This window comes from Acidobacteriota bacterium, assembly GCA_009691245.1.
Taxonomy (GTDB): Bacteria; Acidobacteriota; Terriglobia; order 2-12-FULL-54-10; family 2-12-FULL-54-10; genus SHUM01.
Genome location: SHUM01000017.1, coordinates 1 through 57,671 on the forward strand (window position 1 = coordinate 1; position 57,671 = coordinate 57,671).

Consider the following 57,671-nt stretch of genomic DNA (forward strand, 5'->3'; position numbering starts at 1 on the left):
TGATCCCGGCTTCCTTGCACGCTTGCGGCGTTGTCTTCCCGCTGGCCACCGCCACTTCAACCTGCCGCAACACCGTTACGATCTGCTCTGGTTTGTACCTCTGCATCGGCATATTCAAATACCTCCCTCATGAGATTCTCTCTCACTTCCGCTGGTATCGAAATCGCCGGGCAGGTCACCGACCCTTCCAATGTTGACTGATACCAGCAGTAAATTCCTCTTGTTCACTTGCCCAAAAGAGTTCGGATGATGGTATGATGCACTCGCCTACACTTGGGCTGACATCGGATATTTATCAAACAGGCATTCGAAATGCCAAGGGCTGATCTTGGGCTTGCGCCGATTTTTAGGAGGTTGGGATGAATAGAATGATTGCTCGCGTATTCGCAGGGGTACTGCTTGTGTATTCTCTCGCATGGGCGCAGGCTGGACCTAAAGTGAGCGGGGTCGAGCCTGCCACCGGGAAAGTCGGCAGTTCAGTGACTATCAGTGGCGAGAATTTGGGCAAGGATATCGTCGAGGCGGTGTATCTTTCAGACGACGAGAAAGATTACCCTGCCCAATTTTTAGAGCAATCCGCAAGTAAGGTTGTCGTGAAGATTCCGGAACTTAAGGCGGGTGGCTATAATATTGCGTTGAAGGTTGGTAACAACATTTTTATTCAACCGATTCGAATCACAGTTGAGTAACTAGCGCGCAATACGTTGGTGCTGCCACACCAATCAGGCCACTGCCAAAATTATCACGACATCCAGTGGCGTCTCTTGCATTTCTATTGGGCGTGAGTTACTCGAATATCCACGTAGTGGCTTCCCCCCTGTTCGGATACTCCTTCCCTGAATAGCTTGTTGAAAAAACATTAAGTTGTCATTCTGAAGCCCAGCGCTTTTTAGCCGCGCTGAAAAAATGCTTTGTTATCGACAGCGCGATCCATAAAGCAGATTTCCTGCTGTGCTCGGGATGACAACTTAAACACTTTTTTCAATAGGCTGCTAAAAAAATGATGCAGCACACGGTGTTGGAGTTGAGTTTATCCCACCACCTCGTAATTTTTCACTTCAACTTTGGAAACCCCCATCAGGCTTCGGGTGTGGCGGAGAATCTCCTGGTGCGCCGGGCTGGAGCGGTAAGCGTCAATCGATTTCTGATCTTCCCAAGTTTGCAAGGAGATGAATTCACCGGGCAGGTCGCGGCTGTGCAGGAACTGTTCGCTTAGGCAGCCCGGTTGCTGGATCATGATGGGAGCGCAGTCCTTCTTCCACAGTGCCTGAGCCTCGACGCTGCGTTCAGCCGGTATGGTGACGATGATCATTCGAGTTATCATAATGCGTTACCTCCTGGGACAGTTGCCTGCTACCATGCTAATCCTAACCGGGTGATCAGAATTAAAGAAATGCTTACGATTGTTCCCGACCGACGAAGCTTCATCATAAGGCTTTGCGCACAAGTCCGAAGGGGGCGTACATATATTGAGAGGAACAATCATGTTATCGAGTAAGTTCAGTAGATTTCAGCCCTACGCGATTGGGCTGTTGCGCATCTTCGCCGCTTTCGTTTTTGTTCAGCGCGGTTTACAGAAGTTCGGATTGTTTGAAGGCAAGGCTCGGGAATTCCCGCAACTGCTATGGTTCGCAGGCGTGAACGAGACCATCTTTGGACTGCTGATTTTCCTTGGACTGTTTACTCGTCCCGCGGCTATCCTAATGGCTGGCCAGATGGCCATTGCCTACTTCATCTCTCATTTCCCGCGCGGCTTCTGGGCTGTGACGAACGGCGGCGAGCCAGCCGTCTTGTTCTGCTTCATCTACCTGTTCATTTTCACCGCCGGGCCGGGGAAGTTCAGCATGGACGGGCTGCTCGCGCGGCGCTCTGGCGGGCGAGGCTGATGAGCATCTGAGCCGCTTGATTTCAGGTTGAAAGTTGTATAATTAGTTCACGATCGGCCCCACTTTTGCGAGTTCCGCCAGCGGCAACACTAATAGTCGGGGCTAAACCTCAGCGGTCGCGATGGGCGATTTGAAACCGCGTCGGGAACTCGATTCTTCAGGTTCCCTCCAGGGAATTCCGCGCATGGTTTTGAAGTTTCAGCGATAACAATTAGAGGTATAATCGGGGCAAGCTGGCCGAGGATTCGGGCGGTATGATGATCGAGACAGAGTAGTTTCCAGAAAGCTTAGGAGGAATGAAAATGCTACGCAAGGCTAAGTTTGTGCTGATGCTGTTGGTGCTGGCCGCGGCCAGCGTGCAGCCGGTGGCTGCGGAGGGGCTTGATGTGGGCGGGATGCTGCGCCTGCATATGGCGCGCACACGGCGGATGCTCACGAACGTTATTGCCGCTATGCCAGAGGACAAATATGATTATCGCCCGGTGAAGGAAGTTCGCAGTTTCCGCGAGATGGCTGTGCATCTCATTCAGGATGGCTTCTCGCACGTCGGCTGGTCCGCGGGAATGTCGCGCGAGGAATCCGAGAAGCTTGCGGCAAAGTATGAGCATATCAAAACCCGCGAGGAGATTCTGCGTGGTTTGGACGAAATGTACACTTGGTCCGAGCAAACTGTAGGGACAATCAACGCGACTAACGCTACGGATATGGTGGTTGGTATGCGCAGCGAGCGCCAAACCCGATTTGAAGCAGCCATGGTGGCTTTTGAAGACCAGATGGGCCACTACGGCAACTTTGTCGTCTACCTGCGTTTGAATGGCGGCGTGCCGCCATCCACCGCGAATGCGGACATGGAGCGCGCCGAGAACCAGCGCAAGAACAAGGAAGTTGGGGTCGCTCCTCCCGCTCCCGCCGACGAGCACAAGCATTAAGGCGCGGAGTTATCCTTGAAAATACAAATGCTCTGCCTGTGGCGGCTACCACAGGCAGAGCATTTTGTTTTTTTGGGCATCTTCCAGCGACTACGGTCTTTCTTCCGGTGCCAGCGGCGCGGTCGCATGAGCTGCCGCTTTGCGGCGCTCGCGCAAGACTTCGATTACGGCGGGAAGTATCGAGAGAACGATGACTACCACAATGACATAATGGATATTGCGATCGATATTGGGGATCATTGCGCCCAGGAAATAACCGAGCAGCGTCATCCCCATCACCCAAAACACGCCACCAAAAATATTATAGAAAACGAACCGCCGGTAGTTCATGCCCGCCGCGCCTGCCACGGCGGGAGCAAAGGTGCGGACGACGGGCACAAAGCGCGCCATCACGATGGTCTTGGGGCCGTACTTCTCGTAGAACTCCCGGGTCCGGTCGAGATGACGGCGCTTGAAAAATCGGGAGTCGGGACGATTGTAGAGAGCCTTGCCAGTGCGATATCCAATCAGGTAGCCCATTTGGTCGCCGAAAATCGCGCAGATAGACCCGAAAAACAACAAGGCTCCCAGATTCAGGTGTCCCGTCGCCGCGAATACTCCAGCCGTTACCAACAGAGAATCTCCCGGAAGAAAAAATCCTACAAATAGCCCTGTCTCAATGAAGACAATCGCGCAAACCATTATGGTGCCGCCGCTCGTAACGATTCCCTGCACGTTCGTAACGGCGTGAAAAATATCTCTAAGCCAGTCGATCATGAGGTCTCCATTTGCAAAAGCGGACGCGAAGCGACCGTAGTATCACGGATTTCGCCTTGCGTGCTTTCGGTTCTGCGGGCGGCGGCTCCACCCCATGGCTTACTTTTTCTGCGCCGCTTCCATGTGAGCGATGAACTGGCGCGTCAGGTGCGGTACTTGTCCCAACGAGCGCTCGAACATCATGAGCTGGCCGCGGTGATGCATCTCGTGCTCCTTTACGGACAGAATCATTTCAAAGCGGCTCTTCGCGGCGGGAGTCATCCCCGTGGGCATCGCCACCATCTCCCCCAGGAAACTATCGGAAAGGCTCTCTAGCCATTTTGCGAAGAGTTCACCGTTCTCCTTCAACAGTTGGATCAACTGCGCTTTGTCGCGCGGCTTCTGCTCTTCGGCCATCATGCCGCCGAAGAATCCCGGAAAATCGAAACCTTCCAGAGTGCTGATCGGCTGGACGGCGTGGACCTGATGCTGCAGCCGGTAGGACACGGCGATGTGCGTCAGCAGTTGCGCGACAGTTCGAAGTCCGGGAGCCAGTGGCTTAGTGTAAGCTTCTGCAGGAATCTCTTCCGCGATGGTGATGGTGTTGTTGCGGACGGTTCGAAAACTCGCCGCTAATTCTTTTGCGCCGTAAAAATTCATGATTGTATCCTATTATCCATTGGTTTTTATTGCACTAAGATTTGCGGCAGGCCCGCTTGAAATATTTTATCACGCGGCATCCTGCTTAACGTTAACGAGACATTAAGAACGAGGCGGCCCGGTGGTGATATAGGACTGATATATTAGATAGAGGATGACCAGCGATTCCGGGACTTAACCGGTCTGGCTTTCCGTAATGGACGATACCGAACTGAAGATACCGCGACATGATACAACTTTCCGCCGCTTCTAAACGATTCGGCTCTCGATTACTGTTTGAAGATTTCAACTGGTTGCTCACGCCACAAGATCGCGTCGGTCTGGTCGGTGGCAATGGCACGGGCAAGTCCACGCTGCTTAAAATTCTCGCCGGGATCGAGCATCTCGACGAGGGCACGCTTAGCTCCATCCGCAACCTCACGACAGGCTATCTGCCGCAGGATGGTCTCAGCGCCTCCGGTCGCAGCGTTCTGGAAGAGGCGCTGTCCGTGTTTGGCGACCTGCATGATGCCGAGCGAGAGATGGAAGTGTTGACACTCCGCATGGGCGAGATCGATCCCGAGGGCGAGGAGTTTCGCCGCGCCGCGGAGCGCTATCACAAGCTGGAAATCGTCTTCAACGCCGGCGATGGTTATCAGCTTGAGACGCAGGCGAAACTGGTTCTTGACGGATTAGGCTTTCGTCCCGCCGAATTTTCCCGCGATACGCAGGAACTCTCCGGGGGATGGCAGATGCGCCTTGCGCTGGCCAAGTGCCTGCTGCTCAAGCCGCATCTGCTGCTGCTCGACGAGCCCACCAATCACCTGGACCTGGAGGCGCGCAACTGGCTGGAGTCGTTCCTGCACGATTATCCCCACGCCGTCGTGCTGGTCTCGCATGACCGCTATTTCCTCGACGCTTCTGTGAATAGAATCCTGGAACTTTGGAATCGCCAGGGGCATTTTTACCCCGGCAATTATGAGCAGTATCTGGAACGGAAGTCCGCGCGGCGAGAGCAGCTGCTGGCCGAATACCGCCAACAGCGTGAGCGCATCGATCACTTGGAGATTTTCATCAATCGGTTCCGTTACCAGGCGAGTAAGGCGCGTCAGGTGCAGAGTCGCATCAAGGAGCTCGAAAAGATCGAGCGCATCGAAATTCCGCCTGACGAGCAGACCATTCGCTTCAGCTTTCCGCAACCGCCGGCCAGCGGGCGCGTGGTCACCGAATTTGCCGATATCGCCAAGCGCTATGACGACAAGCAGGTTTTCAGCGGCGTGAATTTCATGATCCGCCGCGGCGAGCGCATCGGCCTGGTGGGAACCAACGGAGCGGGCAAGTCAACATTGATCAAGTTGCTGGCCGGAACGGAGCTTCCCTCGGCGGGTGAATGCAAGCTGGGACACAACGTGGAGGTGGAGTATTTCGCGCAGGATCAGTACAAGATGCTGAACCCGCAAGCGCGGCTGATCGATGATTTGTCGAGCGTCGCGCCCATCGATCTGAGCACTCAGACCAAACTACGCACGCTGCTCGGCTGTTTCTTGTTCACAGGGGACGATGTATTCAAACCCATCGGAGTGCTGTCCGGCGGCGAACGTAATCGCTTCGCCCTGGCCCGAATGTTGCTTCAACCTCCGAACTTCTTATTGCTCGATGAGCCCACCAATCATTTGGATCTGCGCGCTAAGGATGTGCTATTAGATGCCTTGCAGAGATTCAGCGGTACCATCGTTTTCGTTTCCCACGACCGGTATTTTATCGATCACCTGGCCACCCGAATATTCGAGATCGAGAACGGGAAATTGACCGAATATGATGGGAACTACGAAAACTATCTCCGACAGAAGGAGGGCGGCAGCGCTAGCAGCAGTGTGGCGATGGGGCAAGGAGAATCACACCCGGTCGTTGCGGACCCATCCAGAAGTGTAAAGAAGGAGCCGACAGAGGCTTCTTCCGAGAGCCCGAGGACGCGCCCAAAGCGTCTGAATCCCATTCTCGTCAAGGAAATGCGTAACCGGCATTCGGAGATAGAAGAGGAAATCATCCGATGCGAGGCGGAGATTGCAGATTCTGAGTCCGCTCTCGCTCAGTTCAAGAGCGCGGAAGAAACCATCCGCCTCACCAAGGGATTGGAATCGAGCCGCTTCCGCCTTTCTGAACTTATGGGCGAGTGGGAACAGTTAAGCATCGATTTAGATGAGCAGTTGAAAGTCGATTAGTTGGCTCTGCCAGGATTCTCAACTTTGTGAGAGGAGCAACCAGAGATCAAGCCTCAAGCTTTTCGCGAATCGAATACCGATTGAGCGACCATCACTGCGTTTGCGGCCGTGGGCCATCCAGCATAAAAGGCTGTGTGAGTAATTAGTTCTCCGATCTCCTCCTGCGTAACGCCATTGTCCAAGGCCAGCCCAATATGCAGGCGAAGTTGATCAGTGCGGTAGGTGGCCATTAGAACCGCCACGGTGATGAGGCTGCGGTCCCGTTTGGACATTTCGGTTCGTTCCCAAATTTCCCCGTACAAAAGATCTGATGTAAGCTGCGCCAGTCGCGGTGCAACTTTTTTCATTGTTGGTTGAGAACTCATGGCATCTCCTATCTACTTGAAAAGATTAAAGTTTCTCTAACATGCAGCACAATTCTGACATTCATTGCTCTGGCCGAAAAGGGAAGAAAGATCAAAGGGAAAATTTACAAAATACAATGGTGGGCCTGGGCAGATTCGAACTGCCGACCTCCGGTTTAGGAAACCGCTGCTCTATCCACCTGAGCTACAGGCCCGTAAGTGCCTTGATGCTTTCCTCTTCATGTTATCCAAGTTAGCACCGGGGTTCAATGTGTGCGACCGGAGGTGCTGGAGATTACCCCAAAAGCTATAATGATGCGAACCGGTGCCGATATACAATATTTCGAGGCTAGGCATGTTGTCGTGCGCCATACTGGTCGGCGAGACGCGATGGCTGACGGAGCATTGTCGTTTAATCGGAATTTAGGCTCCCAGATGCCCATGCGCTGATCCCTAGCAGTGGTGGGTAGGATTGCCCACGGTGAAACTTGCTTAAATAGCAAGGTTTTCCGCAAACCGGAATCGGCGAGCGCGAATATGCGACATTAGAAAGAGGTTTGGGTCAGAAACTCCTGAGCTACTGAACGACGCATGAACAGCATATTCTCCAAACCGGCTTCCGACCAGAACAAGGACTCACGCTCATTCCATTTTTATGCTCCCGTTGTCGATACCAGCCTGCTCGTGCCTGGCATTGACAATGTCCGCCATGATGTCAGTCTGAGCCCAAAATTTCTGGAATGTTGTCGCACCTTGATTTTCCAATTGATCGTTCGACACTCAGAGGTTGGGGCGCTTTTGACCGGGCTATCCCAGGCTAATGCTGGCCTTGATCGGAAAGAGTTCAAGCAACTGCTGCAGTCCCTGTTGCTGAACATGCTTGACCATGCGAATGCGGTGAAAAATCCGCAACTCGAACTGCTGGCCCAGGCGGCGATTCTTAAGTCCCTCGCCAGAGAAATGCAGTCTCAATTTAGCATTGTGGTTTTGCAGTGCCGCGAAAAAATCAGAGATTTCGAAAATCCGCGGCACCCACGCCAGGAACTCCGGTACCAGTTGCAAGATAAGTTCAGCGATTTTCAAAAGAACAAGCGCATCATCTTGCGACGAGTAAGCGATGATTTGGCAGAAATGATGGAAGAGGTCAGGAATGGGCCCGTGCGCAGGACGCGCGAATCCTATTTCGGGCCCGCCGCGACAGCGACACAATCAATCTTCTCCAATCCTTTAATTTTTACAGAGGATGGCCGTGACGACTACCTGAACCTTGACCGCTACGTCATGCTGGGAAAATTCCAGCGCGACACGGATCGATATGAAATTGTCGAACAATTGGTGCGCAATTTTATTGAATGGGCAGATCGTGAATCCGAAGTGGCAGCCAAGCTTCGTCAGCAGAGTGTGATTTGCGACGAAATCAGGTTATCAATAGAATCTTTGAAAGCTCAGCGCGAGGAGATAACCCAGACGCGCAGATTTTTCCCGTTGGCCTCCAGGTCCACTCCGATGCCCGAGGCCGCCGATATTAGGCATGGAATTGCTCAAGCGGAAGAGCAGCTTACAAGAGAGCAGAAATTGCTGCAGGTGCTCTTCGCGGAATTCAGCACTCGCATAGACCAGATCATTGAAGCTCCAGAGAACACAGCTCTCCTGGTGGATTACCTGCAATCCGAAAAAAATCTGGGTGATGATGGGAAATCCTCACGAGCAACATCGGAATCGATATTGTTGCAAGTCCGCGCTGAAAGTCAGCGTGCAGCGGTGGAACATCTTTACGAGTCCCTCGCCAAAGGGGGGGTGCTTCCCTATGTGCTGGGTGCCTATGAAACGGCCCGAATCTACCGCCATTTCTGCCCCCCGCTGAATCCGCAACAATTGAAGACTGCATTAGTCGAAGCGGGTGAACGCAAGAAAATCCTTCATTTGATTCAGGAGTATCGCCTTCCCTCTGGCGCTACGGAAATGATCGAAGATGGCGCGAGGAGGTTGCGCGACGCCAGTGCCCGTGATATCCGTGCCACATTGATTCGATTTGTACGAGACTTTTTCCAATTCGCGCACGATTTAAGAAATTTGAAATTAGCCCAAATCCTGATGGATCGGGTGCATCTTCCGACCGATATCAAGCAAAAGGAACTCTCCGAGATCAATGACACGCTCTATCTTTTCCTGATACCTGATGAGGAAAAGCCGAGAGAAGAAAAGGTTGTCAGCCATTCAATACTAAAAGCGGATGTCCGTGATTCAACATCCATAACGGCAGAGTTGCTGGCGCGAGGACTAAACCCCGCCTCCTACTTTAGCCTCAATTTCTTTGAGCCAGTTCGTAAACTCCACGGCAGGTATGGCGCGGTGCAGGTATTTCTGGAGGGAGATGCCCTGATTCTGGCCATCATGGAAAACGAAGGCGAACCTCGCGGCGCTAATTCTGTCGCTCGGACCTGCAGCTTGGCGCGGGACATTATTGAAGGAATCCGAAGCGTTAACGATCGAGCCGCGCAGCGTGACCTGCCGTTGCTAGAGTTGGGCATCGGTATTTGCTATCAGCCTTCGCCTCCGATGTATCTGATGGACGGCGACCGCCCGATCATGATTTCCAAGGCCTTGAATGAATCTGATCGTCTGTCTGGTTGCGGTAAGCTGGCGCGCCAACTGCTGGCCCAGCACAGCCGATTCTTTAATGTCTTCGTCATGCAATTGTTGCCGGAAGCGGATTCGCGAGAAGCGGCGGAAGAGTTTCGTGTGCATTACAATGTCCAGGGAATTGAAATCAACGAGGCCGCTTTCGAAAAGCTTACTCGCGAACTCACTCTAAACCGACTTGACTTGAGACTACCATTAATTGGTGAGCCGGAGGATGTCGAGTTGCATTGCGGAACCTTGTCGGTTGGGGCGACTGGCTTACAAAGACTGATCGTTCGGCGTGGCCGGGTTCCTCAACTCAGCCCCAAGGATTTGCGCATCATCGACTATACCGACCGCTATTACTATGAAGTCTGCACCGCCAAACCCCTTTACGACTACGTTGCCAAGCAAGTCGGCTGGTAACAAACTCGCCGGTTAATTATTTCCGTCAAGACCTGCAAACCAATTTAGCCTTTCCAGGATGCGCCGTGAGGGGTTTGCTACAATCAAGGGCATGGATAAAGAAAAAATTACTGTTATTGGCGGTGGACTCGCGGGTGCGGAGGCGGCATTGCAACTCGCACGCAGAGGGATCGCCGTCGATCTCTACGAGATGCGCCCGACGCACAAGACTCCCGCTCACCAGACTGGCCATCTTGCCGAACTGGTCTGCAGCAATTCGCTCAAGAGCGACCGCGAATTTTCCGCGCCATGGCTCCTTAAGGAGGAGATGCGGCGTATCGGATCTCCGTTGCTGGAGATCGCACGGCGCTGCGCGGTTCCAGCCGGGCATGCGTTGGCTGTCGATCGAGATCTCTTCGCTGCGCAAGTTACTGCCACGGTGGCACAAGAGCCGTTGATCAACCTGAAGCGCGAGGAAGTGCTGAAAATCCCCGCCATGGGAATTGTGATCATCGCTTCCGGCCCACTCACCAGCGATGTGCTGGCTGCATCGATTCAAGACCTGACCGGCAGCGAGAGGCTGTTTTTCTATGACGCGATTAGCCCGATCGTAGATGCCGCGACATTGGATCGCAGTATCATATTTTCCGCGTCACGCTACGATGTAAGCCTCCCCATTTCTGCGGAGAGCGCAATTAGCGCAGCGCACAATCCAGGGCAATCGACGCCGGAGTCCGATGGGGATTATCTGAATTGCCCGATGTCGCGCGAGGAGTATCAGAAATTCCATGATGCGCTGATGGCGGCCGATTCGGTGGTGCGTCACGAGTTTGAGGATGTGAAGTATTTCGAGGCCTGTCTTCCTCTGGAAGAGCTGGCGCGGCGAGGGCGCGATACTCTGCGCTTTGGTCCGATGAAGCCGGTGGGGCTGACCGATCCGCGAACGGGCAGGCGCCCTTATGCCGTAGTGCAACTCAGGAAAGAAAATCAGCGGGCGGACAGCTACAATTTGGTTGGATTTCAGAACCATCTCAAGTTTGGAGAACAGAAGCGCATCCTACGGATGATCCCTGGCCTGGAGCAGGCGGAGGTGCTTCGCTACGGGCAGATTCACCGGAACACTTATGTGAACGCTCCGGCGCTGCTCAACGCCACGCTGCAACTCCGCAATCACCCGCGCATCTTCTTCGCCGGGCAAATCTGCGGGGTGGAAGGTTACGTCGAATCGATTGCCACCGGGATGCTGGCCGGCCGATTTGCAGCCGAGATGGTTGCTGGCGTCGAGTCGGTTCCGCTTCCCCGCGCGACTGCGCTTGGTTCGCTTTGTCATTACATCACGCATGCCGACCCCAAGAATTATCAGCCTGCCAATATCGCATTTGACCTGCTGCCGCCGTTGTGCGCCACCGCCTTTGCGGAGCGCAAGGGCAAACCTAGCCGCCAGGAGCGGCATCAGCACTTATGCGAGATTGCGCTTAGAATGCTCGATCAATGGACGATGGCCGGGAATCAATCCTTGCTGGTCAGCGAATAAAAAAACTCCCCGACGGCAAATGTACGTTGCTATCGGGGAGCTGATATTGAGTCGTTTTGGGTTGGCTCATTTCGCTGGAAGCGGCATCGTGCGGGCCTGCTGCTTATAGAAGTCGATTGTCTTCTTCGTGAAGAATTTGTCGACTTCCAGCTTAGTGATTACTTTTTCCACGCATTGCAGGAATCTCTCGCGGTTGAAAGTCTCATTCGGCTTCAGCATTCCGGTCCGCTGCCAAGCTTCGGTAACGGTTTCCACGTAGTCGCGATAACCATTGCCATTCATGTCCACGAATCCTTGCGCCACGTTGACGATGTCCGGGTCGTCGCGGAATTCGCCGCGCCCATCAACCGGCTCGAGGCCCGTGCCGGTGAACCCCGCAAAGCCCGTGGTGCCTTGTCCCGAGGCTCCGCTGCTGACCGGGAAGATGTGGTAAACGCCCAGGCCGCAGCCCACCTCGGGCATGTCGATGGCGGGATTCTCCACGATATTATCCTTGTCGACATCGCCCAGCTCACGCCAATCTGAGCGCGTCGGCGGAGGCGCGACGCCTTTCTCCACCCAGGCGTCCAGATGGTCGATGAAGCCATCCATCAGCCGGGACATATCGATGATGGTCACGTCGCCGCGCTTGCCGTCCACCAGATTCTCGCCGCCGCCGTGGCTGATGCCGTCAATCTCGTAATAGCGGAACTTGTTCCACATGCCTTTGTCGCGAAGCATCTTGGCGTTCTGCCGCTTGTTGTGCAGGAAGTTGTTGGAGCCACGAAACGCCGGTGGATCATCGGGAGTCTCGTTCACATAGAGCAGGTGGCCGATCTCGATGGTGGGGACCATGCGCTTCTTGTCCTCATCGGTGGTGAAGACGACGTCCTTGCCATCCTTCATGGCCACGGGCAGCCACAGCCCGGAACCGGCGTCATCCACGATCACGCCGTCGATGATCGGCGTGCCGTCATCGTCCACGTTGATCCCGGCCTTGTAGCTGACCATGCGGCCCGGACGCGCGCCGCCCGAGTGGCCGTACCAGTATGTTTTCTTCGGCAGCGCGCCCAGGCTCGGCTGCGCGAGATTCGCCGCGAGCTTGGCGAACTGCATGATCAGCGGCGGCTGCTCGGTGACATTGCGATTCTTGAGCACGGCACCGTCGTCGAGCGTTACGTTCAAGTCGCCGCCCTGCATGAGCGTCGAGCGGCGGGTCTTGGCCATGATGTATCCCTTGTCAATCATCAGCTTTTCGTACTTGCTGATGCCGGCGATGGGATCGCTCTCCGTCAGCTCCTCGTACCAGAACTTGGCATTGCCGCGCGCGAAGCTGCGGCCAGCGCCGTGCGCGTTGACAAACAACTTCCCGTTCCACTCGGCCTTATCGACGGGATAGATCACCGTCATGCTGCTGCCTTGCTCCATGCTGTAACGCCCGATGCCGTGGAACACAGGCTTGTCTTCCTCGCCGCCCTGCTGATAGACAAACTCGGGATAGACGTTAAAGTAGTTTGAGTAGCGGGCCTTGTCGTCCTTCAGCGCGTAGCCATCCAGCGTGCCGGTTACGCCAACATCCAGGCGCTTGTACTTCTTGCCCTGATACTCGAACTCGATTTCCGTCATGCGGCAGACTTCCTGCCCGACGAGCTTGCCGTTGATGTCCTTCTTCTTCGGCACCAAAAACTGATCGCAACCCTTAACGTCGCTTACCGGTGCCGCCGAGGTGGTTGGCGGCAATGCAATTGCCAACGCGAGCACGCCTGTTGCACAGACCAAATTTTTCCAAATCGATTTACGCATGAGTCTTACCTCCTTAAATTCTTGTACCCAGCCGCGAAAAATGGCCGCTACTCTCCCTGCCAATTTATGATCGTCGTTATACTATCCCATACTTTGCACCGCCGCAAGCGCATCTGGCGTCCCCAATATTCCTCGGACTACAGTGCGGGGATTGGGTTACTTGCGGGCTCGGCCGGTTGTGTCGTTGGTTGAGCGGTATCGGGCATAGCCGGGGTGAGGGGCTGTAGTGCATCTACCGCCGCCGCAGGTGCTCCCGGTGCTTGTCCAGTGGCTGCGGGGAGCGGTTGAGTTGGGGGTCTCCGGATGGACGGTTGCGGTACAGGCGGTGCTGATGGCGACGACTGTGGAGCGGATTTCGCGGGAGATGCTTCCAAGGGTTCTGCGACGAGTGGCGTGGGCTCTGGCAAGGGGAGATCAAAGTCCGTGCCCACGATAACGATTACTTCTTCCAAGCTTTGCAGTTGTGCCAGCGAACGCACGCGGATGTCCTGGAACCTGGGTCCGGGGCTGGTGCGTTCGACTACGCCAACGGCTAGTCCTCGCGGGTATATCTTGTCCTCGCCGGAGGTGAACACTCTTTGCCCGAGAGTGATTCGCTCGCCGTTGGGAATGAAGTCAAGTTGCATGAACTCTTCGTTGCGTCCCTTCAGAATGCCGTGCATGCGGTTCTGTTCGAGCAGTACGCCCGCGCCGCTGAAGGGGTCGGAGAGCAGTATCACCTGGGCTGAATCTGGGAAGACGGCGAGAACTTTGCCGACTACTCCATCTGGAACCATGACGGGGGCATCCTGCCGCAGGCCCTGTCTGGCACCTTTGTCGATCATTAGCAACCGTGCTGTTTCACCCGCGCTACCGCCCAGCACGCGCGCCACGACGGTTTCACCGGGAATCACCGCTTTCAAATCCATCAGCGCCTGCAGGCGCTTCGCTTCGGCGGCAGCGGATTGCAGCTGCTGATTTTCCAGTTTAAGTTGATTTACCTGCTGGCTGAGATTGACGCTCTGCTCACGGGCTCCGCGCAGGTTGATGTAGCCCAACCAAACGGAGCGGATGGAATCGGAGACGGAGTTCATTGCGCGGTGAATCGGATCGATGACGAGGACGGTTCCATAGCGCACCAGTGGAATGTCGGTTTGGCTCCGCAATTGATAGCCGACCATCACGAACTGCGCCAGCAGAACTCCGGCGAGTACGATCAGGCCACGATAAAAAAGGGAGAGCCGCGTAGATTCCATAGAGAAACTCCATTGTAAATGGAGAGGACTCTAGCGACGAGGGCGGCGGCAGTTAGGGAGGTCCCGAATTCTGCACTTAACTGTAGCTGGGGACCCGCTCCCGCTAATCAACGGCGATCTTACGCAGCAGATTGAAGTCGCTGAGCATCTTGCCGGTTCCCAGCACCACGCAGGCCAGCGGATCGTCGGCGATCGAGACTGGCAACCCGGTTTCCTCGCGGATGCGCTTGTCGAGGTTCTTGAGTAGGGCACCGCCGCCGGTGAGCACGATGCCACGGTCAGAGATGTCGGCGGAGAGTTCGGGCGGAGTACGCTCAAGCGCGACACGAATCGCGTTGACAATGGTGTCCACGCCTTCCGAAAGAGCCTCGCGGATCTCGGCGTCCTGAATGATCAGCGTCTTGGGCACTCCCTCGATCAAGTCGCGGCCCTTGATCTCCATGGTCAATGGCTTTTCCAGCGGATAGGCGGAGCCAATTTGGATTTTGATCTGCTCGGCGGTACGCTCACCGATGAGCAGATTAAATTTGCGCTTCAAGTAATGCATGATGGCGTCGTCCAACTCATTGCCGGCGACGCGCACTGACCTCGAGTAAACGATGCCTGAAAGCGAAATGACGGCGATGTCCGTGGTGCCGCCGCCGATGTCCACCACCATATTTCCCGATGGTTCTGTGATGGGGAGCCCCGCTCCGATGGCTGCGGCCATGGCCTGTTCCACCAGATGCACCTCGCTGGCCTTCGCGCGATAGGCCGAGTCCTGCACGGCGCGCTTCTCGACTGGAGTGATCTCGCTGGGCACACCGATTACGATCCGCGGGCGCACCAACATTTTGCGATTGTGTGCCTTATGGATGAAATACGTGAGCATCTTCTCGGTGACTTTGAAGTCCGCGATCACGCCGTCGCGCATGGGCTTGATGGCCACGATGTTGCCCGGCGTGCGGCCCAGCATCTCCTTGGCCTCCTTGCCCACGGCCTCCACTTCGTTGGTCACCTTATTGATGGCCACGATCGACGGCTCATTGACCACGATGCCGCCCGACTTGGCGTAGACCAAGGTATTGGCGGTTCCCAGGTCAATTGCCAGGTCGCGCGAGAAAAATGAAAAGAATGAGTGCCGGTTACCGGACATCGCGGGTATGCTCTCCCTAATGAGGTGCGGATTCAGGTAGCGCAAGATACTGCTTGTCCGAGCGCGCTCAGGAAGAAAAAAAATCGCGCTCAGGGAAAGCGATTTGAAGCTAAATGCTATTGTATCGTGATCGTCTTGCGCAAGGTGAAAACTTTGCCTTTTCTGTTTTGTGCCGTAACCGTAATCATGGTGGTACCTGCCGTGGGCATGGCCGAGGTGAAGTGCTTAAACGAGCCGTTCGGGGCCACATTGAATACCTGCTCATTGTTTACCAGGACGGTGGCGCCTGGTTCGGTCCTTCCCACCACCTCCATTACACGCCCGTGCTGGATGTACTGCTCAACGATCAGTAGAAGCTCCTCCGCACTGGCCTGATGAAGGACGGAGAAGAGATTGGGCTCGCTTTGCTGGCTCTCCTTGCCCTGCAAATTGAGCGAAATGACCGACCAATAGTAATCGCCTTCACGGAAAGCGGGCAACCGGATCGAGGTGGAGCGTACGCGTTGATCAAACAGCGGATCTTTGAGTAAGGGGGAAGTGGAGACGAGAATGCGGTAAGAATCGGCGGTGCCCACAGCCGACCACGTGAACTCAATCCCAATGCTACTTTGCGATCCGGTCATCACCACCGGCGCCATATCCGCAGGCGTCAGCAATAAAGGCGGGGCGACCACCTTCTTGCGCACCAGCAGACTGCCCGCCGCTCCGAAGGTTGCCTGCTCAAACTCACCCAGTTCGATTTGCTCTCCGCCGCGCTGCATCCCGGCACCGCCCTTTGAAACGGTGATCTCACGCACGTTAGTGGATGGATCGTTGTGCACCAACGCGCGGCTGTCCGCTTTCATGCGAGCTTCCGCATCGGCGAAGCGGACGCGGGAATCTCCCATGGACTTGGTCGTGGACAGGTCCACTGTCCCGCTGGTTACATGCACGGAAATTTTGGAATTGGCGATATTCACGGGAATCGCATTTTCTTCAATGGCGATCAGAGTGTTGGGACGAACCACATAGAGTGTCCCATCGGCGAACGCGATGCGGGCCACACCATCCTTGTCGGTCTGCACTATATCGCCCTGATCCAGCCCTTCGGCCAGCGAGGCTTCCATCCACGCTACGGAGCTTGCTTTGCGGACACGTACTCCGCCATCGAGATTCGTAAAGCGCGCCTGCCGGTTGGCGGTGGTGTCAACGGCTGCCGCATCGTTCTCATTTCCACGTAGCATCGCCAGCAGCGAAGCACGCGAGTTGGGGAACACCACCAGAAGGATTCCTCCCACCAACACCAATACTCCCAAGACTCCCAGTGTCAGTGTCTTATAGCTAACAGTGCGCCACTCCAATAGATCGGTCTGATCTTTGGTGGGACGGTCCTTTGGGATTAACGAATCAGGTATCTCGGGCATCTCAGATTCCAAGTCGCTGGTTTGGCGCGAGTATGACGATCTTGGTCAATTATTTCAACCCGTGCGTATATTATCTTATGCGGTCCAAGGGGCCAATGCTACTGTGCTGATTGCTGCAATATGGTACCCTTTCTGATTCACCCTTACGCATTTGGTTTTTCCAATAGCTACGGGAGAGTAATCTGAAGTTTCCCGGGCTGCTGGATGTAATCGCGGCGGGAAACCATCGCCGAGTTCCCGAGTTAATGCTACGCTGGTTTGAAACGGGTATCCGCACAATTCAACCAGGAATGTAAGTCATCAGGATAACGGCTCGGCGGCCATATTGTTATATCCTACTGGTTCGGTGTATTCTGCTTTGCCCGTGTCCGGCACGTTCAAGTTGAGGTCAATAAACACACGTCTATGGCAAAAACGACGGCAAAGATAAAATCGAAGACTAAAGCTCCGGCCCGGAAAAATGTCGTGAAGCTCGCACCACGCGGTGCAAAATCGGCTGCACCCTCCAAGCCAAATAAGTTGGCCAAGAAATCGGCGAAAGGCAAACCAGCAGCTCCACCGGCGAAGCCCTTGCAATTTCCCAAACGCAAGCCCACGGCGGAGGAGATTGTGCATCAGCAGTCTCTCGACCGTTTTACAGCGGGGCTCGAATTGATGAATCAGGGCAATTACGCCAAAGCCAAGTCCGGCTTCGAGCGGCTGGTGGGCAATCCCTCGCGTGAGCTGGCCGAACGCGCACAGGTCTATCTGAACATCTGCCAGCAGCGCGCCGCGCGGCCTTCATTGCAGCTGAAAACAGTGGAGGAGATGTACGATTATGCCGTGAGTTTGGCCAATGAAGGTCATCCCGAGCAGGCCGAAGAGCATCTGCGCAAAGCCTTGAAACTCGCGCCGCGCGCCGATTTTCTTTATTACGCGCTGGCCGCCACTTTCGCCCTGCGCAATGACGTTGAAGGCACCCTTGAATATCTCGACAAGGCTATTCAGATCAATCAGCGCAATCGCTTCCAGGCGCAGAACGACCCGGACTTCGAGAATATGCTGGAGGATCCTCGATTCACGGAATTGATCTACCCGGAACGGCCTTTGAGCTAAGGTGATCGCGACAACTGCCCGGCTCAGTCCGGTTCAGCCCAGCGCGCTTGGTTAAACGAGCATGAAAATCGTATCACTGGGAGGCGGCACGGGCCTATCCACATTGCTGCAAGGATTGAAGGCTTGGTATCCTGCCGATCCCGCCCCCGATTTACTAGAGATGGTTCTCGAAAAGGCCTATGGTTGCGAGGAGCCGCGCGTTACCGACCTGAGCTCGGTGGTCGCCGTCTCCGATGACGGAGGCAGTTCTGGTCGTCTCCGCCGCGATTTCCGGGTTCTGCCGCCCGGCGATATCCGCAACTGCATGGTTGCCCTTTCTGAAGACGAAGCACTGCTCTCCAAGCTTTTCCAGTTCCGCTTTGCCAGCGGCCAGGGTTTGAAGGGACACAGTTTTGGCAATCTTTTTCTCACTGCGCTCAGCGGAATCACCGGTGACTTTCAGGAAGCCATTCAGGTGTCCAGCGAAGTGCTAGCCATCCGTGGCCACATCTATCCTTCCACCATGTCCGATGTGCGCCTGGAGGCGGAGCTGGAAAATGGCCGCGTCGTGAAAGGCGAAACGCAGATTTCGCGCAGCCGCCGTCCCATCCGCCGCATCCGACTCTCGCCACGTAACTGCCGCCCCGCGCCGAAGGCTCTGGAGGCCATCGCTCAGGCGGACGTCATCACCCTGGGTCCCGGTTCGCTCTTTACTAGCTTAATCCCCAATCTGCTCGTTCTGGGCGTGGCCACCGCCATTGCCCAATCGCGTGCCGCCCGCATCTTCATTTGTAATCTAATGACCCAGCCCGGCGAGACGAACCGCTTCACTGCCGCGGACCATCTACGCGCCGTTATGAACCATGCGGGCGGTCAGCGGCTGTTTGACTACGTCATGGTTAACTCCGGTCCCATTTCGCACAGCGCGTTGCGCCGGTACAAAGTAACAGGAGCATCTCCGGTGAATCCGGGAAGCGAGGAGCTTGAGAGTATGGGAGTTCGCGTGGTCGCTGGCGACTTTGTCCGCGAAAAACGTACTGGACCCTCCGCCGAGCGCTGGGTGCGGCATGATCCCAGCCATCTGGCCAAAGCTGTGCTGGATACTTGTGCGGCACATCGCTATTGGGAAGAGGCGACAAAGTCAGCCGGTCCAGCCTAAGCTACAATACCCAGTGATGAATTAAGTCTTGAGGGGAGACCATGAAGGACAGTACCATCGTTGTGATTTTGGCCGCTGGGCTCGGAACGCGCTTTAAGTCCAAATTGCCAAAGGTACTCCACTCGGCTGGCGGACGGACGCTGATCGATCACGTCGTCCGCGCGGTCAAACCACTTGCCTCACGCGCCACCTTCGCCGTCATCGGGTATCAGGCCGCACAAGTGGAACAGGCACTGCGCAGCGCTGGCCATGGACCCGGGCATGAAGAAGTCCGGCTCATACTTCAGAAGCAACAACTGGGTACGGGGCATGCTTTGGCCGCTGGCGAGCGTCAATTGCGGCGTGCTACCTCCTCCAATAAAGGCACAATTATGGTGGTGTGCGGAGACACCCCGCTGCTAACCACCGCGACTCTGCGCAACCTGCTTGCCCATCACCGCAGGAAACGCGCCATCGCCACGGTGCTGACCGCCGATATGGCCGATCCCGCTGCGTACGGGCGCATTCTCAGATCCGCGGATGGCTCACTCCTTGCCATTGTCGAATGGAAGTCCGCCACCTCCGAGCAGAAGAAGATTCGGGAGATCAATACAGGCATCTACTGTTTTGAGACTCGCGAACTATTTCCCGCTTTGAAGCGCGTCCGCAAGAATCCTGTGTCGGGGGAATACTATCTCACTGATGTCATCGAGCTGTTGGCCAAGGCGGGACACCGTCTCGCCGCCTGCCGCGCCGAAGATCCCGACGAAGTGGCGGGTATCAACGACCGGGCCGAGCTGGCCCGCGTGGATACCCTGCTGCGCCTGCGAAAGGCTCGTGAGTTAATGATTGCTGGAGTCACTATCCACTCACCCGAGACAGTGAGAATCGATCCCGACGTGACTGTCGGTCCTGACAGCACCATCGAGGCTGGTGTCTATCTGAATGGCAGGACAAAGATCGGCCCGGAGTGTGTTATTGGAGCTTACTCTATCATCACTGACTCACAGCTTGCCGCGCGAGTTACTATAAAGACATCCTGTGTGATTACAGAATCCCAGGTGGATGACGGAGCCAGCGTGGGACCATTCGCTCACGTGCGTCCGGGATCGCAGATCGGCGCGGGAGCCCGCATTGGCGACTTCGTGGAGATTAAGAAGTCCCGCATTGGCCGGCTCAGCCGAGCTAATCATCTAGCCTACATTGGAGACGCCACTGTGGGCGAAGATGTCAATATCGGTGCCGGGACAATCACCGTCAATTACGATGGTGTGAATAAGCACCAGACCATTATTGAGGATGGCGCCTTCATCGGTTCTGGTTCGGAGCTGATCGCTCCAGTGCGCATCGGCCGCGGCGCTTTTGTCGCCGCAGGCTCCACCATTCACGATCACGTTCCGGCCAACGCCCTAGCCATCGCCCGGGCCAGACAGTCAGTCAAGCCCGGCTGGATGGTCGAGCGAATTCGGAAACTAAAGAAGACCCCGAAATCTCATTCGTAGTCATTCGTAACTCTCACTCACTTACGAGCTCCCGTATTTTTCTGATTGTGGGTCGCAACCGCTATTTTAATAGGTGAACATATGACTCAGAAGGAAACGATTGGATTTATCGGGCTGGGTATTATGGGTTATCCCATGGCGGAAAATTTGCTGAAGGCCGGAAACGCCGTCACCGTTTATAACCGGACGCGGTCCAAGGCCGAGTCGCTCGCCGCGGAAGGCGCGAGCATTGCGCCCATCGTGGCGGATGTAGCACGAGCTGCCAGTGTAATCTTCATCTGTGTGGGCGGCACCGCGGACGTTGAACAAATAGCCGAAGAGTTGCTTCCCGCGATTCGGCCTGGTGCGCTAATCGTGGATTCCACCACCATCTCGCCCACCGCTAGCCGCCGGCTCGCAGCCCGCTTCTCCGAGTGCGGCGCGCAATTTTTGGATGCCCCCTGTACGGGCTCCAAAACGGGTGCCACCAATGCCACGCTGACATTCATGGTGGGTGGTGAGAAAGCTGCATTCGATCGTGCTCGACCCTATCTGGAGGCAATGGGCAAAAAAATATTCCACACAGGCGGGCAGGGAACTGGCTTACAGGTGAAGCTGACTCAAAATTTAATCGGCGCACTCACCTGCCAGGCCATGGCTGAGGGCTTCGTGCTGGCACGCAAGGCCGGCATCTCGCCATCGCTTGTGCTGGAGGTGCTCCAGAACAGCGTGGCGCGCAATCCCATGATTGACGGCAAACTCCCGCTGGTGCTCACGCGGAAGTTCGACCCCCATTTTTCGTTGAAATGGATGCATAAGGACCTGGGCTTGATGCTTGAATCAGCCAATGAACTGCAAGTTCCTTTGCCCGCAACGGCGCTGGTGAGGGAGTTATTTGGCGCGGGGATAGCCATGGGGCATGGCGAAGAGGACTTTGCTGCGGCCATTTGTGTCATTGAAAGTATGGCTGGCGTGGAAGTGCGCGAGGACTAGCGATCCAGTGCGCAATTCGCTATACGGAGCCCAAATGGGGAGAGGTTTAGTCAGATTTCACAGTCTGTTTCTGCGACGCGCATGTGCCGGGCTTGCACCTGGATTGATTGACACCCCGATGCGAACCCCCGTAGAATCGCTATGGCCGAATAGTTGCCCGAGTCGGTACACGCCCATCAGCCGCAGTCAATGAATGCTATCGAGGCGGAGCTGAGTGCCGATAGAGCGACTGGGGTTATCAAAACAAAGCAGCCATGGCAGCCCAAAAGAAAATTAAATTACTTCTAGGTGACCCACGTCCTGCCTTTCGGGCGGGCCTCAAACTTCTCCTGTCCAGTGAGAAGGACGTGGCATTGATCGGAGAGGTCGAGGCGGCGGATCAGGTGGTCAAGAAAGTAACTGCGCTAAAGCCGCAAGTAATCCTTATCCACTCGCAACTTTCCGAGTTCGGCGGTCGGAATTTGCTGCTGCAGGTTCAACGCAACTTCCCCCGCACGCGAATGTTGGTGATGGCCACGTCGGAAGATGAAGAGGGGTCCATTCGCGCACTACGCATCTCTACTGTGCAATTAGTTCCTCGTCAGGCAGCTTTTAAGCAAGTGCTGCAATGGATTCTCCGAGCGGAAACCAACGGATCGACGGCGGTTCCGGCGGCCGGAGCCACGGCAACTTCCAGCAAGAGTGGAGCGGACGAAGCCGAAGGCGATTCGCCGCTCAGCTCACGCGAGAGGCAGGTGGTCGAGTTGGTTTCACAAGGCTTTAAGAACCGCGAGATCGCCCAGCGCATGTTCATCAGCGAGCAGACTGTGAAGAATCATCTCCATAATGTTTTTGACAAGCTGGGCGTCTCTGATCGCTTGGAACTCGCACTGTACGCCATTCACAAACAGATGCAGGGTGGACTCTAGCGATCTCCATGGGAGATTTCCGTGAAATGGCAGTCGGCCCCGTCGATGTCCAATAAAATCATCCAACCCACATTTTCAAGGCGGCTGGCGATTCATTTGACCCTGCTCGCGGCTGTCTCCGCGCTGCCCTTTGCGCATGGCCATGAGATCATCACGACGCAAATCACTTTCAATCAGACGATTTTCCCGATCATTCAAGCGAACTGCGCAGCCTGTCATCGCGCGGGTGGCATGGCGTTCTCATTGATGACGTACCAGGAAGCCCGCCCCTGGGCCGCAGCCATCCAGGAAGAAGTGCTCCGGCGCAGGATGCCGCCTTGGGGTGCCGTGCGCGGCTTCGGGCACTTCCGCAACGACCCCAGTCTTACGCAGACCCAACTGCAACAGATCGCCGAGTGGGCCGAAGGCGGCGCGCCGGAGGGGGCCGCAAGAGCCGGGCCTGCATCGGGGATTCCTTTGGCGAGTACGATTCCCCGCCGCGATGATCTCATCCAACCGGTCTCCGCGGAGTCAGTGATTGAGGTGGGCAAAGCAGGAGAGAGATTTGTACTAGACTTTTTTGAATTACGCAGGGATGTCACGCTCAGTGGCATTCAATTCGTGAAAGCGGCTGAGAAGTCTTCCTTCCGCATTAGGGCCGTGCTGCCGGATGGGTCGGTGATTGCTCTAGTCTGGATATACGAGTTTCGCGCGGGGTATTCACAACCATACATCTTCGCCGCCCCGCTGCGGCTGCCTGCGGGGACGCGCATCCAGGGCGTGCCCGCCGATGCACAGGCGATTCTGCTGATAGAACAGCCGTAGACCTTTGGCGCACTGCCGCTTTCACTTCATTTCCTGAACCGGCACATCGAACCTCGCCCTGCTTACCACTCCCCGGGCCTGAACTTCCACCCAGACGCGGTAGTTGTGCGGGCGCGGGAAGTAAACGTTGAACTGCACCTCAGTTCCTTTGGCCCCGGCGAACGGCTCGATGTGCATCAGATCAATCAGGTCGTCGCTGGCTACCAGCATCTGCCCCCGGTCTCCGTGAAAATTTTCAAGGCCTGCCTGCGGGTCGAGGGTGAAGAAGAGCAGTGTCTTCCCGCTGGGATTTGGCTGCGCCGGTTCGCTTCTCATGGCGACGCGCAGTCCGTCAGCCTGCTTGGGGGAGTTATCGCGTGTAAGCGCGGGAATGGGCTGTTCTGCGCCAGTTACAATCAAGCTGCCGATCACCGACTGCTCCGGCGCGCCCTCCGGCTGAAACTCGCTAAGGATGCGGTACAGCCCGGGGCTGGGCAGCGTTGCTTCGATTCGGAATTTTCCATCTGGGGATAGGCCGGGATGCTCGTGCAGGAAAAATCGCAAATCCTGGCTCACAATATAAGAGTGGAAGAGGTGGGTGTGGCTGAGTTGGAAGTCCGTGACTATCCGTCCGCTAAACTGCCCGCCGGTCAATTTTCGAACCGCAAACTCCAGTAGGACCTTCTTCCCGGCTTGTATCGCGCGTGGAGTCGCGCTGATATCCACGGAATAAGAAACTCCATTTTCAGCCGCCGTCTGTGCCTGGCAGACGACAGCGCAGAGTGCGGGCAGCATCGCGATGGCAGCCATTGCTGCGCGCCACTGTCGACTGCGCGGAGGCGGACTACTCACCCGCATGCGCGCCGGCCTGCGGGGCGCGCAGGAAAACCTGTCCCGCCTTTACGTGCTTGTCAACCAGCATGCCCACGAATCCTGAGCTCATCTCTTCCCACACCATGCCACCGTAGTAGACCGTTTGCTTCGGGTCAGGATTGAATTTGTTGTTCACCGAATTGTCGAAGTACGCGGTGGTGATGATCTTCGATCCTTTGGGAACCTTAACGGGCGCAGCCAGCTCATAGCCGAGCTGCCAGTTGAAATCGTAACGCGGAACGTTGAGTAAATCCTGCTTACGGCCATCGGGATAGATCACCTGAAACAACATGCTCTTGCCGCGCAGATGCATGTGAGGGCTGAGCCACACAATCTCGACATCCTGATCGAGTACGGCCTCACCGTGGGGTGCTTTCCAACTGGCTTCGCCCGCCGGGATGGCGAAGTTCTCAGCGTCTTGCGGCCCGCGCACGGTCAGCGAAACATAGCGCCGCGCCGGCTCCTGTTTGGCAATGGTGAATCCCACCGCCGGACGGTCCACCACTTCCTTGCCGTTGGGCGTATAGTGCAGGCTGAACACAATGTCGGTGCCCGCCGGAATCAGCTTGGCCGCCCCCTTGGGTCGATAGTCCATCAGCGATTGCAGCCCAGGCAGATAACAGGCTTCGCCTTCGCTGGCATCGCGCAGCGCGGGGCGTGCGTCGAGGCTCTGCTGAGCCGTCTCGCCTTTCTTGCGCGGCAGTTCGACCCCGCGATCGTCGCGCATTACTTCGTTCCAGTAACGCTCGCCGTACTTCACATCCTCGTTGTGCGGCATCAGGTGTACGCAGATGTGATGCGTTACGGACGGCTCACTGGGCTTCACTTCGATCGACGAAACCCACGTATCTTTGTCGAGTCCGCTGGGGACGGCCACACGGAACCACTCGATGACATTATTCTTGGCTGTCGCTGGAACCTTAGTCTCCGGTCCTTTCACAATGTGATCGGGCTGCACCTGCCAGCCCCCATCGGGCCACGCGACAAGCGCGGGTTTGTCTTTGGCATCGCCCTCCAGCGCTCCTTGATCCACCCACGACGCGATGAGATCAATCTCACTTTGCTTGATTGAACTGTCGTTGGAAAACTTACCTACTGTGGGGTCGGCGTTCCAAGGAGGCATCTGCCGTGTAATGACCTTCTGCTTGATGGCCTTGGCCCACGGTCGCGTATTCTCGTAACTCAGCAACGACATCGGCGCGATCTGGCCAGGCCTGTGGCAGGCTTGGCAGTTGCGCTGCAGAATGGGCAGCACATCCTTGTTGAAGGTAACAGACGTGGCCGGAACTTCTGCGGCCAGCGCGGTCATGCCAGTAATGAAAATCACAGCCAATAAGTGCCCGATCAGAATTGATTTTTCCCCCATTTGCAAAATCCTCCCACCACGTTCGGTCGTTGCCCGAATTTCCATTGCCTGCGGCTAGGCTTGAGATAAATATTGCTCCCGTGCCCACGCGCTGTCAATCCTTCCCCGTGTCGCTCTGGGAGAGATTTGCGTATCGAGCCATGAAACGACGGTCGATCCAGTCCTTAAGCGTCCAGAGCCAGCGGCCCTCCGCCGACAACTCGCCGCGTGAAGCCACGGCGTAGCGGTCGCCGGTGCTGATCAGGCTCAGGAACTTTTTCTGCGGCGTGAAGGGAACCAGCGGCTCACCCCGCAGCGCGCGCCGCAGATTCTCGGTCAAGGGCGGCCCCTGCCGCACCGCGAACACCCCGGCCTTCTCGCGTGGATGGTGGAGCACGGCAGCCACGTCGCCTGAAGCAAACACTCCGCGCTGCGAAATGGATTCCAGTGTGTCGGCCACCCTTATGAATCCGCGTTCATCGACCGCGAGGCCGGACTTCTTAATCCAGTGCGCTCCGCCCGCCTGCGTAACCCAAAGTATTTCATCAAGGGCCAACGCCTTGCCGCCCTCCAGCCGCACTGCGTTTGGAAGGACCTCGGCCACCGCATGACCCGTATGAATTGCCACTCTGCGCTCAGCCAGGACACGCTCGAAGCGTCGCCGTACGTCCGCCGAGTGGGTCGGCAAAATGGGACCGGCGCTAATCAAATGAAATTCTACTCGTAAGCCGACCGCTGAACCTGGACGAGCTGCCGGCATATTTGCGAACGAGTGCTGCATTGCCAGTAAAATTTCCACGCCCCCGGCGCCGGCGCCCACCACGCCGATCCGCACGGTTCCCGCCGCCTCGCACACACGCTCTCGGAGCTTCTTCCAGCGCTCGATAAAAGTGCTGATCGGTTTTACAGGGACTGCGTGAGCCGCCGCTCCCGGGATATTAGCGAGCAGCGGAGTGGAGCCGGTGTCGATGGAAAGCACATCATAGGGAATCGGTGATCCATTGCGGCGATGAAGCTGCCCGGAGTTATAGCTAAGACCGGTGTCGAGGCCCACGGCCTCATCGTGAATAAATTCGGCCCGCGCAAATTGCGCCAGTGCTGCCAGATCAATATGCATCTGCTTGAAGTCATAGTGTCCGGCGATATATCCCGGCAGCATCCCGGAGTATGGCGTGTGGCGTTCGCGACCGATCAGCGTCAGGCGCGCGCCCGGCTCCGGGCGCAGGCCCCATCGGCGCAGAACCTCCACATGGCTGTGCCCGCCGCCCACCAGCACCAGATGCTTCTCCGCTACGTTCACTGATTTCCTTAGGTTGTAACTCTACGACTGCACCCGCGCAAGTACCCGCGCTGCTCCCACCGCAAAGGTCTCCTCTGGCGTCAGCAGACTCAATACCAAATACGCTTCGCGCTCGAAATCGTAAAAATAGCCGGGCTGCACGATCACGTTGTCCTGCTCGAGCAGTTCCAGCGCCCACTGCTCCTCGCTGCGATTGCGCGGGATTTCCAGAGTGGCATACCATCCACCCTCGGCGGCGAGAACCCGTGCTGACGAATCCGCCGCCAGCGCCGCTTGCAGGTGCGACAAATTTCTCTGCACGCGCATCTGGATTGCCGTCTGCATCGCGGCACCCAGTTTCAGCAGACGAGGCAGGGCGTGCTGCACTTGACTCGACACAGAGAGATAGGTGTCGGCGATCAGCTCCAGGCGCGCCAATGCGTCGCGACACGCATCCGGCGGGCCGGAGACGGCGATCCAACCGGCCTTCACCTGCGGCAGTCCCGCGACCTTTGACAACCCACTCAGCGAAAACGTCAGCACGCCGGTTTCATCCACTACGGACCGCACCAGATTTTCTTTCGCTGTGGCTGGGAAAACGAAATCAGAGAATACCTCATCGGAGATCAGCGCCAGCCTGTGTACGCGGCACAGTTCCATCAACTGCGCGCGCTCGTCCCGCTTGAGAAATGACCCGGTTGGATTGTTCGGATTGACGATCACCACAGCGCGTGTTCGCGGCGTCAGCGCGGCACCCAATGAATCAAAGTCGATACGCCACTCGCCATGATAGGCCAGCGAATAATGCACAGGCTGCACCGCTTCCAGTCCCGCGAGAAATTCGAACAGCGGATAAGACGGACGCGGGACCAGCACCTCGTCGCCCGGATCAGCCAGCAGTTTGAACAGGTAGGAGTAGGCTTCACTGGTGCTGGCGGTGAGCAGTATGTGCTCCGGCGAGACCGCGCAGCCGCGTGCGGCATAGTAGGCCGCGACGGCCTCCCGCGCTCGCGGCAGCCCCATCGCAGAAGGTTCGTATACCAGCCATCCCGGATTACTTAACGCCTCTAGCAATTGAGAAGAAGGATAGGATATTCCCGCGCGCGTGGGATTCGATTCAGTCAGATCGAGCAGCGAAACTTCCGCGCGGCGTTTGGTTTCCAGCAGTTGCGAAAGCCGGTTCGTGCGCATTTCCCAGACAAACCGCGAAGAGTAGTGAATGTTCGCCATTATTTTCCAGGCCGGTTGAGCACCGCGCTCACCGACGACACGATGAAGGGAATCAGAAAGTTTAGAAATATCTTAATGCCAATGCGCGTCGTAACAGGCTGGGTGAACAGCACATCTCCCTGATTGGCGATGGATAGCAGGCAGCCGACGATGAGCGCAATGGTTAAACTCTTCTTCGCCACGGCGGCGGAAAGCGCGTAGGACATAGCGCTGGAAGTTTTAGATTCAGCCGGCACGATCACTTCCTTCTACACGTTCCGCAGGAAGAAATTGCAGATGTGGTAGCCGTCCAGATAGCGAAATGGCGTACGGCCCATGGTGTAATGTCCGCAGGGCACCACGGCCACGTCGTGGTCGAACTCGCGCAGGCGCGCTTCTTCCAGCATGGCGTCGGAGTACTGGCGCAGGAACGTCGAGTCGTACGTTGCGTAGATGAACAACGACTTCTTCTTCATAGTGGAGTAGCGATGCACGTACTCCGCCGGAGTAATCGCCCGCCAGGCCGCCTGCAACTGCGGCAGATCGACATTGCCATCGAAGCTCTGGCGGATGTGCAGCGTGGATAGACCCGTCCACACCACGTCAGCGAAGTAGAGCGAGACCATGTTGTAGACGTTGGCGCGCAGGCGCGCATCATGCGCGCTGGCGAGGAACGCGTAGGCCGAGCCGAGGCTGGTGCCGATGATGCCAAAGCGGTGGTAGCCCTGCGACTCGAGCCAGTCCAGGCAGCAGCGGATGTCGATCACCGCCTGGCGCGTCGAGTCCACCGTGCGGCCCACGTTGGACGACACCGCGTAGTCGGCGCGCTCGAACCCCGGCAACATGCGACGGTCATGATACGGCAGACTCACGCGCAGAGTGGGCAGCCCCAAATACTGCAATGCCTTGCACAACCCGACGTGCTCATTTACTTTGGCATTCCAATGCGGCAGGACGATGATCGCGCGGCCTTTGCGATCTGAGGCGGGAAACCACTGCGCGTGCGCGATGTTATTCTCCGCGTATGGCGTCCTTACCGGCGAGGTGAAACTCAGAATATCGTCGCGCAACTGAAAGTCAGTGGGCGTCTGGTAGCCGAAGAACTCCTCGCTCGCGCGGCTTCCGGCTTCTCCCAGAGCGGCCAGATATCCGGCTGGGTCGTGACCATTGCGCGCAATCTCGCGCGCGGACGGCCAGTGCTCGGCCCAATCGAGACCCCAGTCAAACGGCCTCACGACGCGGTTGGTGGCCGCGGTCATGAGCTTCATCTCCCAGTCATCCATTCGTTGCCGGTATGCGCGATTCAATTCCACGCGCGCCCGGTATATCCATCGCAATGGCACAAGCGCTCCCATTACAGAATGACTCAACTGCAATTAGGCCACATCATTTTTTATTAGCGCAAGCTCTCGGCGGTTCCATCGATAGTGGAAGCGTGACAGTGGATTAGAGCGGCATGGTCGATTCGACGATGGCCTTTGAGCTGACTGCTTCCAGAAAACGAGCGATGCGAGCCGCGTTGACGCCCAGGTCCCCGCGCCCGTCTCGCGAACGCGAGCGCATCTCCACCAGCGTCCCTCCGGGAACCGTGCGCGCCTGCACCACGAAGTCATCGCGGAAGTGGAACAGCATGGACTCTTCGTAGCCCTCCAGGCTGAGCGTCAAGCCATCGACCACCGTTACCTTCCATTGGATGTTGCTTTCGGCGGCGGCCCGCAATAAGAGAAACGTCTCGCTGGGAGTCAGCTTCACATACAACGCTTTCAGTTCCGGGTAACCGGCCTGCTGCTGGCGCGCGAACGATTCGCGTGGGTAAGTGAAGTTGATGTCCTTGTTTTCCGGGATTTTTGCGGTTTTGGCGAACTCGGGCGGTGAAGAAACGTTGGTGGTGATGTCGTTGATGGGCGGATAGCGCCGCCCCCACAGGGCCATGCCCGCCACCGGCAGCACGATCAGCGCGCACAGTCCCACGGCTGTCAGCGCCGCATGATCCGGCGCGCGGATCACCGCAACAATTCCCAGCACCAACCCCAGCGCGCCGACTGCCGCTCCCCCCAGGAAGATGCTGAATCCGGTCATGGGCGCTGTCGCGCGAATGTTCGCCAGTAACGGCCCCACGGCGTAAGCCAGCATGCCCAACGCTCCGAACAGGAAACTCCATCGTGCAAACATGACTCACCGCGCGCAATTTGATTTCGTAGGGAGGCGAAGCGCCGCCACCCAAAATAGCATACACGGCTGGCATGCGACGTTGGTGGTATATTTATCTCAGATGGTAGATGGCCCCAGGAGGCACGCCGATGTTCATGAATCAACACTTGAAGCGATTGCTGATCACTGCGCTGCTGGCGCTGGCGACGGTGAAATTCACCGCCGCGCAGATTGGCTCGCAGCCGGCCGCCGAATGGATTCCACATCTGGAAGACGCGACGCGCGTCGCCGGACTAAAAATCGATGAGGTAGTGAAGATCATCGGCCTCAAGCCGGGCATGGTGGTGGCCGATATCGGCTCCGGCTCCGGCGTGTTCACGCGCCCCTTCGCCAAGGCCGTGGGCGCGGGCGGCAAGGCCATCGCCGTGGACATCGACACCGCGCTGCTCTCCTACATCTCCGAGCGCGCCAATAAAGAGGGGATCAAGAATATTCAGACGCATCTCGCCGTGCCGGATGACGCGAAGCTCTCCGTGGCGAGCGTGGATGTGGCGTTCTTCCACGACGTGCTGCACCACATTGAGCACCGCGACGTGTACATGAAGAATCTGGCGAAGTACATCAAACCCAACGGGCGCATCGTGATTATCGAAAATGCCGCGCACGAGCGCCAGCACGGGCCTGCGGAGCACGGGCAGGCCGAGCATGATCCCAACGCCGCCATGCATCAGGCCATGCAAGGCAATCAGCATCGAACGATGGAGCACCAGGGTCAGCAGGTGGAGATGTCCTCCGAGCGCCAGAAGGTGGACGTCATGCTGGCCGCCGCCGGCTTCAAACCCGTGCAGGAATCCGCCCTGTTCGGCGCAGGGAAATTTTTCGTGATATATGGACGCTAATCAGAGCCCCGACCGCCAGGGAGGGGGCACGTTCAATGGTCATTATCAATCGGCAGACGTGCCCCCTCCCTGGCGGTCGGGGCTCTGATCCGTTTTCAAGTCCAAACAGATAAGCCTAGATATCCAGCGATTTTCTGTATAGGCGCACCGTAGGCGTGAGCGGCAGTTGCGCAAGCGTGCTGGCCACAGTCTGGCTGGTTCCTGGTATCAGAAGGTGCGGGGCCAGCTCACACAGCGGCTGCAGCACAAACCTCCGCTCCATCATGCGTGGATGCGGAATCGTTAGTTCCTCGCTCTGAAGTATCAAATCTCCATACAGAAGAATATCGATGTCCAGCGTGCGCGGCCCCTTCGGGATTAGAGGGGGGACGGTGCGCTCGCGGCCAAGCTGTAACTCGATCTTCTGTAATTGATGGAGCAGCTCAGCGGGCGAAAGAGTCGTGCTGATCTCCGCGACACAGTTCAGGAACCAGGGCTGATCGAGATGATCCACCGGCTCGGTTTCAAATACGGACGAAGTGCGTGATTGCGAATGCGTCGTGCGGCCTATCCGCTTGAGCGCGGCCAGGAGATTCCCCATTCGGTCGCCGACATTGGAGCCGAGAGACAAATACGCGGTGATGGGAGCGGCTGGCATCGTTGCTTAAGAGTTTTTCTAGAACAAGCCACGCTGGCGCTGGTTGGGCGTAATGCCGAAGTGCTGGTAGGCGAGCGAAGTTGCGCAGCGGCCGCGCGGTGTGAGTTGCAGGTAGCCCTGCTGGATCAGATACGGCTCGTAGACTTCCTCGATGGTGTCCGTCTCCTCGCTGAGCGAAGCGGCCAGCGTGTTGACGCCCACCGGGCCGCCGCCGTATTTCTCGATGATGGTGAGCAGGAGCTTGCGGTCCATCTCGTCGAAGCCGCAGGGGTCCACTTCCAGCATGTCCAGCGCGGCGCGGCCCACGGCGGCGGTGATGACGCCGTCGGCCTTCACTTGCGCGAAGTCGCGCACGCGGCGCAGCAGGCGGTTGGCCACGCGCGGCGTGCCGCGGCTGCGGCTGGCGATCTCGGCGGCGCCTTCCGTATCGATCTCCACTTTTAGTATCTCCGCCGAGCGGCGCACGATGATCTGGATCTCTTCCGGCGTGTAGAAATCGAGCCGATGCACGATGCCGAAGCGTCCGCGCAGCGGGCTGGTTAAGAGGCCCGCGCGGGTGGTGGCGCCGACCAGCGTAAAGTGCGGCACCTGCATCTTGATGGTACGGGCCGCCGGACCCTGCCCCACCATATAGTCGATACAGAAGTCTTCCATGGCCGGATAGAGCAGTTCTTCAAGCTGTGGATTCAGGCGGTGAATCTCGTCGATGAAGAGAACTTGAAACTGCTCGACGTTGCTCAAGATCGCGGCCAGGCTCCCTTTGTCCTCGATGACCGGGCCGGAGGTTCCTTGAAACGCCACGTTCAATTCCTTGGCGATGATGGTGGCCAGCGTCGTTTTGCCGAGCCCCGGCGGGCCGTAGAGCAGGATGTGGTCGATGCAGTCGCCGCGCGCCTTGGCCGCTTCGATGGCGATGGACAGATTGTCCTTCACCTTCTGCTGGCCAATGTACTCGTTCAGCCGCTCAGGCCGCAGCGAGTATTCAAACGACTGCTCGCCGGGCAGCACGCTGCCGGTGATGATGCGCTCTGGTTCGTGTTGGGTCATCAATGTTTTCGCGGCGACATCCTGTGCGTGGCGAAGCACTATTGTAGCGCGGAGACGCGCGTGCCGGTGAAGATCATGCAGCTAGTATTGCGCAGACGTAGAACCTGTCTTGGCCTGCTCCACCCAATGGAGAGCCTGAGCGTGGGCCGCGAGATTCTCCAGCTCCTGCTTGTAAATCGGCAGCAACAGGCGCGGCACCATCCATTTCTGGAAGAAGCCCGCGATTCCCGGCACATTCATCACAGTGTGAAATGTGACCCGCGATTGGTTTGGGTCCGCTTCGTGATCAACAGTAAAAATGGTCTGCGAATCCTGATCGATAAATTTTTCGACCAACACGCGTCCCGGCTCCGGCTCACTGATGATGGCGCGGAAAGTTTGGGTGCGGCCCAGCAAGCGCGTGCCGCAACGGAACACGGTTCCCGCGCCGTAGCCGCCCTGTTCGACCACCAGATCCAGAAAGTGTGGCTTGGGAAGAATGCGCGGATGGCCGTCACGGTAGTCCGCGATCACCGAATAGACGATGCGCGCCGGTGCCGGGACTATTAGCGATGTCTGGAATTCAATATTCGCCATCACTTCACACGGGTCACTACTTCCCTGCAAAAAACTTGCGCGCCAACAGGCGCAGGCTGGTGCGCAACACCTGCTCGAAATTGTTTTCGGGTATCTGTTTGTCTTTACGCACTTCGCGCACCGCAGCCTCGGCGTTGGCGCGATTGTAACCCAAGTTCACCAGCGCGGAGAGCACGTCTTCGTCCACTCCGCTGAACTCACCCGTTGCCGAGGGGCGCGCGGGTTCCGCCGCGGAGGCTTCGGAGCTGGACGCGGCCAGCAGGTCGAGCTTGTCGCGCAACTCCAGCACCAACCGCTCAGCGGTCTTGCGGCCCACACCTGGGATGTGCGTAAGTGACACCAGATCGCTTTTGCGCAGCGCGGCAATCAGCTCGTCCAATTCGAGCCCAGAAAGAATCGTAATCGCCAGCTTCGGCCCGACGCCGGAGACGCTCATGAGTTTCTCAAACAGGATTTTCTCGCGCTCCGTCTTGAAGCCGAACAGCGCCAACGCGTCCTCGCGCACATGCGTGTGAATGTGCAGCGCGGCCTCGCGGCCTTCCTCTTCGAGGCCGTAAAACGTGGAGACGGGAATGATGACGTCGTAGCCCACGCCGCCCGCATCAATCACCACGCGGTTGGGACGTTTGAAGCGAACTGTTCCTCGCAGGTAAGCGATCATAGATTGGTTTTTAACAGTGCCACGACCGTAAGGGAGTGGACCCGCTTGACGATTGATACGGACCGTTGAACGTGTCCGCTCCCTTGCGGTCGCGGCTCGGTGACACCTATACCGGCATCAAGCCGTGTTTCTTAATGGGGCGGTCTACGCGCTTGTTGCGCAGGATTTCCAGAGACTGGAACAGCCGCCAGCGCGTCTCGCGCGGCAGGATGGCGGAGTGCGCGTACTGCTTGGCCACGGCCTCAAATGGGCCCGTGAAGCGTTCCTCGAATTCCGCGATGCGCATGGCGCGCACTGCCTCGCCATCCTCGGCGGCTTCAATCTCCTGGCGGTAGAGAACATTCACCGCGCCGGATGCGCCCATCACGGCCAGTTCGACGCCGGGCCAGACGAAGACCTGATCAGCACCCATCTCGCGCGTACACATGGCCTGCTTTGCGCCGCCGTAGCCCTTGCGCAAATACAGCGTGATCATCGGCACGGTGGCCTCGGCGTAGGAGTAAAGCATCTTGGCGCCGTGGCGGATGATGCCGCGCTGCTCCTGCTTGGTACCGGGCAGGTAGCCGGGCATATCCACCAGCGTGACAATGGGAATATTGAACGCGTCGCAGAAGCGAATGAAGCGCGCGCCTTTGTCCGAGCAATCCACGTCGAGCGAGCCTCCCATGAACTTGGGCTGGTTGGCAACGAAGCCCACCGAGTAGCCACCGATCTGTCCGAACCCGGTGACCAGGTTGCGCGCGAAGCGCGGCTTGATCTCGAAAAATCTTCCATAATCGGCGATGCGCGTGATGATGCCCTTGACGTCATAGAGTCGCTTCGGGTCCTCCGGGACGTACGTTTCGAAATCCTCGATCATACGGTCGGCCGGGTCGTCGCAGACCGCGCGCGGCGGGGTCTCGCCGCAGTTCAGCGGAAGATAGCGCATTAGCTCGCGGATCTGGTTGAGGCAGTCCTCGTCATTTTCAGCGATCACATCGTTGACGCCGGATATCTCGGCATGCATCTTCCAGCCGCCGAGCTGTTCCATCGTGACATCTTCCCCGGTAACGGCCTTGATGACCGGCGGGCCGGTGATGAACATCTGGCTGGTCTCCTTCACCTGAAAGATGAAGTCAGTCAGCGCCGGACTGTATGATGCCACGCCGATGCACGGTCCCATGATGGCGGAGATTTGCGGCACGGCGCCGGAGCAGAGCACGTTCTCGCGGAAAATTTTGCCGATGGAGCGGGTCACGTCCAACCCCTCCTGAATGCGCGCACCGAGCGAGTCCATCAGGCCGATGACAGGCAGGCCCAGGCGGCGAGCGGTCTCAAGTACATAAGCGATCTTCTCGCCGTGTGCCGCCCCCACGGTGCCGGCCAGCACGGTGCGATCCTGCGCGTAGGCGTACACCGAACGCCCGTCAATCTTGCCAAATCCGGCGACCACGCCGTCGGTAGGCTCGCGCTTTTCGGCCATGCCGAAGTCCACGCTCTGCGACTCAGCGAGCATGAACTCCTCGACGAACGAGCCGGGATCAAGCAGCTTGGCCAGACGCTCGCGCGCCGTCCACTTGCCCTCCTTGTGCTGCTTGTCGATGGCCTTGGGGTTGCCGCGCTGCACGCGCTCTTCCAGCTTGAGCAGCTTGTCGTGCAATTCGCTGTAAGACTTCGGCATTCTGCAAACCCTTTCAGTGTGGACGCTTGACGCCTTGCGCGGCGCTCGAATCCGAGTTCAAGCGAGATCGTCGACAGCCGCTTCGGCCAGGAGGAAATCGGACTTTTATCGTAAGGCGAAATGGCCGAAAACACAAGCAAGCGGAGATCGCTAGCGACTCAGGTGAAAAATATTTGCTGGTAGCTGTTGGTGCCGCGTCCCAGGCGAATGTGCTAGAATCGCCAAAATGTTGCGGAGGTTCAATTGCTGAATCGATTTGATTGGGGTTGGTCCGAGCGCAGTGGAGTCCTGTTTACTTACCACCAACACGCAGCTAAGCTCCGGCAACTGCTCACCGCAGTAATCGTCCTGCTGATGTGGAGTAGTCCGCTGAAGGCACAGTTCTCTGCCAATGAGTTGGCGCCGCCGCCGGAGATGATCGGCAAGGTGGCTCCGCGCTGGAGCCTGCGTGCATGGGTTAACTTACCTGCCAACTCGCCGCTAATGGAGACCTCCAAGCTGCGCGGGAAGGTGATTTTGCTGCGTTTCTTGAATGACAGTCCGCAGGGAGCCGCCGGCCTGCGCGATCTTATCAAGACCTATCAGTCGCAGGGCCTGGCCCCGGTCGGCATCTATGCACCTTCGCCAACACCCACTTCAGTTGACCCGGCGGAAGTGAGTGATTTGGCTTCGGCCTTGTCTTTTAATTTCCCCATTGGGATTGACTCCACCTGGCAGACGGTTAATCGCTATTGGATGAATCGCGCCGACGTGGAGGGCCTGGCGGCAACATTTCTAATCGATCGGCAGGGACTGGTGCGCTATGTGCAACCCGATGGCCGCTATGAGAAAAATTCCCGCGACCGCGCCGCACGCCGCAATTATGAGAATCTTGAGAAGATCATTCAGACCCTGCTAGCTGAACCCGCTCCGGAAGCGATGGAAGACGCAGCGGCGGAGGCTCCCACGGCGGCAACTCCCGGCGGATAATCCGGCCAGATATGGTACACTTTGCGGCGATGGGTGGGGGTGAAAGGATTGGAAGAAGCGAAATGAATCTAGGCGAAGCGATCAAGAATATCCGTCAGGCCAAAGGACTCTCTCAAGGGGAGATGCAGAAGCGCACCGGCATCCTGCGCTCGTATCTTTCACGCGTGGAGAACGGCCACACCATTCCCTCGCTGGCCACGCTGCAAAGGCTGGCCTCCGCCATGGGCGTGACGCTTGCTGACTTCTTCTCTCCCGACGGCAAGCCCTCCGCGGAATCACTGGCGGTCGCCGCCGCCCAAGCCAACGACCCGGCCAGCCAGTATCTGACGGAGTTGAAGACTCTCCTGCCGCAGCTTACCACGCAGCAGCGCGATCAATTGCTGGATATGGTCAAGGACATGGCCTCCGCCCTGCGCCGCTCGTAACCCGCCATTCAATTGTCTTAACAGAGCCACGACCGTGAGGAAGCGGTGGTTGGCACTTCCCGTGAAGTGCGTCCAACCACCGCTTCCTCACGGTCGCGGCTCTGTTAGGAAAGTTCCTGGGCCAAGGCGTTGCAGGCCTCTTCGGCGGCGGCGAGCGTGATGTCGACGTCCTTATCGGTGTGCGCGGCGGAAACGAACCATGCCTCGAACTGCGAGGGCGGCAGCAGAATGTTGCGCTCCAGCATGAGATGGAAAAACTTGGCGAAGCGGTCGCGGTCGGCGCGCTCGGCGCTCGACCAATCCACCACCGGGCCGGGCGTGAAGAACAGCGTGAGCATGGAGCCTACGCGATTCACGAAAGTGGGGATGCGGGCATCCACGGCCAACTCCTGCAGGCCGTCGGCGAGGCGCTGCGAGCGCGCCTCAATCTCGGAATAAAGCAGCGGGCGGCGGCGCAACTCTTCCAGCATGGCGATTCCCGCTGCCACCGCCAACGGATTTCCCGCCAGCGTTCCAGCCTGATACACCGGCCCTTCCGGCGCGACCATGTCCATGATGTCGGCGCGGCCGCCATAAGCGCCGATGGGCAGACCGCCGCCGATGATCTTGCCCAGCGTGGTCAGGTCCGGCTTGATGCCGTAAAGCTCCTGTGCGCCGCCGCGGCTCACGCGGAAGCCCGTCATCACCTCGTCAAAGATCAGCAACGAGCCGTCGCGCTGGGTTAGCTCACGCAACGCGGGCAGGAACCCTTGCGAGGGCGGGACGCAGCCCATGTTGCCAGCCACCGGCTCGACGATCACGGCGGCAATCTGCCCGGCGTGCTCCACGAAGACGCGTTCGGCGGCGGCCACGTCGTTATACGGCAGAGCCAGCGTCAGGTCGGTAAACTCTTTGGGAACGCCGGCAGAGTCGGGCAGGGAAAACGTCGCCACGCCGGAGCCGGCCTTCACCAGCAGCGAATCGACATGCCCGTGATAGCCGCCGATAAACTTGATAATCTTCTTGCGCTCCGTGAAGCCGCGTGCCAGCCGGACGGCGGACATGGTAGCTTCCGTCCCAGACGTAACCAGGCGCACCTTCTCGACGGAAGGAACAATTTCATTGATCAACTCGGCTAGCCGGACCTCGGCTTCGGTGGCGAATCCAAAGGCCGTGCCGCGCTCGAGTGCCTGGCCCACGGCGCGCTCCACGTCGGGATGGGCATGGCCCAGCAGCAGCGGCCCCCAGGCACCGACATAATCGAGATAATGCTTGCCATCAGCGTCCACGACATTCGAGCCGCGTCCGCGAACAAGGAAGACAGGCGACGAGCCCACCGCCCGGAAAGCGCGCACAGGCGAATTCACTCCACCAGGGATGAGCTTGCGCGCGCGCTCGAAAAGTTCCGCCGAGCGCGATGTCTTCTGCGAAGTTGGGAAAAGAATATTTTGCATGTCCACTTGAGCGGCAAGATTGCCTGACTCGAAGATTGTATTCTATCATGGGCTACTACGAGGTTATTATCGTAGCACTGTCGAGTAGCGAGTGCGGTTGAATTGCCAAGCCAGATGAAAAGTATTACTAAACGCCTTTTCCTTGATAGTTGGGGAAACTGGTTTGCGGCCAATATTATATTGGCCCATGACCGGAACCCAAACGGAAAGTCTGACAAAGCGAAGCACACTCCGAATCGCAAGGAAGGGCAATCAATTTGGTGCGCTCAATCAAAGGCTGGTCCCGAATAGACACGGCTCGGCGCTATAAGTTGTTCCTGATCTTTTTCGTCGTATTCATCCTTGCGGATACTTCGCCAATAGTTGCGCAGCAGCCCCCGACGAATGGCGCCGCACCACACACAAGAAAATCGCTAAAGGCGGTCCGCGCGTCCTCGCCCATCCTGCTGGACGGATTATTGAACGAAGCGGATTGGCAAGGCGTCGATCCCGCCTCCGGATTTGTGCAGTCCGACCCGGCGGAGGTAGAGCCTGCGACAGAAAATACCGAAGTTCGAATTCTCTACGATGATGAGAACCTCTACATCGGGGTGAACTGCCACGATGAAAAAGACGCCAACATCATCATCAATTCACTGAAGAAGGATTTCAACAACAACAGTACCGACACCTTCGAGGTGATCATCGACACCTTTCAGGATAACCGTAACGGCTACCTGTTCGTAACCAATCCGGAAGGCGCCAAGCGGGATGTCCAGACAATGGATGAAGGTCGGACCAACAACGCGGACTGGGACACGGTGTGGGATGTTCGTGCGCATATGAATGGCGATGGCTGGACGGCTGAGATGGTGATTCCGTTCAAGAGCCTCAGCTTTGATGAGGCCCGCCCGGAGCAAATATGGGGAATCAATTTCTCGCGCCGCATCCGCCGCAAAAATGAAATTACATTCTGGGCGCCGATCCCTCGACGTTTTACCATTAACCATCTTTCGCTGGCGGGCAATTTGCTGGGGCTGGAAAAGTTACACCGCGGTCGCAACCTGCGCGTGAAACCATTTGTAGTCGGGGAGCTGAACAAGTACTTCACGCGCGAACCGCTGGTTAGCAAATCGAAGCAGGGAGTCGATGTCAAGTATAGCGTGACCCCATCGCTGACCATGGACCTTACCGCGAATACCGATTTTTCGCAGGTGGAAGTGGATGAGCAGCAAGTCAACCTGACCAGGTTCTCGCTGTTCTTCCCGGAGAAGCGGGAATTCTTTCTGGAAAACGACGGCATGTTCCAGTTCGGTGATCTCCATGGCGATCGAGGCCCGAATCGCTCCCTGGAAACACAAATATTTTTCAGCCGCCGCATTGGCCTGGCCGATGACGGCACGCCGATTCCCATCTGGGGTGGCGGACGGCTCTCCGGCAAGATAGGGAACTATAGCGTGGGCTTACTCGAAATGCAGACGAAGAATCACAGCAAATTCGTCACGGATCGATCCGGCAACCTGGTGCGTCAGGACATTCAGGGCGACAACTTTGGCGTACTGCGCGTGAAGCGTAACCTTCTGGCCAACTCCGATATCGGAGCGATCTTCATTAATCGCCAAGCTTCGCAGGGGAAAGACTATAACCGCACCATGGGCGTCGATGCCAATCTACGTATTCACGAAAACTACTCCGTGAATGCGTTTCTGGCCAAGACGCGGACGGATGGGTTGGAGGGCAAGGACCTGGCGGAAAAAGTCAGCTTCCTATACCACGACAGTCTCTGGAAGAGCCTGACCGTCTGGACCGATCTGCAGGAAAACTTCAACCCGGAAGTGGGATTCACGCAGCGCACCGGAACCCGCTTCGTGCGCCACCGCTCAGACCTGTATATCCGTCCCAAGGGCAGTCGTTTTGTCCGTGAATTCAATCCCCATATTCTGGTGAATTATTTTATGGACGAGAGCAATCGACTGGTAACCACGAACAACCATTACGCATTCCAGGTATTTTTCCAGAGCGGCGCCAGCATGGAGGTCCACTTCGACCCGCAATTCGACCGGCTCGACTCCCCCTTTGAGATTCGCAGGAATCCGCTGACTCCGTCCGTGACGATTCCCGTGGGGAAATACGAAGATTATTTTTATTCGCTGGAACTCGGCTCCGATCCCAGCAAGGTGCTGTCCGCCAACTTCGCTCTGGAGAAGGGTCCCTATTATGGGGGCAACAAGAACACGGTGAATCTGTCCGGCGCCTTCCGCCCCAGCTACCGCTTTGCAGTCGAACCCAAGTATTCGATCAATCGCATCGCGCTATCGAGCGCCGTCGTAAATGGCGTCGCGGGGCAGAGCGTAGTATTTTCGACTCACTTGTTAAGCACACGGGTCAGCTACTATTCCAGCACCCGCATGTACCTCAGCACCCTGCTGCAATACAATAGCGACCGCAAACAATTGACCTCCAACATCCGCTTTGATCTCATCCACCGCCCGCTGAGCGACCTGTTCTTGGTCTATAACGAAGCGCGAGACACCAGCGGCGCGGACAAGACTGATAAGAGTTTCATAGTCAAGTACACCCACATGTTTGCCTTCTGAAGCAACTCCCCGGAGCGTTTCCCTTCTCGGTAGCGCTACTGCCACTCTCTGTAGTTTGGCAGCGCGAGATATTCTGAAGTTCTCTCGTTCGCCTCAATTGCGTTGTACGGGAAAAACAGGCGAACAGGGTATTTCAGTACCAGCCGAAGTGGGAGGATATCCCCGAGAGGAAGATGCTTGGAAATGCCGATGCAAAAGGTACAACCGGAAACAGATATATGTTGCCTATTTGGTATTCAGGAGAGGGATGCTATTTGGATCGGGAGGAGGCGGCACCGACTTGAGAAAAGCGTAGATCTCCGCCAGCGCCGAGTCTGAGATTTGACTCTGTGTTCTGAAGGGCGGCATGGCGCGGCCCGGCTTGCGAACGTAGCTCACAAAGGCTGAAAGCGTTCTGCGGCTAGTGTCAATGCGCGGCCCGGTCTCGGCTCCTTGCCCGGAATAACCGTGGCATGCGAAGCAGGCATAAGTTACAAAATTCTGCTTTCCCTTAGCGATAGTTTCCGTCGAGGGAGAGGCCTGTGCCAATGTCGGTTGCTGGGCTTGAACGGTTGCCGATGGGATGGCCAGCGGCATGACCAGCAAAAACAGCATTGCCTCAATGAACAATTTTCCTGAAACACGACACACCACGAAATGGTTCACATGGACCTCCCCGGTTTGGCCTAGTTTGGTTGCGTGCCTAGTTTGGTTGCGTGATGGTATCGAGCAACGCCGGCTCGCCACGCTCGACTACCGCTAGTGCGCGACGGATGGCCGGCCCGAGTTCACGCGGATTGTCGATTGGGCCCTCCGAGTACCAGCCCAAGCTGCGCGCGAGTTGAGCATAGTCAATGTGAGGTTTGTCGAACACATTACCGAAGTGGCAACGGCTGATGTCGCGGTTGCGCTCGGCCGCCATCCGCGCCACCACCATCACTTCCTGATTGTACGACCGGTTATTGTGCATGACGGTGAGCATCGGAATCTTATGATGCGCCGCTGTCCACAATGTCCCCGGTTGAAACATGAGGTCGCCGTCGTTTTGCAGATTGATGGACAGGCGACCATACTTCCTGTTTGCCAGCGCCGCTCCCACGGCCGCCGGATTGCTGTAGCCGATGCCCACCGACCCAGACTGTCCGATGTGGTGATAATACTTTTCAAAATCCCATAGCTTCCACGCCCAATCGCTCATGCCATCACTGCGGGAAACCAGCGACCAATCCTTGGTTTTGATCTGCTCCCACAATTCGGCTGCGATTCGGGCCGTACTAATGGGACTTGAGTCCCAGCCATGCGAGGCCAGCACGAGGTCCCGCTCTCTGGACTTTTGATGAGCCTCCGCCAGCTTTACGCGGCGAGCAGCGAAGGCGATCCTGCGATCAGAGGTGATCAGCCGCTTGACTGCTTCGATCAGCGCGGGAAGCGTCGCCTCGGCGTCGGCCGCGATGGGAATATCGGCTTCCTGATATTTCCCGAAATGCCAGTAGTTGCTCCGCGTAAAGAGGTCGAACGAGCTGATACTGATCAGCTTCGCGCCCGCCTTGAGACTGTTGCGCGACAGCAGCGGATGCTCCAGCGCCAGCACCACGTCCGCGGTTCGCAACGCGCTACTCTCCTGGCTGAGCGGATGCCTCGAAGGGAAGTTCATGCGTTGGATGGTGTCCACGACCGCGGCCTGCAACAGCTCGGCCAGCTCGATGATATATTTCAGGCCGGCTGCGGTGCGCGCGGCGCGCTCGACGGCAAGCACCGGAAATTCCGCGCTCACCAGAAGACGCGCAACTTCAGCGACCGCGGCGGAATCTCCCTGCGGCGCCGTATTTGGAGTGTACTTGGGGATATGCAGCTTGGTGCCCGCAGGAATCCGATCTTCCTGTAAACTTTTGTCCACGGTGATCGCCACGGGCATTTGTGGTGGAGTCATAGCGACGGAATAGGCGCGAACGGCGGAGGCCGCAAAGTGGCTCAGCGAAACCGGCGAGTCATCCCACTTGGTAAAATCGCGGGCCATGCCGACAGGGTCCTGCGCGCTTCTGGAATTGGGATTTTCAATGGAGTTCCCGAGTAGCAGGTAAACCGGCACACGGTCGCAGAACGCGCTGTAGACCGCCATGGATGCGTGCTGCAACCCCACCGAACTGTAAATCAGAGCCGCCAGGGGCTTGCCTTCAATTTTGAAGAAGCCGTGTGCGATAGCCACCGCGGCTTCCTCATGCAGACAGGTGATCAGTTCCGGGTTCTTGTTTCCGGTGTAGTTGATGATGGATTCCTGCAGACCGCCGGAGTCGGAGTGGGGATTAATGGTGACATAATCGAAGCCCAACGGCTTGAGTACGTCCATCATGAAGTCGGACCCGTGGCGCTCCTCGCTCAAAACCTCTACCGTGGTCTCGGCTGCACCCTGGGCCGCCACAGCGCCTGCTGGCGCGGGCTGCTGCGCAGTCAGAGCTTGAGTGCTGGCAACCAGCGCCGCTCCGCTAGTGGCAGCTACTTTAAGAAAGCTGCGACGATCCAGCGAACTCTTCTCTGGTTCTTCCATGACGAGTATCACCTCCGGGTATTGGTCCGACTCCGACGCATCAGAAGCTGTATCTTATACCAAATTGAATCTGCCGCGCCGAGCCGCGAGTGGTGGAGATACGACCGGCGTCGGCGGCCAACAAGCCGTTGGTGAAAATAGTGGTTACCGGCGTCCCGAAGTTCGGGCGGTTGAACAGGTTGAAAAACTCCGCGCGGAACTGCACGCGATGTGATTCCTGGAACTGGAAGTTCTTTTGCACGGAGAAGTCCATGGTGGCCAGTCCAGGAGAAATGAGCGTGTTGCGGCCCAGGGTGCCGAAATAGCCTGGCTCGGAAGGCACGAACTGGCTGGTGTCGAAATACTTGTCCGGACCGCCCAGCACAGGATTGCTGTTGCCACCGGGAATCAGATTCACGCGCAACGACTCGACCGACCCGATCAGCGTGTTCTGGGTAGTGCTGTTGTCATGCACGGAGAGCGGATACCCGTCCGTCAGCGTGAGTATCCCATTCACCAACCAGCCGCCGGCGATGGCGCCCGCGATGCCGGTGAGGTTTTTGGTGGGCAGTTCATAAGTAAAATTCGTGGTCATGGCATTGCGGATGTCGAAACTGGCCAAGCCGCGCTTTTCCTTCATGTCCCAATAATAGATTCCGCGTTGGCCCTGTGCAAATTCATCGCCGCCGCTGGTTACCCCGGAGCCCTCATCTATGGCCTTCGAGTAGTTGTAAGCCAGCTGCACCTGCAGACCGTGAGTCATGCGCTTCTGTACTCCGATGGCCAAGCCGTGGAAGAAACTGTTGGCGTTGGATGATTGCGCACGCATCTCGCCAAAGGCTGGATTGACGAGCGCCGCGCCGGGCGAGAAATGCTTGCGCCCCGTAGGATTGTTTGGGAAACCGTCCCAGCGACGGATGTTGGGCAGTGTCTGGTGTAGCAGATGCAAGCCGCGCGAGCCGGTGTAGCCGGCCGAGGCGACCCAATCCGTGCCGAACGCTTTCTGCAGCGTCATGCTCCAGCGATGGATATAAGCGTTCGACTGATTCGGTTCCATGTAGCGCAGATTGAACGTCGAAAAGGTCGGGCTATTGATCAGATCGAGATACTGATTTACGGCATTGGGCGCCATCTGCAGGGGGCGGTTCGCCGGTACCGAACCAGCGCCGGTGGCGCGCAGGCGGGCAGTCTCGACGAACGGCGGCAGCTCCTGGAGCGAGGTGCGCAACTGATAGAGCACCGGGTAATCGAAGAAGATGCCATAGCCGCCGCGCACGGAGAAGGTACGGTCACCGGGCGCCCAGGCGAAGCCGAAGCGCGGACTGAAGCTCTTCAGCGTGGGATTCTGGAAATACTCGACGATGTCGGATTTTACGAACGGGCGCGGCTCATTTTTGTATTGCGCGGCTACCTGTGTGGTTACCGAAACAAAGGGATCGAAGATGCTCTCGAGCGTCGAGATCAGGTGATCGTCCTCATCCGGCACGGTAACGAACTCATAGCGCAGGCCGAGGTTAAAGGTGAGCGACTTCGCCACCTGCCAGTTGTCCTGGAAGTAGCCGCCGAACAGAAGCTGGCGCAGATTGCGCTTGGGGCTCTCGGCGCCGGGACGGAATACCTGAAAATCATTGGCGTTGTTGAGCAGAAAATCCGCCAGGCTGTTGAAGGCGAAGATGCCATTGCAGCCGCGGCTGCAGGCGTCCTGCACATAGCGGAAGCGTTTGATCTCCGTGCCGAAGCGCAAGGAGTGATCGCCGCTGGTGAGGGAAACTCCCTCTTTGAACTGAAGCGCCTTCTGGGTGGTAGCCTGGGGGTTGACTCGATAGCCAACGCGCGTGAGGCTGCTGGTGATGCCGATTTCACCCACTCGGTCGCGATCCGGATGGAAGCGCAGCGCGCTGGTGTCGCGCGAGCCCAACGCAAGATCGCCGGCCACTTCGCTGAGGCTGTAGCCGAACTTCATTTCATTGATCAGGGTCGGCGAGAGTATGGAGATGTGATTCACCGCCAGCGTCTGCTTCTTGCTGGTGGCCGCCGCGCCCACCTCGGTCAGGTCGCAAAGGAATCCGCAGGGCAGCCGCGAGCTGTCATTCCAACTGTATGTCACCGCGATCATGCCAGCCTTGTCGTTGGAAAGATGATGGTCGAGCTTGCCGGTTGCTGTGTCATCATCCACCGGTCGCCGCTCAAATCCCGAAATGACCATGGTCCCGGGATCGGTGCGTTCGTTCGGCAGCGGAGTATTCCCCACGCCCGGCACGGGCCACAGCGCCAGATAAGGTACGATGCGCGGGTCAACGGCTACATTCACCACCTGCACAGGATTCGTGCTGTTGCGTACGCCCTGTCCGCGGCGGCCTTCGTTTGACAGCGTAGTAAACCTTTCGGTGTTCAGCGCCCGCTCGCGCATGCCTTCGAAGCTGGCGAAGTAGAAGGTGCGGTCCTGCCGGATGGGTCCGCCGAGCGAGCCGCCATACTGGTTCTGCTTGAACTCGCTGCTGACGCCGCCGCCCAGCGCGTTGTCCTCCCACTTGGAGGCGTCCAGATTGTCATTGCGCAGCGTCCAGAAGCCCGAGCCGTGAATCGAGTTGGTGCCCGACTTGGTTACCGCGCTGATGATGGCGCCCGCCGCGCTTTGGTATTCGGCGGAGTAGTTGTTCACCACCACCTGAAATTCCTTCACCGTCTCGGCGCCCGTATAAGCGCCGCCCGCGCCCTGCGGGTTGCTTGATAGATCGGAGTTCGAGACGCCGTCCATCAGGAACAGATTCTGCGTCCCGCGCGCGCCCGCCACGGTGATCTTGTCGCCCATGCCCGCCTGAATGCCGCCCACGCCGGCGGGACTCTTCAGCACGCCGGGCTGCAGGAAGGCAAACTGCGTCAGGTCGCGGTTGCGCAGCGGCAACTCCTCGACGCGGCGTTCGACGTCAATCACCTGCGCGACTGTTGCCGTGGTGGTCTCGATGAGCGGAGCCTCGCCGGTTACGGTTACTTGCTCGGCGACGTTGCCGACCTCGAGGCGGTGGTCAATCACCGCGATGCGACCAATGGTCAGTCCTATGCCGGCGCGCACGCTGGTCTGAAAGCCCGCGGAGGTCGCGCTCACCTCATAGCTGCCCGGCTGTAGGTTGGGTGCTTCGTACCGCCCGTTTGGCCCCGTCACCGTAGCACGGGAAATTCCTGTATTCACGTTCTTCACTGTTACGGCTGCGCCGGGAATCGCGGCGCCGGATTGATCGGTAACGGTTCCGTTAATGGTTCCTGTGGTGAGTTGAGCCAAGGCAAGGGAGGTCCAGGCCATGACGACTAGTCCCCCGACGATGAAACGCAATCTAATTGAATACGGAAACAATCCGGTCATATTCGCCCTCCAGCGCCTTTGTGAATTGTCTAAAGCTTGGGAGTTCTGAGGTCTTCTAACGGCAATAGCTCGGTTCCTTGGTCTTAATCAAACCTTTGACTGCGCCTCTTATATCAACTAGGAGACAGCCTGTCAAGCCGTTAGGTTTGCTAACCAAAGTTATTGGCGCAACTGCTCACATGGATGAATTGTTGGGAGAATGTACCAAGAGGAAAGGGAATCCCTCTGAGGCATCGAGGCGTTGAGTTGGTTGTTCGGAGTATTGCCGAAAGTTTGGTTGCGGGGGTGGATTTGAACCACCGACCTTTGGGTTATGAGGGCATTGAAGGTCGCGATTCAGGCCGTCCCCCGCCAACAAGAACCAATGAAATGGGAATAAAATATATAAATCCCTAAGTTAAGTAGTTTCCCAGATGCCTAGGGAGCAAAGTCATAGCGATTACAGAAGATGGTTTCCACCGTAACCGCACTGCTCTAAAAGAGTTGTGGCGCGCTTGAGCAGTTATATCTTGACTAGTCCCCTTGTAGCCCACGATCCCTACTTCACCAGTCGAGTGGTTCAATTTTCCTCGAACGCCGTTTATCGAGAATAAGGGACGCAGAGAACCAGGATGGAATTGTTTGGGCTCGAATCCCACCCTCTCCGCCATTTAAGTCAGGTGGATTCCCTTTTTTGGGAGAATCGATCGTAATAATCGCTGTGGCCGGGAATTCTGACGGTTTGCTTGCAAAACGGACTTTGGAGAATCGCCCGTATGGTTCAGAGGAATCGCTTGACTAATAAGGCCTTAGGGCGTATAAGCGAACCACGGGAATGAATTGCTTGAGGGCTATCCACTCCCGAGGGGGGGCGCCTATGCCGGGAGCGGCCAAGTTGCGGACCATTGCTAAATTGCGGACCATGGGGCAGCCGGGATATGCTTCTCCATTCAAATTCGCATCACGCGCTGCTGGACTTTTGTTGTTGTGGTTCCTTGCCTGGATACAACCAGCCGTAGCCCAATCCGCCGCTCCCGCAACCTCGCCACAGGCGCTGGTCGGGCGATATTGTGTTACCTGCCATAATGACAAGCTGCTCCGCGGTGAATTGTCGCTCGATCATATTAGCTTTGACTCGCTTGCCGATAACGCGGCGGTTTGGGAAAAGGTAGTCCGAAAGCTGCGTGCCGGAGCGATGCCTCCAGCCGGAGCGCCGCGGCCCGAAAAGGCAGCAGTTGCTTCTCTGATTAGTCATCTTGAAACGGAGTTAGACAAACAGGCTATAGTCCAACCAAACCCAGGCCGCACCACGGTTCATCGGCTAGGTCGCGTCGAATACACCAATGCCATCCGCGATTTGCTGAACGTGGAGATTGATGGCGAATCCATCCTGCCGGCCGACGACTCCGGTCGCGGCTTCGACAATCTGGCTGACCTGCTGACGCTCTCGCCGCTGCTGATGGAGCGCTACATGTCTGCCGCGGAAAAGATCAGCAGCATGGCATTGGGCGATCCCGCCATTCGCCCAGCGGCCGAAGCCTATGAAGTCCCGGAAATGCTGGTGCAGGACGAGCGCGTCAGCGACGAACTTCCCTTCGGATCGCGCGGCGGACTTGCCGTGCGCCACAACTTTCCTCTGGATGGCGAGTACGTTATTCAAGTGCGCCTGCGGCGCAATCAGGACGGCTACATCCGCGGCCTGCTGACCGGCCCGCACCAGCTTGACGTGCGTCTGGACGGCGCTCGCGTGCGCCTGTTCACTGTGGGCGGCGCGCGCAACAAGGGCAAATCCGGTTCGCTCTACACGCGCAACGGCCCCACGCATCGCGGCGACATCGAGCTGGTGGACTACGAACTCTCCGCGGACGCCGAGCTCGAAGCGCGCTTCTCCACCAAGGCGGGAACACGCGTCCTCGGCGCGGCGTTCCTGGAAGACGCCTCCGAGGCGGAAGGCGTGTTGACGCCCCGCGAGATGTACTCTGATCTCAGCGAGTACAAGGGCGGCGACCCGGACTATCGCGGCGGCGACATTGCGGTCGAGGGCATCACCGTGCAGGGCCCATACAACGCGGCGGGCATCGGCGAAACGCCCAGCCGCAGCCGCATCCTGACTTGCCGTCCAGCGCAGGCAGCAGAAGCAGAGCCTTGCGCCCGCAAGATTCTGACGACTCTCTCTCGCCGCGCGTATCGCCGTCCGGTAAACGACCAGGATGTAGAGACTCTGGTCGGCTTTTACCGCTCCGGCAGCCAAAGCGGCGGATTCGAGGCTGGCATCCGCATGGCTATTCGTCGCATGTTGGTCTCGCCAAACTTCCTGTTCCGCATCGAGCGCGATCCGGACAACGTCCCGCTGGACACTCCGTATCGCCTCCAGGAGATGGAACTGGCTTCGCGGCTGTCCTTCTTCCTATGGAGCAGCATCCCCGACGATGAATTGCTCGAGACAGCCGAAAAAGGAAAGCTGAAAGATGCGGCCATACTCGAGCAGCAGGTGAAGCGCATGCTGGCCGACCCGCGCGCCAAAGCCCTGGTCAGCAACTTCGCATCTCAGTGGTTGTACCTGCGCAATCTGCGCTCCGCCTCGCCCGACCCGCGCGAGTATCCGGACTTCGATGAGAACCTGCGCAGCGCTTTCCAGAAGGAAACCGAGTTGCTGATCGAGAGCACGATCCAGGACGACAGCAGCGTGTTGGACCTGTTGACCGCGGACTACACCTTCCTGAATGAGCGGCTGGCGCGCCACTACGGCATTCCCAATATCTACGGGAGCCACTTCCGTCGCGTCTCTCTAAGTGATTCCAGTCGCATGGGCCTGCTGGGCCAGGGCAGCGTACTGACCGTAACCTCGCACGGCAACCGGACCTCGCCGGTGCTGCGCGGCAAGTGGGTGCTTGAAAATCTTCTGGGCACGCCGCCGCCGCCGCCGCCGCCCAATGTCCCCGCGCTGGACGACAAGAGCAAGGAAGCTCGGACCCAGACCATGCGGCAGAAGATGGAACTGCACCGCGCCAATGCAGTCTGCGCCAGTTGCCACGCGCGCATGGACCCCATCGGGTTTTCGCTCGAGAACTTTGATGCCGTCGGCAAATGGCGCGCCACGGATTCTAATCAGCCCATCGACGTTTCCGGCGCGCTGCCGGATGGCTCCGCGTTTCAGGGGTCCGTAGGCTTGAGGAAAGTATTGCTCGACCATTCCGATTTGTATGTGAGCACTCTGACCGAAAAGCTGCTTACCTATTCGCTCGGCCGAGACATCCAGCATTACGATCAGCCCGCGGTACGCCGGATTCTGCGCGAAGCCGCGGCTGCGAACCACCGCTGGTCGGCGCTGGTGCTGGGCATTGTTAAAAGTGTTCCGTTTCAAATGAGGAGGACCAGACCGTCATGATGATATTCAAGAAAGCCATTCCCCGCCGGACATTTTTGCGCGGCGCCGGAGTTACACTGGCGCTGCCGCTGCTGGATTCCATGCTGCCGGCTCTTACCCCGGCCCTGGCCGCTTCCGCGGTGAACGACAGCGGCCAGGCGCCGCTGCGCATCTCGTTCATCTACGGCCCCAACGGCAGAATCATGGACCGCTGGACTCCTCGCGAGACGGGCGCTGACTACAAGCTGACTCCCACACTCGAGCCGTTGGCCGCCTTCCGCGATCAGATGACCGTGGTCAGCGGATTGAACATCAAGGCTGCCGATGCCGTGGGCAACGAGCCGGGCGGAAATCACGCCCGTCCCTGCGCGGCGTATCTTACCGGCATCCATCCGCGGCCCGGCGGGTCGCTGGGCATTTCCGCGGATCAGATGGCCGCGCGCGAGCTGGGCAAGCACACCCAGCTGGCCTCGCTCGAATTGGCGCTCGATCCTTCCGACGGCTTGGGAGCCGCCGACGGCGCTTACAGCGATGCCTACACCAAGACCATCTGCTGGCGCAGCGCCACCACTCCGCTGCCGATGGAGAATAACCCGCGCAAGGTTTTTGAGCGGCTGCTGGGCGACAGCGACAGCACGGACTCAAACGAGCGACTGGCGCGCATTCGCGCCAACCGCAGCATTCTCGACTCGGTGATGCGGGAAGCCACCCCGCTGCTGGCCGATAGCGGACCAGCCGACCGCCTCAAGCTGAGTGAGTATCTGGAAGCGGTCCGCGACATCGAGCGCCGCATTCAACTGGCCGAGCAGCAGTCCTCGCGTGAGCTGCCGGAGATGGCCAGGCCGGAGGGTATCCCGGCGACGTTCATCGATCATGCCAAGCTCATGTTCGATCTGCAACTACTGGCCTTCCAAAGCGACCTGACGCGCGTGATCACCTTCATGCTGGGCCGCGAACAATCCGACCGGCCGTATCGCGAAATCGGAATCTCCGACGGCCACCACGCGCTGTCGCACCACGCCGGGCATCAAGACGCCATCGCACAGAACGCGCAGATCGATGTTTATCAGTCCAAGATATTCGCCTACTATCTCGACCGCCTGAAATCCACGCCCGACGGAGACGGGTCGCTGCTGGATCACATGATCATGCTCTACGGCTGCGGCATGAGCGACGGCAACCTGCATGTGCATAACGATGTCCCCAGCCTGCTGGTGGGCGGCGCGGGCGGCAGGCTGAAGGGCGGCCGGCACATTCAATTCAACGGCTTGCCGCTTTCCAATCTGCTCCTAAGCATGATGGATATTGGCGGCATTCCGATGGACGGCTATCTGGACAGCAAGTACAGCGACGCCACCGGCAAGCTGGATTTGCTGACCGCTTAAGCGGATGCGCCTTGGCGCATCGCTGAAGAATCATTCAACTTTCGAGGTTCCCGTATGTGGTACTCGCTTCATCGCACGTGTATGCTGTCTCTCATTTTGTTAGTTCCGGTTTTCGCCCGTGCCGCTGGCAGCGATTTGAGCGTGGCGGAGGTGGTGAAGCGCGGAGACCGCGCAGCTCTCAGCCAACTGTTGGCAGGCAAAGCGGACGTGAATCAGCCGCTGCCCGATGGTTCCACCGCGCTCGCCTGGGCGGTTCATCGCGATGATGCTCCGACGGTGGATCTGTTGATTCGTGCGCGCGCCAACGTGAATGCGGTGAACGAGTACGGCGTCAGCCCGCTTTCACTGGCCTGCACCAATGCCAATGCGGGCATCGTCTCGGCTCTGCTGCGGGCGGGTGCGAATCCTGCCCTCGCCAAGTGGACCGGTGAAACTCCGCTGCTCACTTGCGCGCGCACCGGCAATGTGGATGCGGTGGCCGCGCTGCTGGACCAAGGCGCGGACGCGAACGCGAAGGAGAATCAACGCGGACAGACGGCCTTGATGTGGGCCGTTGCCGCGAAGCATCCCGCGGTGGCGAAACTGCTGATCGCTCGCGGCGCCGATGTGAACGCCACCTCGCGGTTGCTGGAAACACACACGCCCAAGATGATCGAGTACTATCTGCAGGATGTCCATTACGCTAAATCCAAAGGTGGATTCACGCCGCTGATGTTCGCCAGCCGTTTAGGCGATCTGGAATCGGCCAGGCATTTGTTGGCGGCGGGCGCCAAGATCAACGCGGTGGCGCCGGAGTATGGCAGCGCGCTCATTGTGGCCACGGCCAGCGGCAATGAAGACGTGGTCATGCTTCTGCTGGACAAAGGAGCAGACCTGAACGCCACGGACGGGGTTGGGTTGACGGCGCTGCACTGGGCGTTGCAAGGCGGTATCAAGGCTCTTTACGGCGCGCCTGCTTCGGCCACGGACCGTTTCTGGAATCACTCCTCGAGCCCTAGGCTGGTGAAGGCCTTGCTGGCGCGCGGCGCGGACCCGAACGTGCGCATCAAGAACAATTTCATGCCTTATGACATCCCGATGTTCTCGCACGCGATCGGAAATAATCTGCCGCAGATCGGGATGCAAGGGGCGACTCCGTTTCTGCTCGCCGCGGCGACTTCTGATGTCGCCACCATGCGCCTGCTGGTGGAGGGTCGGGCCAATCCCAAACTCCTGGCAGTGGACGGGAGCACGCCGCTGATGGTGGCTGCCGGTCTGGGCCGTGAACGGGTGAGCAAGAACCTCGGCATGACGCCAGAGGACGAAAAGGCCGCGCTGGAGGCCGTCAAGATGGCCGTGCAGTTGGGTGCTGATGTGAATCAGGCCAATGCCAACGGCCGTACCGCGCTGCATGGGGCTGTGGAGCTGGGCGCGAATAGCATCATCGAATATCTCGTGCAGCAAGGCGCTGACCTCGAAGCCAAGGACAAATACGGGCAAACACCCATGACCATTGCCCTGGGTGATCCAGGCCAATTGATCTACCGCCAGTTGGAGGGCGGCCGGCCTGACGATAGTTTTCGTGCGGCAATTTTGGGTGGACAGAAAGCCACGGCGGATCTTCTGCTGAAACTGGGAGCCGCGCCTTATACGGGCATCGTGGTGGACCGCGCGGGCCAATAGTTTCTCTCTAGTCGGATATTCCAAGTTGCGCCTGGAGCGTCTTCGGACGAGCCAGTTCGATTTCTCATGGGTGAAGGAGATCGTTATGGGGTGGAAACTTGGTGTCGGAATTTTGATGATTGCCTGCTGGCAAGTGCTTGGCTCGTTGGCGCTAGCGCAATCTTCGACCGCAATTATTTCAGGGGTCGTGGCCGATGGATCCGGCGCCATTATTCCCAGCGTGCAAGTGGCGGCGCGAAATGTGGAGACCGGCCGGCAGAGAACAGGCGTTGCCGATGCCGCGGGCCGCTATTCCATTCCGGAGCTGACACCGGGCCCTTACGAGATCACCGTCTCGCACACAGGTTTTGAGACGCTGGTGCGCCAGGGGATCACGCTGACCGTGGGCCAGGAAGCACGCATCAATCTGACCATGCGGCTGGGTGCGATCAGCCAGCAGGTAACCATCACCGAGCAGGCGCCGCTGGTGGACACCTCGTCGAGCGGAGTCTCCGGTGTGGTGGAGGAAAAGCGCATCACCGAACTGCCGCTGAACGGCCGCGACTTCAGCCAGCTTGCTCTGGTGCAGCCGGGAGTGCTCAGCGTGCGCAACGCCAACTCGGGCGCGACGCGCGGCTTCGGCGCGGTGCTGGCGCTGGCGGGATCTCGACCGTCCGAAACGGGCTGGACGCTCGACGGCACCAACGTTACCAGCGTGGGAACTTTCTCGACGCCGGGCAGCGCCGGTGGAGGCGTGCTGGGCGTGGATGCGGTGCGCGAGTTTCGCGTGATAACCGGGGGCGGTTACAGCGCCGAGTACGGCGGTTACAGCGGCGGCATCGTGCAGATGGTAACGAAGTCCGGCACCAACCAATTTCACGGCACCGCTTTCGCGCTGCATCGCAATGACAATCTGGACGCCACCACGTGGGAAGCCAACCGCGCCGGGAAAGGCAAGCCGGAGTTCCGCAGGAATCAGTTCGGCGGCTCGCTAGGCGGACCCGTCATGCGCGACAAATTTTTCTTTCTCGGAGCATATGAAGGCCTGCGTCAAGCCCGTGTCGGAGACAACTTGATCGAACGCGTGCCGGATCTGAATGTTCGCAGAGGCATTTTGCCGAACGGCACGCAGGTTGCAGTTTCGCCCAGTATCCGCCCATATCTTGACCTCTGGCCGCTGCCCAACGAACCGGCCGCGGGCGACGGCACGGCGATCCGCAATACGCCATCCAACGCCGTAACCAATGAGGACTATTACGTCACACGGTCCGATTACACCATCAACGACAATCGCTCGCTGTTTTTCCGCTACACGCATGATGACGCCGACCAGAGCATTCCCCGGCAGCTCGGTGTTTACAATACGCTGATCGTATCGCGTACCCGCTACGCCACGGCGCAGTTCAACAACACCTTGAGCCCGGCGCTGCTCTCGACCTCCAGCATGTCGTTCAACCGCTCGAATATCAGCCCCGACGTTTTTCTCAACATCGACTATCCAGCCAACCTCTATTTCATGCATCACGGCTACCCGCCGACATTTGTATATGCGGGCGTCGATCCATTTGGCGTGGTAGATGCACCGCGTTTGAGCGTGTTGAACAAGTGGGAGATGTCTCAGTCCATGTTCTACACCAAGGGGGCGCATTCATTGAAGTTCGGTGGGCTCTACCAGCACACCGGGTTCAACACCAACGGGCCTTCGGCGGGCGTCTATGGTTCGTTTGACTGGAACTCCGCCGCGAGCTTTCTGGCCGACAACACGATGCAAACCCTTCAAGTGGAAGTTCCCGGCGCCGCCACCGCACGCACCATTCGCGGGGATTTCTTCGGATTCTATTTGCAGGATAGCTGGCAGGTGAGACCCACTTTCACCTTGAACCTGGGCCTGCGCTACGAGCCCTGGACCAGTCCTACCGAGAAGTGGGATCGCGTCGCTACCTACCGCGACTGGGTAACCGCAACGCAGTTCAGCCATTCCAGCACGGATGGCACGACGACGTACCTGAACAGTCCGGGGGAGAAGAGCTTCTCGCCGCGAGTGGGCTTCGCCTGGGACTTGAACGGCGACGGCAAGACGGCGATTCGCGGCGGCGCGGGCATTTTCCATATGATCGTGACGCCGCCCTACCTGAGCACTATCGCGCGCAAGAATCCTCCCGATGCCGGCACGCTGATTGCCAGCGACGCCACAAACCTTGCCGGCGCGGCATCTTACGCGCTGGCAGCCACGCCGCGGATTCGCTCGATCACCCTTTCGCCCAGCACCTTCAGCGAATTCATTACCTACGATCTCGATCCCATGTATGAGCTGAAGTTCAATCTGACCGTGGAGCGCGAAGTGATTCCGAATCTTTCCGTGGCGCTCGGCTACGTGGGCAATCGCGCCACGCACATCCTGACCAAGTCGGACTGCAACGCCGCTCCCTCCATCCAGGTGAATGGCAGAGCGTTTGTCGCCGCCCGCACGCCGCGCGTGAACCAGAACAACGGCGTCATCACCTGCAGCACCTCGGACGGCAAGTCTTTCTACAATGCGATGACCGTGGAAGTGAAGCGGCGCCTGAGCCGGGGACTACAGTTCCAGACCGCTTACACTTGGGCCAAGACCGTGGACGATTCCACCACGGGCGGCGGCAACGCAGACTACTTTGAAGGCATTCTGACGCAGCCCTACGACCACAAAGCCGACCGCGGCTTGGCGGCCATTCATCTGGGCCATAACCTGGTCATGAACGGACTGTGGGCACTGCCCTCGCCGCAGGGTGAAGGTCTCCCGGTGAAGCTGCTGGGCGGCTGGCACCTCACGAGCATCTTCAGCGCCACTTCCGGCGTGCCTGCGAGAGTGAAGCTGCGGGGCCGCTCCGCGCCCGACCTTTCGCGCTCGGCCAACAATCAGACTCCTGAACTGGGTCCGGGCCGCACGAGTAAGGACATCTGGACCGGAGTTACCGCCGGCTGCCCTGGCGTGGCCGCAGGCCAGAGACTGGGCACGCCGGACCTCTACTACGATCCCTGCGCTTACACCATTCCCCCGGCCGCTCCGGCTGGCTTGGCCGGCGGCGGATTCTACGGCAATGCAGGCCGCAATACAATCCTTGGTCCGGCATACTTCAATCTGGATTTCAGCCTCAAGAAGAGCACTCCGATTGGACTCGGAGAATCCGGGCAACTGCTGTTCCATCTGGACTCGTTCAACCTGATGAATCATCCGAATTTCGGAGCGCCGCAGGACCAGGTACGGGCCAATACTGGTGCACTGGTGGCGGGAGCAGGAAAGATTTCCTCCACGTCGCACAGTGAGCGGCAACTGCAGTTGGGTCTGAAACTGATTTTCTAACTTCGCAATGCTCTGATGTCCACGGGGGGATGATTCAGCCAAGGGCTGGTTCATCCCGCCCATTCCAATCACAGGGGGATTCCGATGCGACCACAGGCAAATGCCGTCGTGCTTTCCGGCCTTTGCTTTTTGCTTGGCATCACTGTGGATTTACGCGGCGAGTCGATCGCGGACCTGCGCGTTTTGAGCGCGGTGCAGAAAGGCGACAAGCGGGAACTCCGCAGCTTGCTGGCCAAGCGGGCCAACGTGAATGTCGCGGCGGGCGATGGCGCCACGGCGCTGGCCTGGGCAGTTCACAAGGAAGACGCGGAAGCGGTGGACCTGCTGATCCGCGCGGGCGCGGATGTGAACAGCGCCAATGATTATGGAATCACTCCCCTCGCGCTAGGCTGCGTGAACAAGAACGTGCCCATTATCACCAGTCTGCTGCGGGCTGGCGCTGCCCCCAACGCCATTCAGAAAACCGGCGAGACTCCCTTCATGACCTGCGTGCGGACCGGCGATGAGGCGGCGGTGCGTCTGTTGCTGGGGCATGGCGCGGATGTGAGCACCCGCGACGCGTGGGCCGGGCAGACCGCGCTGATGTGGGCGGCGGCGGGCCGGCACGCTGGGGTGGTGCGCATGTTGATTGAACGCAGCGCAGACGTCAATGCCAGATCGAAAGGCAACTTCACCCCGCTGATGTTTGCTGCCCAGCAAGGGGACCTCGAGTCGGCACAGGCTCTGTTGGCGACCGGGGCACATCTAAACGGGCCGCCGTCGAAAGATGGTTTGACCCCGCTGCTGATCAGCAGCGCTGCCGGCCACCTTGCGGTCGCCAAGCTGCTCCTGGAAAAAGGCGCGGACGTAGGCGCAGCCGAGCGGCGCGGATTTACGTCGCTCCACTATGCGGCGGCGAATCGGGGGATGATTGAGCTAATCAAGCCGCTGCTGGCCAAGGGCCTTAGTCCGAACAGCCAGGTTACCAATGATATTGGGCGCGTATCCGATACCTTCCGCAAAAGCGAGGTGGGCCAGACGCCGTTTTTGTTGGCGGCTCAGGCAGGCAACACGCAGGCCATGCGCCTGCTGGCGGCGAACGGGGCAGACGTGAATCTGCCCACCAAA

At 58.2% G+C, this 57,671-nt stretch carries 45 protein-coding genes and 1 tRNA gene (1 of these 46 running past the window's edge); 21 read left to right on the forward strand and 25 right to left on the reverse strand.

Going from position 1 to position 57,671, the window contains the following annotated elements:
- Nucleotides 1–359 precede the first annotated feature (359 nt).
- On the forward strand, nucleotides 360–689 hold the full coding sequence (locus EXQ56_05910; GenBank protein MSO19989.1) for a hypothetical protein: 330 nt from the start codon (nucleotides 360–362) through the stop codon (nucleotides 687–689).
- A 341-nt stretch (nucleotides 690–1,030) separates the two neighbouring features.
- Here EXQ56_05910 and EXQ56_05915 read toward each other — a convergent pair whose 3' ends face one another.
- Nucleotides 1,031–1,324, reverse strand: a complete 294-nt coding sequence (locus EXQ56_05915) for an antibiotic biosynthesis monooxygenase (GenBank protein ID MSO19990.1) — start codon at nucleotides 1,322–1,324, stop codon at nucleotides 1,031–1,033.
- 160 nt (nucleotides 1,325–1,484) lie between these two features.
- On the opposite strand from EXQ56_05915, the gene EXQ56_05920 reads away from it, so the two are divergent.
- Both EXQ56_05920 and EXQ56_05925 read left to right on the forward strand, forming a co-directional pair.
- Nucleotides 1,485–1,886 carry a DoxX family protein gene (locus EXQ56_05920; GenBank protein MSO19991.1) on the forward strand — a complete coding sequence of 134 codons (402 nt, stop codon included), beginning with the start codon at nucleotides 1,485–1,487 and terminating at the stop codon, nucleotides 1,884–1,886.
- Between the two features lie 296 nt (nucleotides 1,887–2,182).
- Nucleotides 2,183–2,815: a DinB family protein gene (locus EXQ56_05925; GenBank protein ID MSO19992.1), complete on the forward strand. Its 633-nt coding sequence runs from the start codon at nucleotides 2,183–2,185 to the stop codon at nucleotides 2,813–2,815.
- A gap of 90 nt (nucleotides 2,816–2,905) precedes the next feature.
- Here EXQ56_05925 and EXQ56_05930 read toward each other — a convergent pair whose 3' ends face one another.
- Together EXQ56_05930 and EXQ56_05935 are read right to left on the reverse strand one after the other, a co-directional pair.
- Nucleotides 2,906–3,568, reverse strand: coding sequence for a DedA family protein (locus EXQ56_05930; protein MSO19993.1), 663 nt, complete (start codon nucleotides 3,566–3,568; stop codon nucleotides 2,906–2,908).
- 102 nt (nucleotides 3,569–3,670) lie between these two features.
- Nucleotides 3,671–4,210, reverse strand: coding sequence for a DinB family protein (locus EXQ56_05935; GenBank protein MSO19994.1), 540 nt, complete (start codon nucleotides 4,208–4,210; stop codon nucleotides 3,671–3,673).
- A 227-nt stretch (nucleotides 4,211–4,437) separates the two neighbouring features.
- Here EXQ56_05935 and EXQ56_05940 point away from each other — a divergent pair, with 227 nt between their 5' ends.
- On the forward strand, nucleotides 4,438–6,411 hold the full coding sequence (locus tag EXQ56_05940) for an ABC-F family ATP-binding cassette domain-containing protein (protein MSO19995.1): 1,974 nt from the start codon (nucleotides 4,438–4,440) through the stop codon (nucleotides 6,409–6,411).
- 53 nt (nucleotides 6,412–6,464) lie between these two features.
- Here the strand turns inward: EXQ56_05940 and EXQ56_05945 are convergent, their stop codons facing one another.
- The gene (locus EXQ56_05945) at nucleotides 6,465–6,758 is read right to left on the reverse strand and encodes a carboxymuconolactone decarboxylase family protein (GenBank protein MSO19996.1); all 294 of its coding nucleotides are present in this window, start codon (nucleotides 6,756–6,758) and stop codon (nucleotides 6,465–6,467) included.
- A 135-nt stretch (nucleotides 6,759–6,893) separates the two neighbouring features.
- Nucleotides 6,894–6,970: transfer RNA gene (locus tag EXQ56_05950), tRNA-Arg, on the reverse strand.
- Between the two features lie 376 nt (nucleotides 6,971–7,346).
- On the opposite strand from EXQ56_05950, the gene EXQ56_05955 reads away from it, so the two are divergent.
- The gene (locus EXQ56_05955; protein ID MSO19997.1) at nucleotides 7,347–9,803 is read left to right on the forward strand and encodes a hypothetical protein; all 2,457 of its coding nucleotides are present in this window, start codon (nucleotides 7,347–7,349) and stop codon (nucleotides 9,801–9,803) included.
- A gap of 91 nt (nucleotides 9,804–9,894) precedes the next feature.
- Nucleotides 9,895–11,316 (forward strand): methylenetetrahydrofolate--tRNA-(uracil(54)-C(5))-methyltransferase (FADH(2)-oxidizing) TrmFO, encoded by a 1,422-nt coding sequence (locus EXQ56_05960; protein ID MSO19998.1) that lies wholly within the window; start codon nucleotides 9,895–9,897, stop codon nucleotides 11,314–11,316.
- A 66-nt stretch (nucleotides 11,317–11,382) separates the two neighbouring features.
- Here EXQ56_05960 and EXQ56_05965 read toward each other — a convergent pair whose 3' ends face one another.
- From EXQ56_05965 to EXQ56_05980, 4 genes are all read right to left on the reverse strand, one after another.
- On the reverse strand, nucleotides 11,383–13,098 hold the full coding sequence (locus EXQ56_05965) for a hypothetical protein (GenBank protein MSO19999.1): 1,716 nt from the start codon (nucleotides 13,096–13,098) through the stop codon (nucleotides 11,383–11,385).
- A gap of 137 nt (nucleotides 13,099–13,235) precedes the next feature.
- Nucleotides 13,236–14,333, reverse strand: a complete 1,098-nt coding sequence (locus tag EXQ56_05970; protein MSO20000.1) for a hypothetical protein — start codon at nucleotides 14,331–14,333, stop codon at nucleotides 13,236–13,238.
- Nucleotides 14,334–14,436: 103 nt separating this feature from the next.
- Nucleotides 14,437–15,468 carry a rod shape-determining protein gene (locus tag EXQ56_05975; protein ID MSO20001.1) on the reverse strand — a complete coding sequence of 344 codons (1,032 nt, stop codon included), beginning with the start codon at nucleotides 15,466–15,468 and terminating at the stop codon, nucleotides 14,437–14,439.
- 116 nt (nucleotides 15,469–15,584) lie between these two features.
- Nucleotides 15,585–16,871, reverse strand: coding sequence for a hypothetical protein (locus EXQ56_05980; GenBank protein MSO20002.1), 1,287 nt, complete (start codon nucleotides 16,869–16,871; stop codon nucleotides 15,585–15,587).
- Between the two features lie 405 nt (nucleotides 16,872–17,276).
- Here EXQ56_05980 and EXQ56_05985 point away from each other — a divergent pair, with 405 nt between their 5' ends.
- From EXQ56_05985 to EXQ56_06010, 6 genes are all read left to right on the forward strand, one after another.
- Complete coding sequence (locus tag EXQ56_05985; GenBank protein ID MSO20003.1) at nucleotides 17,277–17,966, forward strand: tetratricopeptide repeat protein; 690 nt, start codon at nucleotides 17,277–17,279, stop codon at nucleotides 17,964–17,966.
- A 61-nt stretch (nucleotides 17,967–18,027) separates the two neighbouring features.
- Nucleotides 18,028–19,104, forward strand: a complete 1,077-nt coding sequence (locus tag EXQ56_05990) for a YvcK family protein (protein MSO20004.1) — start codon at nucleotides 18,028–18,030, stop codon at nucleotides 19,102–19,104.
- A 41-nt stretch (nucleotides 19,105–19,145) separates the two neighbouring features.
- Entirely contained in the window at nucleotides 19,146–20,585 is a 1,440-nt protein-coding gene (gene glmU, locus EXQ56_05995; GenBank protein MSO20005.1) for a bifunctional UDP-N-acetylglucosamine diphosphorylase/glucosamine-1-phosphate N-acetyltransferase GlmU, read from the forward strand.
- Between the two features lie 81 nt (nucleotides 20,586–20,666).
- A complete protein-coding gene (locus EXQ56_06000; protein ID MSO20006.1) occupies nucleotides 20,667–21,557 on the forward strand; it encodes an NAD(P)-dependent oxidoreductase in 891 nt (296 codons plus the stop codon).
- Nucleotides 21,558–21,811: 254 nt separating this feature from the next.
- Nucleotides 21,812–22,465 carry a response regulator transcription factor gene (locus tag EXQ56_06005; GenBank protein MSO20007.1) on the forward strand — a complete coding sequence of 218 codons (654 nt, stop codon included), beginning with the start codon at nucleotides 21,812–21,814 and terminating at the stop codon, nucleotides 22,463–22,465.
- A 21-nt stretch (nucleotides 22,466–22,486) separates the two neighbouring features.
- The gene (locus tag EXQ56_06010) at nucleotides 22,487–23,269 is read left to right on the forward strand and encodes a cytochrome c (GenBank protein ID MSO20008.1); all 783 of its coding nucleotides are present in this window, start codon (nucleotides 22,487–22,489) and stop codon (nucleotides 23,267–23,269) included.
- 21 nt (nucleotides 23,270–23,290) lie between these two features.
- On the opposite strand, the gene EXQ56_06015 is transcribed toward EXQ56_06010, so the two are convergent.
- From EXQ56_06015 to EXQ56_06045, 7 genes are all read right to left on the reverse strand, one after another.
- Nucleotides 23,291–24,058, reverse strand: coding sequence for a hypothetical protein (locus tag EXQ56_06015; GenBank protein ID MSO20009.1), 768 nt, complete (start codon nucleotides 24,056–24,058; stop codon nucleotides 23,291–23,293).
- A gap of 34 nt (nucleotides 24,059–24,092) precedes the next feature.
- On the reverse strand, nucleotides 24,093–25,532 hold the full coding sequence (locus EXQ56_06020; protein ID MSO20010.1) for a cytochrome c: 1,440 nt from the start codon (nucleotides 25,530–25,532) through the stop codon (nucleotides 24,093–24,095).
- 49 nt (nucleotides 25,533–25,581) lie between these two features.
- Nucleotides 25,582–26,766, reverse strand: a complete 1,185-nt coding sequence (locus EXQ56_06025) for a hypothetical protein (protein ID MSO20011.1) — start codon at nucleotides 26,764–26,766, stop codon at nucleotides 25,582–25,584.
- Between the two features lie 21 nt (nucleotides 26,767–26,787).
- A complete protein-coding gene (locus EXQ56_06030) occupies nucleotides 26,788–27,936 on the reverse strand; it encodes a pyridoxal phosphate-dependent aminotransferase (protein MSO20012.1) in 1,149 nt (382 codons plus the stop codon).
- A 38-nt stretch (nucleotides 27,937–27,974) separates the two neighbouring features.
- A complete protein-coding gene (locus EXQ56_06035) occupies nucleotides 27,975–28,211 on the reverse strand; it encodes a hypothetical protein (protein MSO20013.1) in 237 nt (78 codons plus the stop codon).
- Nucleotides 28,212–28,223: 12 nt separating this feature from the next.
- Nucleotides 28,224–29,291: an abhydrolase domain-containing 18 gene (locus EXQ56_06040; GenBank protein MSO20014.1), complete on the reverse strand. Its 1,068-nt coding sequence runs from the start codon at nucleotides 29,289–29,291 to the stop codon at nucleotides 28,224–28,226.
- Between the two features lie 109 nt (nucleotides 29,292–29,400).
- The gene (locus EXQ56_06045; protein MSO20015.1) at nucleotides 29,401–30,126 is read right to left on the reverse strand and encodes a DUF1499 domain-containing protein; all 726 of its coding nucleotides are present in this window, start codon (nucleotides 30,124–30,126) and stop codon (nucleotides 29,401–29,403) included.
- Nucleotides 30,127–30,233: 107 nt separating this feature from the next.
- On the opposite strand from EXQ56_06045, the gene EXQ56_06050 reads away from it, so the two are divergent.
- Complete coding sequence (locus EXQ56_06050; GenBank protein MSO20016.1) at nucleotides 30,234–31,004, forward strand: class I SAM-dependent methyltransferase; 771 nt, start codon at nucleotides 30,234–30,236, stop codon at nucleotides 31,002–31,004.
- A 115-nt stretch (nucleotides 31,005–31,119) separates the two neighbouring features.
- Here EXQ56_06050 and folK read toward each other — a convergent pair whose 3' ends face one another.
- The 5 genes from folK to EXQ56_06075 all read right to left on the reverse strand — a co-directional run bounded on the left by folK (nucleotide 31,120) and on the right by EXQ56_06075 (nucleotide 35,585).
- Nucleotides 31,120–31,641 carry a 2-amino-4-hydroxy-6-hydroxymethyldihydropteridine diphosphokinase gene (gene folK / locus EXQ56_06055; protein ID MSO20017.1) on the reverse strand — a complete coding sequence of 174 codons (522 nt, stop codon included), beginning with the start codon at nucleotides 31,639–31,641 and terminating at the stop codon, nucleotides 31,120–31,122.
- An 18-nt stretch (nucleotides 31,642–31,659) separates the two neighbouring features.
- Nucleotides 31,660–32,688, reverse strand: coding sequence for a Holliday junction branch migration DNA helicase RuvB (gene ruvB, locus EXQ56_06060; protein ID MSO20018.1), 1,029 nt, complete (start codon nucleotides 32,686–32,688; stop codon nucleotides 31,660–31,662).
- An 81-nt stretch (nucleotides 32,689–32,769) separates the two neighbouring features.
- Complete coding sequence (locus tag EXQ56_06065; GenBank protein MSO20019.1) at nucleotides 32,770–33,264, reverse strand: SRPBCC family protein; 495 nt, start codon at nucleotides 33,262–33,264, stop codon at nucleotides 32,770–32,772.
- 16 nt (nucleotides 33,265–33,280) lie between these two features.
- The gene (gene ruvA / locus EXQ56_06070) at nucleotides 33,281–33,925 is read right to left on the reverse strand and encodes a Holliday junction branch migration protein RuvA (GenBank protein MSO20020.1); all 645 of its coding nucleotides are present in this window, start codon (nucleotides 33,923–33,925) and stop codon (nucleotides 33,281–33,283) included.
- A 106-nt stretch (nucleotides 33,926–34,031) separates the two neighbouring features.
- Nucleotides 34,032–35,585 carry an acyl-CoA carboxylase subunit beta gene (locus EXQ56_06075; protein MSO20021.1) on the reverse strand — a complete coding sequence of 518 codons (1,554 nt, stop codon included), beginning with the start codon at nucleotides 35,583–35,585 and terminating at the stop codon, nucleotides 34,032–34,034.
- 243 nt (nucleotides 35,586–35,828) lie between these two features.
- Between EXQ56_06075 and EXQ56_06080 the strand changes: the two genes are divergently transcribed.
- Both EXQ56_06080 and EXQ56_06085 read left to right on the forward strand, forming a co-directional pair.
- Nucleotides 35,829–36,554: a redoxin domain-containing protein gene (locus EXQ56_06080; protein MSO20022.1), complete on the forward strand. Its 726-nt coding sequence runs from the start codon at nucleotides 35,829–35,831 to the stop codon at nucleotides 36,552–36,554.
- 62 nt (nucleotides 36,555–36,616) lie between these two features.
- Nucleotides 36,617–36,979 (forward strand): XRE family transcriptional regulator, encoded by a 363-nt coding sequence (locus EXQ56_06085; protein ID MSO20023.1) that lies wholly within the window; start codon nucleotides 36,617–36,619, stop codon nucleotides 36,977–36,979.
- Nucleotides 36,980–37,083: 104 nt separating this feature from the next.
- Here the strand turns inward: EXQ56_06085 and hemL are convergent, their stop codons facing one another.
- Nucleotides 37,084–38,412: a glutamate-1-semialdehyde-2,1-aminomutase gene (gene hemL / locus EXQ56_06090; GenBank protein MSO20024.1), complete on the reverse strand. Its 1,329-nt coding sequence runs from the start codon at nucleotides 38,410–38,412 to the stop codon at nucleotides 37,084–37,086.
- Between the two features lie 251 nt (nucleotides 38,413–38,663).
- Between hemL and EXQ56_06095 the strand changes: the two genes are divergently transcribed.
- Entirely contained in the window at nucleotides 38,664–40,988 is a 2,325-nt protein-coding gene (locus EXQ56_06095) for a hypothetical protein (GenBank protein MSO20025.1), read from the forward strand.
- 225 nt (nucleotides 40,989–41,213) lie between these two features.
- Here the strand turns inward: EXQ56_06095 and EXQ56_06100 are convergent, their stop codons facing one another.
- The 3 genes from EXQ56_06100 to EXQ56_06110 are packed head-to-tail and all read right to left on the reverse strand — an operon-like array spanning nucleotide 41,214 to nucleotide 46,852.
- Nucleotides 41,214–41,633: a cytochrome c gene (locus EXQ56_06100; protein MSO20026.1), complete on the reverse strand. Its 420-nt coding sequence runs from the start codon at nucleotides 41,631–41,633 to the stop codon at nucleotides 41,214–41,216.
- A gap of 37 nt (nucleotides 41,634–41,670) precedes the next feature.
- Nucleotides 41,671–43,512: a thiamine pyrophosphate-binding protein gene (locus EXQ56_06105; GenBank protein ID MSO20027.1), complete on the reverse strand. Its 1,842-nt coding sequence runs from the start codon at nucleotides 43,510–43,512 to the stop codon at nucleotides 41,671–41,673.
- A 40-nt stretch (nucleotides 43,513–43,552) separates the two neighbouring features.
- Nucleotides 43,553–46,852: a TonB-dependent receptor gene (locus tag EXQ56_06110; GenBank protein MSO20028.1), complete on the reverse strand. Its 3,300-nt coding sequence runs from the start codon at nucleotides 46,850–46,852 to the stop codon at nucleotides 43,553–43,555.
- Nucleotides 46,853–47,666: 814 nt separating this feature from the next.
- On the opposite strand from EXQ56_06110, the gene EXQ56_06115 reads away from it, so the two are divergent.
- The 5 genes from EXQ56_06115 to EXQ56_06135 all read left to right on the forward strand — a co-directional run.
- Nucleotides 47,667–50,219, forward strand: coding sequence for a DUF1592 domain-containing protein (locus EXQ56_06115; protein MSO20029.1), 2,553 nt, complete (start codon nucleotides 47,667–47,669; stop codon nucleotides 50,217–50,219).
- On the forward strand, nucleotides 50,216–51,583 hold the full coding sequence (locus tag EXQ56_06120) for a DUF1552 domain-containing protein (protein ID MSO20030.1): 1,368 nt from the start codon (nucleotides 50,216–50,218) through the stop codon (nucleotides 51,581–51,583). Before EXQ56_06115 ends, EXQ56_06120 begins: the two co-directional genes overlap by 4 nt.
- Nucleotides 51,584–51,637: 54 nt before the next feature.
- Nucleotides 51,638–53,245, forward strand: a complete 1,608-nt coding sequence (locus EXQ56_06125) for a hypothetical protein (GenBank protein MSO20031.1) — start codon at nucleotides 51,638–51,640, stop codon at nucleotides 53,243–53,245.
- Between the two features lie 85 nt (nucleotides 53,246–53,330).
- Nucleotides 53,331–56,564: a TonB-dependent receptor gene (locus EXQ56_06130; protein MSO20032.1), complete on the forward strand. Its 3,234-nt coding sequence runs from the start codon at nucleotides 53,331–53,333 to the stop codon at nucleotides 56,562–56,564.
- An 84-nt stretch (nucleotides 56,565–56,648) separates the two neighbouring features.
- Nucleotides 56,649–57,671: the 5' portion of an ankyrin repeat domain-containing protein gene (locus EXQ56_06135; GenBank protein ID MSO20033.1), read on the forward strand. It continues 420 nt past the right edge of the window; only the first 1,023 of its 1,443 coding nucleotides appear in the window; the start codon lies at nucleotides 56,649–56,651; the stop codon falls past the right edge of the window.

Bases quoted from the DNA above. Each gene is read 5' to 3' on its own strand.
- EXQ56_06000 (MSO20006.1), top strand. From the start codon at position 20,667: ATGACTCAGAAGGAAACGATTGGATTTATCGGGCTGGGTATTATGGGT.
- EXQ56_06125 (MSO20031.1), top strand. From the start codon at position 51,638: ATGTGGTACTCGCTTCATCGCACGTGTATGCTGTCTCTCATTTTGTTA.
- EXQ56_06085 (MSO20023.1), top strand. From the start codon at position 36,617: ATGAATCTAGGCGAAGCGATCAAGAATATCCGTCAGGCCAAAGGACTC.
- EXQ56_05910 (MSO19989.1), top strand. From the start codon at position 360: ATGAATAGAATGATTGCTCGCGTATTCGCAGGGGTACTGCTTGTGTAT.
- EXQ56_05915 (MSO19990.1), bottom strand. From the start codon at position 1,324: ATGATAACTCGAATGATCATCGTCACCATACCGGCTGAACGCAGCGTC.
- ruvB (MSO20018.1), bottom strand. From the start codon at position 32,688: ATGACCCAACACGAACCAGAGCGCATCATCACCGGCAGCGTGCTGCCC.
- EXQ56_05970 (MSO20000.1), bottom strand. From the start codon at position 14,333: ATGGAATCTACGCGGCTCTCCCTTTTTTATCGTGGCCTGATCGTACTC.
- EXQ56_05980 (MSO20002.1), bottom strand. From the start codon at position 16,871: ATGCCCGAGATACCTGATTCGTTAATCCCAAAGGACCGTCCCACCAAA.
- EXQ56_05990 (MSO20004.1), top strand. From the start codon at position 18,028: ATGAAAATCGTATCACTGGGAGGCGGCACGGGCCTATCCACATTGCTG.
- EXQ56_05945 (MSO19996.1), bottom strand. From the start codon at position 6,758: ATGAAAAAAGTTGCACCGCGACTGGCGCAGCTTACATCAGATCTTTTG.
- EXQ56_05955 (MSO19997.1), top strand. From the start codon at position 7,347: ATGAACAGCATATTCTCCAAACCGGCTTCCGACCAGAACAAGGACTCA.
- hemL (MSO20024.1), bottom strand. From the start codon at position 38,412: ATGCAAAATATTCTTTTCCCAACTTCGCAGAAGACATCGCGCTCGGCG.
- EXQ56_06030 (MSO20012.1), bottom strand. From the start codon at position 27,936: ATGCGCACGAACCGGCTTTCGCAACTGCTGGAAACCAAACGCCGCGCG.
- EXQ56_05960 (MSO19998.1), top strand. From the start codon at position 9,895: ATGGATAAAGAAAAAATTACTGTTATTGGCGGTGGACTCGCGGGTGCG.
- EXQ56_05920 (MSO19991.1), top strand. From the start codon at position 1,485: ATGTTATCGAGTAAGTTCAGTAGATTTCAGCCCTACGCGATTGGGCTG.
- EXQ56_06020 (MSO20010.1), bottom strand. From the start codon at position 25,532: ATGGAAATTCGGGCAACGACCGAACGTGGTGGGAGGATTTTGCAAATG.
- ruvA (MSO20020.1), bottom strand. From the start codon at position 33,925: ATGATCGCTTACCTGCGAGGAACAGTTCGCTTCAAACGTCCCAACCGC.
- EXQ56_06065 (MSO20019.1), bottom strand. From the start codon at position 33,264: ATGGCGAATATTGAATTCCAGACATCGCTAATAGTCCCGGCACCGGCG.
- EXQ56_06015 (MSO20009.1), bottom strand. From the start codon at position 24,058: ATGGCTGCCATCGCGATGCTGCCCGCACTCTGCGCTGTCGTCTGCCAG.
- EXQ56_06050 (MSO20016.1), top strand. From the start codon at position 30,234: ATGGCCCCAGGAGGCACGCCGATGTTCATGAATCAACACTTGAAGCGA.
- EXQ56_05985 (MSO20003.1), top strand. From the start codon at position 17,277: ATGGCAAAAACGACGGCAAAGATAAAATCGAAGACTAAAGCTCCGGCC.
- EXQ56_06005 (MSO20007.1), top strand. From the start codon at position 21,812: ATGGCAGCCCAAAAGAAAATTAAATTACTTCTAGGTGACCCACGTCCT.
- glmU (MSO20005.1), top strand. From the start codon at position 19,146: ATGAAGGACAGTACCATCGTTGTGATTTTGGCCGCTGGGCTCGGAACG.
- folK (MSO20017.1), bottom strand. From the start codon at position 31,641: ATGCCAGCCGCTCCCATCACCGCGTATTTGTCTCTCGGCTCCAATGTC.
- EXQ56_06115 (MSO20029.1), top strand. From the start codon at position 47,667: ATGAATTGCTTGAGGGCTATCCACTCCCGAGGGGGGGCGCCTATGCCG.
- EXQ56_06105 (MSO20027.1), bottom strand. From the start codon at position 43,512: ATGGAAGAACCAGAGAAGAGTTCGCTGGATCGTCGCAGCTTTCTTAAA.
- EXQ56_05975 (MSO20001.1), bottom strand. From the start codon at position 15,468: ATGTCCGGTAACCGGCACTCATTCTTTTCATTTTTCTCGCGCGACCTG.
- EXQ56_06130 (MSO20032.1), top strand. From the start codon at position 53,331: ATGGGGTGGAAACTTGGTGTCGGAATTTTGATGATTGCCTGCTGGCAA.
- EXQ56_05925 (MSO19992.1), top strand. From the start codon at position 2,183: ATGAAAATGCTACGCAAGGCTAAGTTTGTGCTGATGCTGTTGGTGCTG.
- EXQ56_06045 (MSO20015.1), bottom strand. From the start codon at position 30,126: ATGTTTGCACGATGGAGTTTCCTGTTCGGAGCGTTGGGCATGCTGGCT.
- EXQ56_06075 (MSO20021.1), bottom strand. From the start codon at position 35,585: ATGCCGAAGTCTTACAGCGAATTGCACGACAAGCTGCTCAAGCTGGAA.
- EXQ56_06110 (MSO20028.1), bottom strand. From the start codon at position 46,852: ATGACCGGATTGTTTCCGTATTCAATTAGATTGCGTTTCATCGTCGGG.
- EXQ56_05965 (MSO19999.1), bottom strand. From the start codon at position 13,098: ATGCGTAAATCGATTTGGAAAAATTTGGTCTGTGCAACAGGCGTGCTC.
- EXQ56_06120 (MSO20030.1), top strand. From the start codon at position 50,216: ATGATGATATTCAAGAAAGCCATTCCCCGCCGGACATTTTTGCGCGGC.
- EXQ56_05940 (MSO19995.1), top strand. From the start codon at position 4,438: ATGATACAACTTTCCGCCGCTTCTAAACGATTCGGCTCTCGATTACTG.
- EXQ56_05935 (MSO19994.1), bottom strand. From the start codon at position 4,210: ATGAATTTTTACGGCGCAAAAGAATTAGCGGCGAGTTTTCGAACCGTC.